The following is a 42173-nucleotide window of genomic DNA, read 5'->3' on the forward strand; positions in this document are numbered from 1 at the left end:
TCACGGACTGGCTGGGCTGCAAGCCCAGACAGCGCCAAGTGGGGGTGCCTTTTCTTTTGGTTACTTTTCTTTGGGCAAGCAAAGAAAAGTGACCCGGCGATCGGCAGATCGTCGGAAGCCCGCGGCAGGCGAGCCAGGTCGCGGAGAGGCCGCAAAAGAGCCCAAGCGCAAAGTCACTGGATGACCGGCCCTTCGGCCGTTGAAAAGCACCTCCCGCCTTCGCGGGAATGACGGTGAGGGATAGGGACGTCGTCGCAAGGATGAAGGTGAGGGGTGGAGACGTCTTCGCTTGAATGGTGGTGAGGGGTAGAAACGCCGTCGCCAGGACAGCGATGAGGGATAGGGACGCCATCACCAGGATGGCGGTGATGGATAGAAACGTTGTCGCGAGCACCCACCCCTCACCCCAACCCTCTCCCCGGAGGGGAGAGGGAGTGAAGAGCCGCGCCGTGATACCCGAGCGAAGCGACAAACGCACTCCCCATCGTTCCCCAACCACAGCGCATCGTTCCCCACCCACAACGCATCGTTCACCCCACGACCGCTGCAATTCCTCACCAAACCCCTACCCTAGTGTGGTCCCCAAAGGTAACCACCATGAGCACCCTCCCCAGCCTCTACATCTCCCACGGCTCGCCCATGACTGCGATCCAGCCACGTCGCGTGGGTGAGCGCCTGGCAGAGCTGGCGCGCACGTTGCCGCGCCCCAAGGCCATCGTGATTGCCACGGCCCACTGGCTCGCCCGCCAGCCGCATGTGGGCGGCGCCACGCGCCCGGAGACCATCCACGACTTCTACGGTTTTCCGCAGGCGCTGTTCGACATCCAGTACCCGGCCAAGGGCTCGCCGGAACTCGCGGCGCGCGTTACCGAGATGCTGGACAAGTCGGGCCTGCCGACCACGCTCGATCCGACGCAAGGGCTGGATCACGGCGCATGGGTGCCGTTGCGCCTGCTTTATCCGGAGGCCGACATTCCCGTGGTGCCGTTGTCGATCCAGCCGCAGCTGGGTCCGGCGCACCAGTACGCCGTCGGGCGCGCGCTGGCTCCCTTGCGTGACGAAGGCGTGCTGGTCATTGGCTCGGGCAGCATCACGCACAACCTGCATGACTTCCGCGCCGGTTACAGCGAGGAACGCGAGGCGCCGTACGTGCGTCCGTTCATCGAGTGGATCGAACGCAAGCTGTCGGAAGGCGACGTTGCCGCCCTGCTCGACTACCGCCGCCAGGCGCCTTTCGCCGAACGCGCGCATCCCACGGACGAACACTTCCTGCCGTTGTTCGTGGCACTGGGTGCGGCCGGCGACGACGCGCATGCGCAGCGCATCGACGCCGGCATCGAATACGGCCTGCTGGCGATGGACATCTATCGCTTCGACAGCACCGCTACTGCACGATGATGGTGCCCACCATCATGGGATGGATGGCGCAGTAATACGTGTAGGTGCCTGGGCGGTCGAAGGTGACGGCGTACGTGTCGCTGGTATCCAGTGCGCGCGATGTCGCGAACTGGTTGCCTGCACTCACGACCACATGGGGCTCGTCGTCGCGATTGGTCCATACCACGCGGGTTCCCGCCGCCACCGTCAGCGTTTTCGGCGCGAAAGCGAAATCGCGAATGTCGACGGTGACCGGCTTTGCTGGCTTGGTCGCCGTCGCGGCGGCGCCACTCGCGGCCCACGCCGGTGACAACACCGCCATCGAAAGCACGAGCGAAGCGATAAGGGCCAGCGCCCACGTCATGACGTTCATGCCATCACCTCGTCGGTCACGGCCAGCGCGTGACTTCCCTGCACATGCCGTACATCACGAATGCCGAGGTATCGATGCAGGTCGTTCGGCGCCACATCCTTCATGGGACCTGGCGCAGGCGCGGTGCCGGGTGCAGGCTGCGGATACGCCGTGGACCGCGCGGTGTAGAAGGTGACGTTGCCTTCCACCTTCTGCTGGATCTGGTGGATGTGACCGTTCAACACACTCACCGAACCGAACCGCTTCAGATAGCTCACCGCCTCGTTGCTGTCGTCGGTGCCCCAGCCCCAGTCGGGATACAGCGGCCACAGTGGCATGTGTGCGAACACCACCAGCGGAGTGTCCGGCGATAGTGATGTGAGATCCTGCTTCAACCAGGCCAGCTGGTCGGCACCGAGCGAACCCAGACTACCGGCTTTCAGGTTGAGCACATTGATCAGGCCGACGAAATGCACGCCGCGATGATCGAAGCTGTACCAGCCGCCGGGCTGCTGGCGCTCGCCGAAGCGACGGAAGAATTCCGCACCGTTGTCGCCGATCATGTCGTGCTCGCCCGGCACGTAGAACACCTTGCCCATGTGCGCGTCCTGCATGATGCCGGCGAGCGTGTCGAATTCCTCCGGTCGCGACAGATGCGTCAGGTCGCCGGTGTGCAGCACGAAATCGGGCTGTACTTTCTGCGCCTGGATCATCGCCAGCGATGAACGCAGGGTGCCGGCCACATCCATGTTCGGCGCCTTGTGAAAACCAATGTGCGAGTCGCTGATCTGCACGAAGCCGAAGCTGGCGTCCGCCGCGGATGCTGCGCCCTTGGCCGTGAGTGGCTGGGCCCTGAGCACGCCGCCCTGCATCATCCAGAGCGTCCCCGCGCCGGCCCAGGCCATGCATTTGAGGAAATGACGGCGCCCTTCCGTCCCGTGGTCTTCGATGTCGCGCATGATCGGATCTCCGGCATGGGTAGCAGGCACGTCGCCCGCTGCCTCACTCTCGATACCCGCCGTCTGCCCCGTCTATTCCCCGGCACGCGCGGGAAAAGGCGGCTTGGAATAAAGTCGACGCAACCTGGGTAAACCCTCGTATGCCGACCGATTCCATCGCCCGTCCGAGAGGTGCCGATGCCGCACGAAGCGCCCGCTTCGAGGCGGTGGTGGTGCCGTATCTCGACGCGGCCTACAACCTCGCCTACTGGTTGGCGCGCAATCCCACCGACGCGCAGGATGTCGTGCAGGAAGCCATGCTTCGCGCGCTGCGTTATTTCGACAGTTTCCACGGCGGCGACGCACGCGTGTGGCTGCTCGCCATCGTGCGCAATACGTTCTACACGCTGCGCAGTCGTACACCGCACGACGCGCTGCACGACGAACTGGATGACGAAACCCACCCGTTGGTGGATGAGGGTCCTTCTCCCGAAACCCTCACCTTGCTCGCTGTCGATGTGGGGGCCCTGCAATCGGCGCTGGAACGCATGCCACCGCCACTACGCGAAATCATCGTGCTGCGCGAACTGGAAGAATGCTCATACAAGGAAATTGCCACCATCACGGGGCAAAAGATCGGTACGGTCATGTCACGCCTTGCACGCGCGCGCGAACGACTGCGCGACGAACTCACCTGCCGGCCCAAGGAGGTACGTCGCCATGATGTGCGATGACGCCGGGCTGCTTCTGCACGCCTACCTTGACGACGAACTCGATGCCGCCGGCAGCGCGGCGATGGCGCGCCACCTTGAGGCATGCACCGCCTGCAAGACACGCTATGAGGCTTACGCCGTGATGCAGAAGGCCTTGTCCGAGCCCGTGCTTTATCACCGCGCACCCGACGCCCTGCGTGCACGCTGGACCACGCCAGCCGCCAGCACGGTAACAACGCTTCCCGCACGTCGACGCGTCATGCCGCTCGCCCTGGCGACGGCGGCGGGCTTCGTGCTGGCCATGCTGATCTCCGCACCTGCATGGCTGCATTGGTCACCGTCGCGTGCCGCAGGCGATGCCGTGATGGCCGAAGCCATTTCCGGCCACGTGCGGTCGCTGCAGGGCGAGCACCTGATGGATGTGGTGTCGACCGATCAGCACACGGTGAAACCGTGGTTCGAAGGCAAGCTCGATTTCTCGCCACGCGTGAAAGACCTGGCCGGCGAAGGCTTTCCGCTGGTCGGCGGTCGCCTGGATGCGCTGGAAGGTCACAGCGTGGCCGCCCTGATCTACAAGCGGCGCCTGCACGTGATCAACCTGTTCCAGTGGCCCGCCGACGGCGTTCCGGCATCACAAGTCGTCGCGCAGGAACACGGCTACACCGTGATCCGCTGGACGGGCGACGGCTTGCACTACGTGGCCGTGTCCGACGTCAACGAGGGTGACCTCAAGCAGTTCGTCCTGGCGTTCCAGAACGAGGCGAATCCGGCGATGGCTCGCTGACCCGGTCAGGCTTCGACCACCGCCGGCCAGTCGGCGGGCGTGAGTACCGGCAGCCCATGCGCGATGCGCGCCTTGTCGCATTGCGCACTGGGACGACCGAACTCCCAGGACGGCTCCACTTCCCGGCACACCGAAGGCCGGCGTTCGTAGATGCCGCACAGGGCGTCTTTGCCCAGCGTGCCCTTCAGGCCGACGCAACGCGGCTGGTACGCCCGCGTGCCCCGCATCACCAGGCGGTGCGGGTCCAGCGTTTCGGTGAGTTCCGGCGGCACCACGCCGCCCATGCCCTCATCGGCCTCCGACCAGTGGAAGGCCACAAGAAAATGGGCGCAACAAACGCCACAGCCGATGCAGGGATGAGACATGGAGTCGAAAGGAGACCGCGCCCCACGGCGCGCCTGGACGGCATTCTAAGATGTTTCCCAGCCCGCCATCGTTGCTCGCCATCACCCCGGCGGCTGCCGGAATGATGGTCGGGAGCTGCTCCGCGGTCAGGGCTGGCCGGCGAACGTATTGCAGCTGGAGATATCCCCGCTGTCGAAGCCGGCCTTGAACCATTTCACGCGCTGCGCCGACGTTCCATGGGTAAACGAATCGGGCACCACCCGCCCCTGCGCCTGCTGCTGGAGCGCGTCATCGCCGATCTTGCTGGCCGCGTTGAGCGCCGATTCGATGTCGCCGGGCTGCAGCCATTGCAGGCGTTGCTGGCTGTGGTTGGCCCAGACGCCGGCAAAACAGTCGGCCTGCAATTCCTGCCGCACCGACAGGCCATCGGCCCCTTCCATCGGTGCGCCGCGACGGCGTGCCTGCTCCACCTGGTCGAAAATGCCCAGCAGGTTCTGCACGTGATGTCCCACCTCGTGGGCAATCACGTAGGCGCGCGCGAAGTCGCCCGACGCATGGAAACGGTTTTCCAGTTCCTGGAAGAACGCCACGTCGAGGTAAACCTTCTGGTCGCCCGGGCAATAAAACGGGCCGACCGCCGTGGAGGCCGCACCGCATGCGGTATTCACGCCGCCGCTGAAGAGGTCCAGCTTGGGGTCCACATATTGGCGCCCGTGCGCGGCAAAAATGTCGCCCCAGGTTTTCTCGGTCGAGCCCAGGATGGCGCTGACGAAATCCTTGGTCTGCGGGTCCACCTGCACCGGCTGGCCACTGGGTGCGGCCGCTTGCTGGCCACCGTCGCCTGCCTGTCCCAACAGCGCCGTGGGGTCCTTGAAGAAGACCAGGCCCAGGATGGCCAGTATCACGATGCCGCCGATGCCCATGCCGCGCCCGCCGCCAAAGCGCGGACCACCGCCACCACCGCTGTCTTCTTCGACGTTCTGACTGCGCTCGCCCTTCTGCCAATCCATGAGACGGCCCTCGCGTGTCTGACAGTGCCCTGACAATAACGCCTCATGCCCCCTCCCGCCACGGGCAGGCGATGGCTACAGTGAGCCACCTTTCGCCAGAGACCCACTCATGATCCAGCACCTGCCCGCCATCGTCGTCCTGCTGACTGTCCTGTTACAGCTCGGCACCATGTGGGCGACCGGCCACGCGCGCGAAAAGTACGGCGTCAAGGCGCCGGCCATCAGCGGCCATCCCGCCTTTGAACGTGCCTGGCGCGTGCAGATGAACACGCTGGAATCGACCGTCGCGTTCCTGCCCTCGTTGTGGCTGGCAGTGCAGTACGGCTTTCCGCTCTGGGGCGGCGTGGCGGGTCTGGTGTGGATTGCCGGCCGCGTGTGGTACGCGGTGGCTTACCTCAACGATGCGTCCAAGCGTGGGCCGGGCTTTCTGCTGTCGTCGGGTGCATGGTTGATCACGCTGCTGCTCGGCGTGATCGGTTTGATCCGCGCCCTGCTGATCGGTTGAAGGCGCGACGAGCGCGCCTTCGTGCGCGCTCCGTCATTCCTCGACCGGATTCACCTTCAGGCGTTCGATGCGTGCACCATCCATCGCCACCACTTCGAAGTGCAGCCCTTCGCTGGTGAACGTGTCGCCCGCGTTGGGCAAGCGCCCCATCTGCTGAAGCACGTAGCCGGCGAGCGTCGAGAAGCTGTCGTCGCCGGTGAGCTTGTGGTTGAGCAGATGCTCGACGCGGCGCAAATCCAGGCTGGCATCCAGCAACCAACTGCCATCGGTGTCCTGCACGGCAGACGGATCGCCGCTGTCTTCATCGGGGAACTCACCCGCGATCACTTCCAGCACGTCGGTGGGCGTGACCAGGCCAAGCACGCTGCCGTATTCATCGACCACCAGGGCCACCTGCAACGGCGAACGACGGAATTCCTCGATCAGCCGCAACACGCTCAGTGATTCCAGCACGGTCAGCGGCTTGCGCACGACCTGCTCGACTTCGATGTGCCCATGTTCCAGCAGGCTCGCCAGAAGATCGCGTGACGACGCGACACCGACGAGCTGATCGAGATCGTCACCCGCCACCGGCAACCACGCGTGGCTGGATGCCGAGAGCTCGGCGCGAAGCTGTTCGCTGCTTTCGCGCGGATCGATCCAGTTGATCTCCGGGCGCGGCGTCATGATGGAGCGCACCGGGCGATGCGCCAGATCCAGCACGCCCTGCACCATCGCCAGCTCGTCCTTGCCGAACACGGCAACGCTGCCTTCGGTGTTCGCCGTGGCGGTCTTGGGCGCGGCATCCTCGTCCTCGCTGCCCACGCCGCCCAGCAGGTTCAGCACGGCAAGTGCGGTGCGGTCGCGCATGGTGCGCGCGCTGCCAAGCAGGCTGCGCTGGCGATTGCGGCGCATGGTCTGGTTGAACACTTCGATCAGGATCGAGAAACCGATCGCCGCGTACAGGTAACCCTTCGGAATGTGGAAACCGAAGCCTTCCGCAACCAGGCTGAAGCCGATCATCAGCAGGAACGACAGGCACAGGATCACCACCGTCGGACGCGCGTTGACGAAATTCGTCAACGGCTTGCTCGCACTGATCATCAGCACCATGGCCACGACCACGGCGATCATCATCACCGAAAGGTGATCGACCATGCCCACCGCGGTAATCACGGAGTCCAGCGAGAACACCGCATCGAGCGCCACGATCTGCGCCACCACCAGCCAGAACCTGGCCGGCGCGCGCTTGGCGGCCTCGTCGTGATCGCTGGCTTCAAGGCGTTCGTGCAGTTCCACGGTGGCCTTGAACAACAGGAAGGCACCGCCGAGCAGCAGGATGATGTCGCGCCACGAGAACGACAGCGCGCCCAGTTCGATGATGGGCGTGGTGAGCTTGACCAGCCACGACATGGCACCGAGCAGTGCGAGTCGCATGATGAGGGCCAGCGAAAGGCCAAGCACGCGGGCCTTGTCGCGCTCCTTGGCCTGCAACTTGTCGGCGAGGATCGCGATGAAGACGAGATTGTCGATGCCGAGCACGATCTCCAGCACCACCAGGGTGAGGAGACCCGCCCAAGCAGTCGGGTCGGACAGCCAGTCGAATGCAAACATGGGCTGGCGCCTGAGCGCCGAATTCCTCCTTGGATCGTCCCCGTACTATACAGGCCGTGGTCGTGAACACGGTGACCGCAACGCGCCTACCCCCTGTTGACCATGCCAAAGGGCAGGATTGGCACGTGTCACCGCAGGGACTAGCGTGAACTTGCCGGTGCATGGCAAACATGCCATCTGTTGGCGAACTTCACCCGCGCGCGTGCGCCCTGGATTGTTTTTGATGGATGCGAACCGCCTGATCGACCTGCCCGTGGCGCCGCCCTACCCGATGTCGCGCGCGCCCACGCCGTGGCACGCCCTGGCCCTGATCGCGCTTTACTTCGTACTTCAGCTTGCCGTGGGCAGCCTGATCACTCTCGTGGCAGGCCTGGTTGCCATGCTTCGCGACGGTGCCGGACTCGGCGAACTGGTTCACCTGGGCCGGGAATGGCTGGGCCGTTCGGACATGACGGCGCTGGCCGTGATACTCACGCTGCTGGTATCGGCAGGGGTGATCGTCCATCTCGCCCGGCGCTGGTGGCCGTCGTGGTGGTCGGTTGGCGAACCACCCGGGTTGGGCTTCACGGGTTCTCCACACATCGCCTTCTACATCGCCGCGCTATGCATCGGCATGACGATGCCCATTCTGGGCGGCATGCTCACGCAGTGGCTGGCGCAGGGTCACGAAGTCAGTCAGGACATCAAGCAGCTGGGTGCCAATACATCGCTGGCACTGCGGCTGCCGCTCGCGTTGCTGGTGATCACCATCGGCCCGATGGTGGAAGAATTGCTGTTTCGCGGCGCACTGCTTTCCGCCTTGACACGCTACACGGGCAACGCAGGTGCCATCGTCGTATCGGCGCTGCTGTTCGCCTGCGTGCACCTGCCGGACCTGTCCTTCCTTTGGTACGCACTCCCGAACCTTGCATTGCTCGGCCTGGTGCTCGGATGGTTGCGCGTGCAATCGGGCTCCATCTGGCCAGCGATCATTGCGCACGGCATGAACAACCTGCTGGCCGTGGTGTCGTGGTTCGTGATCAGTTCCTGAGTATGCCGGGCGTTCGCTCAGGCACCGATCAAACCGTGCGCACGCAATAGCCGCGCGGTTTCGTAGATGGGCATGCCCATCACACCGGAATGGCTGCCGTCGAGATGCTCGATCAGCTTTGCACCGTGACCCTGGATGGCATAAGCGCCGGCCTTTCCGAACGGCTCGCGCGTTGCGATGTAAGCGGTGATGGTGGCGTTGTCCAGCGTCGGCATGGTGACGCGCGAAAGACTGGTATCGGACCACTCACCTGCACGCGTCACCAGCCACACGGTGGAGATCACTTCGTGCACGCGACCCGATAACTGGCGCAGCATGCGTGCCGCGTCTTCCGCATCGTCGGGCTTGCCGAATACTTCGTCACCCAGCACCACTTCGGTGTCCGCACCGAGAATGGCCACGCTGGCCTCTTCCAGCGCGGCCAACCCTGCACGCGCCTTTTCGCGCGCCACGCGACTGACGTAATCGCGTGGCGATTCACCGACCGCGCGCTGTTCAGGCACATCAACGTCAACGATGCGGAAACTCACGCCGATCTGCTCAAGCAGCTGGCGGCGGCGCGGCGATTGGGAAGCAAGGTAAAGCATGTCTGACCGTCCCGTGGGCGACGTAAGCGCTTAAGGTCGCATATCGCCGGTGTCGAGGAAACGCTGATGCCACGAAAGTGCTTCCTGCAGCAAATGCGGCGTGTGCTTTCCGCGGCTGTCATGCATGGCCCGGTCGAAATAATCCTGCAACATGGGGCGATAGCTCGGGTGCGCACAACGCTCGATCACCACTTTCGCACGCTGACGCGGCGAGAGGCCACGCAAATCGGCCAAGCCTTGTTCGGTGACGATCACGGCCACGTCATGCTCGGTGTGATCGACGTGGCTCACCATCGGCACGATGCACGACACCGCGCCGTTCTTGGCCGTGCTCGGCGTGAGGAAGCACGAGAGGAAACCATTGCGCGCGAAATCACCCGAACCGCCGATGCCGTTGATGATACTGGTGCCAGCCACGTGCGTGGAATTGATGTTGCCGTAGAGATCCGCCTCCACCATGCCGTTCATGGCAATGCAGCCGAGGCGACGCACCAGTTCCGGATGATTGGATATCTCCTGCGTGCGCAGGATGATGCGCTTGCGGAAGAAGTCGAGCTTGGCGAGGAAGCGCTCGATGCCTGCGGGGCTCAGCGAGAACGATGTGGCCGAAGCCACCGACAACACGTCGTTTTCCAGCAGATCGAGCATGCCGTCCTGGATCACTTCGGTGTAGGCGCTCAAACCACGAAAGCCGCCTTCGCGCAGGCCTGCCAGCACGGCATTGGCAATGTTGCCCACGCCCGACTGCAACGGCAGCAGCTGCGGCCCCAGCCGGCCCTTGGCAATTTCGTGGCGGAAGAATTCGATGAGGTTGCCGGCGATCTGGCGTGACGTCTCGTCCGGCGGTGCAAACGCGCTGTTGCGGTCGGGTGCGTTGGTCTCCACCACCGCGATGACCTTGTCGGGATCGAGTCGCAGATAAGGCTCGCCAATGCGGTCGTCCGGCTTGAGCAGCGGAATCGGCTTGCGATGCGGCGGCAACGCCGTGCCGTAGTAGATGTCGTGCATGCCGTCGAGTTCGAGCGGCTGCCAGTGATTCACCTCGACGATGACCTTCTCGGCAAGATCGATCCACGTCTTGTTGTTACCCACCGACGAAGAGGCCAGCAGGCTGCCATCGGGCATGATGGCCGTGGCTTCGATCACCGCCAGGTCGATTTTCCCGAAGAAACCAAACCACGCGTACTGCGCCACGTGGCTGAGATGGATGTCCAGGTAATCCATCTCGCCGCGATTGATGCGCGCGCGCAGCTCGGGATCGGATTGGTACGGCAGGCGAAGATCGATGCCATCCGCACGCGCCAGCGCACCGTCGAGTTCCGGCGCAGTGGACGCGCCCGTCAACACTCGCACACGGAACGGGTCGCCACGTTCATGCGTGGCCACCATGCGTGCGGCAAGCGCTTCGGGCACGGCCTTGGGATAACCCGCACCGGTGAAGCCACTCATGCCGATCGTCATGCCGTGGTCGACCAGCTCGGCGGCCTTTGCGGCCGTCATGACTTTGGCGGCCAGCCCCGCATGCCGAATGCGCTTGTCCACGTGGATGTCTCCTGCACTGCAATCCGCCCATGGTAGCGCGCGGAAACGTCAAACTCTTGGCAAGGTAGACGATGGTCGAGGGCGTCAGAAGCGGAGGAAATACTCGCGAAACACCTCGTCGCGCGTCCATCCCAGCGACTCGTAAAGCCGCTGCGCCGTGACATTGGTATGCGCGGTGGCGAGCGTCATGCCACGCGCCCCCACCGCCTTGGCGTAGGCGGCGGCTTCATTCATCAATGCCGCAGCCACGCCGCGCCGACGGGCGTGCGGTGCGACAAACAGGTCGTTGAGCAGGTAGATGCGCTTGGCGCTTACCGACGAAAAAAGCGGATACAGCTGCACGAAACCGGCGCCCTCGCCTTCACCGTCCAACGCAAGGAACACCACCGATTCGTGATGCTGGAAACGCTCACGCAAAAAGCGTGTCGCCAACGCCAGGTCCGGTGCTTCGCCGTAGAAGCTGCGATACCCATCGAACAGCGGTGCAACGATATCCAGATCATGGATGGAGGCCTGGCGAACCGTGATGGACATGCGCGGATCCCTGGAATGGCGCGGTCGCAACCAGTATGCGTGGCGCCCCAGGGCTCGCCTATGACCACTTTCGCGACGAAACACGCGTCGCTGGTACGCGCCAAACGTCAGGCGCGATGGTAGGGATGGCCCGAAAGCAGCGTGGTGGCGCGATACAGCTGTTCGGCCAGCACCAGCCGCACCAGCATGTGCGGCAGCGTCAGCGGACCCAGTGACCACGATTGATCGGCGCGCGCCAACACCTCGGGTGCGTGGCCATCGGGGCCACCGATGAGGAACGCGATATCACGACCGGACATGCGCCACTTCTCCAACTGTGCGGCAAGGTCTTCGCTCGACCACGTCTTGCCGCGACCATCGAGCGCGACGACATGGATGTCACGCGGAAGTGCGGCAAGAATCGAGGCGCCTTCATCCTGGATCGCACGCGCATCATCACGGCCCTTGCCGCGCGTGCCGGGCTTCAGTTCGATCAGTTCCAGCGGCAGGTCGTGCGACAGGCGCTTGCGGTATTCGGCGAACCCTTCCGCCACCCAGGCGGGCATGCGTTCACCAACGGCAATCAGTCGGGCGCGCATGCATAGGGTTCCGAAAAATCAGGGAAACAAGGGGGACGCCACGCGCGCAGGAGGCGCGCGGCATATCACCGCCAGGGCGCGGGCAATCAGCCCGCGCTGGCGACTTCGGCGTCGACTTCGCGGTCGCCCACGGTCCACAGCCTTTCCAGGCCATAGAACTCGCGGATACGCGGAAGCATGACGTGGACGATCACGTCACCCAGGTCCACCAGTACCCATTCGGCTTCGCGCTCGCCTTCCACGCCGAGCGGCATCACGCCCGCCTGCTTGGCGAACTTGACGACTTCGTCGGCAATGGATTTCACGTGGCGCGCGGAGGTGCCGGATGCAACAACCAGCAGATCGGCGATGGAGGTTTTGCCGCGGACGTCGATTTCACGAATGTCCTTGGCCTTCAGTTCGTCCAGCGCGTTGATGACATGCTGGCGAAGGACCGCCGTGGTGGCGGATTTGGTGTTGCGCGTGGCGGTCTGACTCAAGTGCGTTTGCCTCGATGCGGGATCGATGCGCGGGATGGCGCGCCCGCAGTATACCGGACCACTTTGAAGCCCATGTCAAACAGTCCGTGGAAGCGTCCGGAAACGCCTGTTCAGAAAGGCCAGAATCTCCCCGCCTTCGCCCCAGTCGCGCATGAAAAAGGGCGCCCTCCGTTGAGGGCGCCCTGGGGGACATCAGCGCATCAATGACCGGCGCTGGAGGAAGAAGCCGGCGCGCCGCTCTTCTTCGACTTGTGCTGTTTCTTGTGCTGCGTGCTCTGGGTGGCATCGCTCTTCATCGAATCGCTGCTGGACTTCATGGCGTCCGAGCTGGACTTCATGGCATCGGAGCTGGACTTCATCGCGTCCTTGCTGGCGTCCTGGGTCGACTGCGGCGTGGTGTCCTGTGCCATGACGGGAGCCATGGCCATACCGAACACGGTGGCGGTCGCGAAGGCGAGTACGGCGTAACGGGAAACTTTCATGGGTAGGTATCTCCAAAAGCGGTGAGGTAACCGTGCGGTCGACGCCGCACTTCCATGGAACAGCCACCATCGTTCTTCCTGAACGACTAAGGCAATCCGGCAACGACGCATCGGCACCGGCCACGCCGCATCAGCATTCCTGCCCGATGCGAACGGCCCGTCCCTGGCCCGTGAAACCACTTCAACGAGCCATCCGCCGGCCCGCGCCCCCTTTCGGAGGCACAGCCTATACCCGCCGGCAACGCGCGAATGTGGCAGTCCGACATGGCCATTCAGTTGGAATATGGACAGACGCGCAGCAATAAATTGCGATTGTTGCGGCGCCCACCGGGCACGGCATCACCGCGAGCCCGCAGGCCTTGCCATCGTCATTGAGACGCAGATATGCATGCTGCAACGCAGCAGCAAGGAAATGATCCGTCGATCACTTCAACGCAGGTTGAAGCAGGCGCCCGCCCATCAGGGCATTGAGCATCACCACGATGGCCACGGCCATGGCGTGGGTGAGCAAATCCGTGGCGGCCACGGCAAACGCGTGGCAAATCTCCAGCAACGCCGCCGATGCCGCCGCAGAGGCAAGGCCAATCATGATCGCGGTCAATACCGGCCGCAGCGGGCACGCGCGACGGAGCAGCCAGATCAGCAGCGCCGACAGCGGTACCGAAAAGCTGATGATGAAGACGAGGCAATCGCTGGCTTCATTAATCCTGGCGATATGCGCCGACGGACCCAGCCAGTCGTGCAGGCAACCCAACCCACTGGCCACCACCCAGACCACCAGGCCAGGCAGCGGCAGCAGGCCCCAGCGCCAGGAGCGCCCCGGCACACCCAGCGTGAAGGCAGCCCATGCCGCACAGATGGCGGTGACCACGGCACCCAGGCCGGCGATGGCGATGTCCGGCGAAGCAATCCAACGCTGCACCATGTGGCTCGCCCCGAAGTGCCACAGCAGCACCGCCGCCATCACGGCCACCGCCAGCAACCAGCCCAGCGTGCGCCGCCACGGGGGCGGCAGGCGCCGCACCGGCGTGAGCTGCTCGCCCAGCGTCTGGATCAGTGACTCGGGGGTTCGCATCTCGGACATGATGCTCAGGGTTCTCCGTGGAAACGCGAACGCAGCGCCTTCATCGCGCGATGCAGGTTGACCTTCAGTGCCCCCGCCTGGCGCCCCGTGTGTTCGGATGCTTCTGCCAGTGAACGCTCCTGCAGACCCAATTGCTCCACGGCTTCGCGCTGGCCGGGCGGCAGCGATGCAATCGCCTCGCGCAATCGCCGGGCTTCCTGCTCGCGTTCCGTGGCAGCGGTGGCATCGTCTTTGTCGGGGTGCATGTCGTAAGCGTGCTCGTCGTGCACTTCGCGCTGACCGCGTCGGCCCTGGCTGCGCAGCGCGTCGATCGCACGTCGCCCCGCCAGCGCCGATATCCATGCGTCGTACGAACGCGAGGGATCGTAGGTGTGACGAACCCGATGCACGGTGAGCAGCGTCTCCTGCACCACGTCGTCGACGGCATCGGGCAAGACACCCTGACGCCGCGCCGCCATGCGGATCAACGGCACGGACGCCGCCAGCACACGCTCGTACGCCCGCCGGTCGCCGCCCTGGGCTGCCGCCATCCACGCCGCGCGCTGACGCTCCTGCGTGTCGACAGTGGGGGCAGCAGCATCGGTCACGATCGGATAGGTCCTATCCCGGCGGGAAAGGACGCTATTCAGACCCATGGTGGCAGGCGCGGTCAAGCTGGCGGTCATAAAGGAGCATCGCTGAGGCTCTCCTCTTGCATTCGCCAGCCAATGACGAGGGGTTACTTCGGCAGCGCTGCTTCTCCCTGTCCGGCGCCGAGGCTTCCCCAAAAAACCGCAGCCTCAGAGCTTTTCAGAGCGCTCCAATAGCCCTGATTTCCTTTCGACTGGCCTAATCCGGGCCCGGCTCTCCCCCCGAGTCGAATCATTACCCGTCGCTAGGAAAGCCCATGAAGAAGACCCTTTTGACCTTGGCATTCGCTGCCTTGATCGCCCCCATCACCGCTCAAGCCACCGAGGCCAATGGCATCGGCTACACGTACGTGCAGCTCGACTATGTCAACGCCAATCAGACAGGCCATGGCACTTTGTCCGACGGCGCCACGCTCAACGGCTCCTTCCAGTTTGCAGACAACTTCCACGTCTTTGGCAGCTACAGCAGCCTTAGCTACAGGGACTCGTTTCTGCAGGACACGGCTGATCTCTATGGTCTGAATGTCTACAACACGAGCGGTACTGAAAAGCCGTGGTCGCTGGGTTTTGGCTACGCCGCCGCCATCGGCAATCGTGCCGACTGGGTCACGCAGCTGTCCTATACCCACGACAACATCAAGTTTCGTGGCTGCGTTGACACCTGGGGCTGCTTCAGCTCACGCGATACGGCCAACGTCTGGACCATCAACACAGGCGTGCAGGGCCGCGTCTTCGACAACCTCACGGCAAACGCCTATGTCGGTTACAGCAATGCGGGCCGCCACGATGACAACGTCTTCGGTGACTTCGGCATGGTCTACAGCTTCAACAAGACCTGGGCCATGCACGGCGGCGTACGCGTGAACAGCCTCAGCCACGAGCTGTACAGCGTTGGCGTTCGCGCCAGCTTCTGATCTTCCCTGGTTCATCCCAAAGGCCCGGCTGACACCGGGCTTTTTTTATTTGCAAAACAAAGCCGGGAACGGCGTGGGTAGTGAAGGCAGATGTAACCTTGGATGGGTCTGCGACGAAAGACACCATGACCCTCCACGGACATCGCACCCATGCTTGTGCTGATCCTTGCCTACCTCGGTGGCGTATTCACCATCCTGAGTCCGTGCATCCTGCCGGTGCTCCCGTTCGTTTTTGCGCGGGCAGACCGCCCCTTCGCACGTAACGGGCTACCCATGCTGGTTGGTATGGCGCTGACCTTCGCGTTGGTCGCCACACTGGCTGCCGTTGGTGGCAGTTGGGCCATCCAGGCCAATCAATACGGCCGCGTGGTCGCAATGGTGGTGTTGGCTGTCCTGGGGTTGACGCTGCTTTCGACGCATCTGGCCGAATGGATCAGCCGCCCGTTCGTGGCGTTGGGCAACCGGCTTTCCCAACGTTCCGGGGATGACGATTCGGTGTGGTCGGCGGCAGGCCTGGGTGTCGCCACGGGACTGCTGTGGGCGCCGTGCGCTGGCCCCATCCTTGGGCTGCTGCTCACCGGCGCCGCGCTCAATGGCGCGAGCTTCCAGACATCCCTGCTGTTGCTGACGTATGCACTGGGCGCCGCCACCTCGCTGGCATTGGCGCTGGTGATTGGCGGGCGCGTCTTTTCACTGATGAAGCGCTCGCTGGGCGCTGGCGAATGGGTACGTCGTGCGTTGGGCGTGCTGGTACTTGCGGGCGTGGTCGCGATTGCACTGGGCCTGGATACGGGCGTGCTCACGCGCGTCTCGCTGGCCAGCACGGGCGGCATCGAACAGAAGCTGATCGAAGCGGTGCGTCCTGCGCCGAAGCCACAACCCGTGGTGAAGCAAGGCGAGCCGCTTCCCGTGGAAGGCGAGCTGCCGTCGCTGGATGGCGCAACGCAATGGTTCAACACGCCGCCGCTCACCGCGCAGTCGCTGCGCGGCAAGGTGGTGCTGGTCGATTTCTGGACATATTCCTGCATCAACTGCATCCGCGCCCTGCCCTACGTGCGCGCCTGGGCAGACAAGTACAAGGATCATGGCCTCGTGATCATCGGCGTGCATGCGCCGGAATTCGCCTTCGAAAAAGACCCGCAAAACGTCGCCAAGGCCATCAAGGACCTGGGCGTCGACTATCCCGTCGCGCTCGACAACGACTACGCCATCTGGAAGGGCTTCAACAACGAATACTGGCCGGCGCATTACTTCATCGATCCGCAAGGGCGCATTCGTCATCACCACTTCGGTGAAGGCGAGTACGAACAAAGCGAGGACGTGATTCGCCAGCTGCTGACCGAAGCGGGACAGAAGAATCTCCCGGGCGGTTACGTGCAGCCTGGTGCACAGGGCGCGGAAGCGGCGGGCTCCGGTGACGTGATGCGCTCGCCGGAAACCTACGTGGGTTACGCGCGCGCAGAAAACTTTGCCGGCGGCAAAGTGGCACACGACGATGCATGGACCTATCACGCGCCAGAGTCGCTGATGGCCAATCAATGGGCATTGAGCGGACGCTGGGTGGTGCGTGACGAAAACGCCCAACTGGACAAGGCCAATGGCAGCATCGTGTACCGCTTCCGCGGCCGCGACCTTCACCTGGTGCTCGGACCCAACAGCGACGGCAAGCCCGTGCGTTTCCGCGTCACCATCGATGGCAAGGCGCCCGGCGCCGATCACGGCATGGATACCGATGCCGACGGCAATGGCACGGTGACATCGCAGCGCCTCTACCAGCTCGTCCGCCAGGCCAATGGCACCGGCGAACGCACTTTCGAAATCACCTTTCTCGATCCGGGTGTCCAGGCCTACGCCTTTACGTTTGGCTGATTCACGCCACTAACCTCACGGAGGTTGCCATGTCCCGCACACAGGACATCGTGAAACTGGAGCGTCGCCGCTTTCTGCGCGCGGCGCTGACAGGAGGAGCTGTTGCTGCCATCGGAGGCTTTGCTTTTCCCACGCTGATGAAGCGTGGATCACTGGGTGGAACCGCCATGGCAGCCACGCCGGCCGCCGCCGGTGGCGAGGTGCTGCTGATGTGCTTCGCCGATGACGGGCACAAGCTGGGGCCGTGTCATGTACCCAAGCTGGTACTCAACGATGCGCAATGGCATGAGCGCCTGAGTGACGACCAGTATTACGTGATGCGTCGTGCCGGCACGGAGCGGGCATTCAGTGGTCCGCATGAAAAGACCGGCGCCGGCCTGTACCGCTGCCCCGCCTGCGATACCGCCTTGTTCGATGCCGCCACGCAATTCGATTCGGGCACGGGCTGGCCGAGTTTCTGGCAGCCGATCGCAAAACAGAACGTCACTGAGAAGCGTGACACGGCCTTCGGCATGGAACGCATCGCGGTGAGTTGCGCCGGTTGCGACAGCCACCTGGGCCATGTGTTTGACGATGGTCCGGCACCCACGGGACTGCGCTATTGCATGAACTCGGTAGCGATGAGGTTCGTGCCGAGAACGTCGTAACGTAAGCAGTGCCGGCTACGCGCGATAAGGCGCCAGCACTGACGGGTCCTCGAACAGGCCGCAAGGCAGCAAATAGCGAGGATCCCGTCCTTCCGCCAGCAATTCGCGGATGCGCGTGGCGGAAATTTCCAGCGGCGTCACCGCCAGCTCGATCACCTTTCCGGCGGGCAGCTCGTGCAGGAGCTTGGCATCGCTGGTGCGACGGGGAAGTATCTCCAGCGCCAGGTCGACCGACCATGCGGCGTCGATGCCGGGGCGGTTCAACACGCCGATATGAGCGTACTCGAACAAGTCGCGCCAGCTGTGCCAGCTCGGCAAACCGGCGAATGCATCCGCGCCAAGCAACAGCACGAGCGGCCGTTCGCCCAATTCGTCACGCAGCTCGCGCAAGGTATCGATGGTGTACGAAGGACCCTCGCGGCGCAGTTCGCGGGTATCCAGCGTCAGGCGATCCTGCCCTTGCAACGCTGCCTGCAGCATGGCCACGCGCTGGGCCGGCGAGGCCGTGGGTGCGTGACGATGCGGCGGCACATGCGCAGGCATCAGGCGCACTTCGGCATCAAGCAGTTCGGAAGCTTCCCAGGCGACGCTCAAATGCCCCAGGTGCACCGGGTCGAACGTGCCACCAAAAACGGCCAGCGGTTTCATGCCAGTGCGCCGGCCGCCCGCGGTTCGGCGATGGCGGCAATCAGTCGCTCCGCCTCCAGCCACGCGTCGCCCTGCTCCCGGCCTTTGGCCATGCGATCGATGCGCGCGGCGCGAGCCAGGCATTGCAACCAGTGTTCGCGGGGCGCGCGACGCAACGCCTTGCGGAACAGCTGTTCGCGGGCCGGCCACAACCGTTCGGCGCGGGCCTGCGCGGCGAAATCACGTGCATTGGCGAGCCGCAGGGCGAGCTGCAGCTGATTCACCAGCCAGCCCATCAAGCCGATCAGCTCTTCGCCCTCGGCATGCAGGCCATGAAGGATGCGCAGCGCGCGCCCACCATCGCCGCCGAACGCGGCATCGGTGAGCTTGAATGCGTCGTAACGAGCGCTGTCGGCGACGAGGTTTTCCATTTCCTGCGCGTCGATCTTGCCCTGCCCGTGCAGGACAACCAGCTTGTCGATTTCCTGCGCGGCGGCGAGCAGATTGCCCTCGACGCGCTCGGCCAGCAACGCGGCGGCATCAGGCGTGGCGGAGAGCCCGCGCGAAGCGAGCCGCGCACCGATCCACGATGCCCACTCGTTCGGCCGAGGCGCGTTGAACACCACCAGCGCGCCAGCCGCATCGAGGTTCTTCGTCCACGCACCTTCGTGCTTGTTGCTCCAGTCGGTCGCCGTGATCAGCAGGGTGACATCCGGCGGCGGATTGGCGCAGAACTCGTTGATGGCCTTCGCGCCTTCCGTGCCAGGGCGCCCGGTAGGAAGACGCAGGTCCAGCAGACGGCGCGTGGCAAACAAGGACATGCCCGCGGCTGAGCGGGCAAGGTCATCCCAGTCAAAATGGTTGCCGACGTCCAGCACTTCACGCTCGGCATAACCGAGCTTGCGCGCCTGCGCACGCAGCGCATCGGCGGCCTCAAGCACGAGCAGTTCTTCACCGGCGAGCAGATACACCGGCAGCAGACGGTCTGCCGCCAGCGATTTCTGCCATTGCACTGCGTTCAGCGGCATGACGCGTCGATGCGATCAGTGCGTGCTGCTGGACGACGCCGGCTGCGCATCCTGCGCGGCGGCCGCAGCGGCCGTCTGGCCCGGATGGCGGCCAGCAGCCTGCAGTCGGAACAGGATGGCCTGCACCGTGTCGTCGTTGAGGCTTCCATGGATCGCATCCACCTGCGCCTGCGTACCAATGGTATTGGTCGCGTCGTAGCTGAATTCGCGTTCCAGGTGAATGCTCTGGTGCGGCATCAGCGGCTGGCCCGTGCCGTCCTTCACGTCGAACTGCACGTCGTAACGCACCGTGTACTCGGTGACGCGCGCCTGGCCATTGACCGTCAACGTGTCGGTACTGAAGTTCGCCACGGGAATATTGAGTTCGGCAATGCCGACACCGGCCTTGTCTTCGACCGTGACACCCGACGCCGCCAGCGCGCGCGACACGCCGCGCTGCAAGTCAACATTCGGCGAATTGACGTGCACCCTCTGCATCGTCGGCGGCAACGCCACGTTCTGGCGCAGGTGGAATCCACACGCGGCCAGCGAAAGGCTGGACATCAACAGCAGCGAAGCTTTGAACACTCGGCTCATGCAATTCATCCCGCGACGATGTTGACGATCTTGCCCGGCACCACGATCACCTTGCGCACGGTCTGGCCTTCCAGGAAGGCGGCGACGTTCGGTTGCGCAAGGGCCAGTGCTTCGGCCTCTTCCTTCGATGCGTTGGCGGCCACCTCGATGGTACCGCGCAACTTGCCGTTCACCTGCACGGCCAGCGTGAGCGAGTCGCGCACCAGCGCGGCGCTGTCCACGATCGGCCAGGGTTGATCTTCCAGCACGGATGCCGGGTGGCCCAGCACCTGCCACAACGCATGGCTCACGTGCGGCACCACCGGATTGAGCAGCAGCACCATCGCTTCCAGCGCTTCATGACGCACGGCGCGGCCCTGGTCGCTCTGGTCGTTGAACTTGTTGAGCGCGTTGAGCAGTTCCATCAACGAAGCGATGGCCGTGTTGAAGGAGTGACGGCGACCAAAGTCGTCGCTCACCTTCTGGATGGTTTCGTGTACCTGGCGGCGCAGCGTCTTCTGGCCGGCGTCGAGCGCGGCCGGATCGGTCACCGGATGGTCCGGGTTGGCCGCATGCGTGGTCACTTCGCGCCAGAAGCGGCGCAGGAAACGTGCCATGCCTTCCACACCGGCCTCGCTCCATTCCAGCGACTGTTCCGGCGGCGCGGCGAACATGGAGAACAGGCGCACCGTGTCGGCGCCGTACTTGTCCACCATGGCCTGTGGATCGATGCCGTTGTTCTTGGACTTGGACATCTTCTCGGTGCCACCGATCTTCACCGGCTCACCGTCGCTCTTGGAGCGCGCACCGATCACGCGCGCCTTGTCGTCGCGCTCGATTTCCACGTCCGCCGGATTGATCCAATCCTTCGAACCGTCGGCGTTGTCGCGATAGAACGTTTCGGCGATCACCATGCCCTGGCACAGCAGGTTGGTGGCCGGCTCGTCGGCCTTCACCAGGCCCGCGTCGCGCATCAGCTTGTGATAGAAGCGGAAGTACAGCAGATGCAGGATCGCGTGCTCGATGCCGCCGATGTACTGGTCCACCGGCAGCCAGTAGTTGGCGCGCTCGTCGACCTGATCGTTGGCGCCCGGGCTGGTGTAGCGCGCGTAGTACCAGCTCGACTCCATGAAGGTGTCGAACGTGTCGGTTTCGCGCTCGGCCGGGCCGCCGCACTGCGGGCAGGTGGTCTTGCGCCACTCGGGATCGGCCTTGATCGGCGACTGCACGCCGGAGAACGCGACGTCTTCCGGCAGCACGACCGGCAGCTGGTCTTCCGGCACCGGTACCGCGTCGCACTTGGCGCAGTAGATGACGGGAATCGGGCAGCCCCAGTAACGCTGGCGGCTCACGCCCCAATCGCGCAGGCGCCAGTTCACGCGACGCACGCCCTTGTTTTCCCGCTGGAAGCGCGCAGCCATGGCTTCGAATGCCTGGCTGTAATCCATGCCGTCGAATTCGCCCGAGTTCACCAGGTAGCCGCGATCGGTGAAGGCGCTGTCCTCCTGGATGCTCGCCTCGATCGACTCGATGAGCTGCACCGCCGCGGAAGTCTCGTACGCATCCATGCTGCCGCCGTCCAGCGCGGCGCGCATGGGATCGGCGCCAACACCCTTGGACAAATCGTGCTGGATCTCGGCCACGGCATCGAGCACGGCGCGATCGACCACCACCATCTTGATCGGCAGGCTGTATTTCCTGGCAAATTCCCAATCGCGCTGATCGTGGCCCGGCACGGCCATGACGGCGCCGGTGCCGTAACCCCACAGCACGAAGTTGGCGACGAACACCGGGATCTTCTCGCCGGTGAGCGGATGGATGGCTTCGATGCCGGTATCCATGCCGCGCTTTTCCTGCGTCTCCAGTTCGGCTTCGGAGACGCCACCGTGCTTGAGCTCTTCAAGGAACGTGGCGAGCTGTGCATTGTCCTGCGCCGCCTTGATCGCCAGCGGATGCTCGCCCGCAATGGAGATGAAGGTGACGCCCATCAGCGTGTCGGGACGCGTGGTGAAGACGGTGAGCGGTTCGCTCTCGCCTTCCACGTCGAAGTGGATTTCCAGGCCTTCCGAGCGGCCGATCCAGTTGCGCTGCATGGTCTTCACCGCATCCGGCCAGCCCGGCAGCGTGTCCAGGCCGTCGAGCAGTTCCTGCGCGTAGTCGGTGATCTTCAAGAACCACTGCGGGATCTCGCGCTTTTCCACCAGCGCGCCGGAACGCCAGCCGCGGCCATCGACCACCTGTTCGTTGGCGAGCACGGTCTGGTCCACCGGGTCCCAGTTCACCACCGCGTTCTTGCGGTAGGCCATGCCCTTCTTCATCAACCGCGTGAACATCAACTGTTCCCAGCGGTAGTAGTCCGGGCGACAGGTGGCGAATTCACGGGTCCAGTCGTACGCGAAGCCCATGCGCTGCAGCTGGGCGCGCATGTGCTCGATGTTCTGGTAGGTCCACTTGGCCGGCGCGGTCTTGTTCTTGATCGCGGCGTTTTCGGCGGGCAGACCGAACGCGTCCCAGCCCATCGGCTGCAAGACGTTCTTGCCCTGCATGCGCTGGTAACGGCTGATCACGTCGCCGATGGTGTAGTTGCGCACATGGCCCATGTGCAGTGCACCGGACGGATACGGGAGCATGGAAAGGCAGTAGAACTTGGGCCGCGAAGGATCTTCCTTCACCTCATAGGCGTGGTGCTCACGCCAATACGTCTGAGCGGCGGTTTCCAGCGCTTGCGGCTGGTAGCCCTGCTCGTTGCCCTGGTCCTGGTTACCTTGATCCATAGAGTCTGTATTCATATTCCAAGTGCCTCGCGCCGGAAGCTGTTTGCCCGCAGGGCAAGGAAGAGCGAAGGCGCGTATGTCGATACGTAACTGAGTGATGACGCGGGCGTGTGGGCAAACAGCCCCGGCCCGAAGGGTTGCGTTTGAGAAGCCGCCAGACGGCAGCGCGCGGTTTGGTCTGCCAGCCAGGCAGACGCTGCACCACGCACTCCCCCCTGGCGGCTTCTCAAACGCAACGCGAGGTACTTGGAATATGAATACAGACTCTCATCCTGCATGTGTCCGGCGCCGTAAGTTTGCGGGCTGCCACCGGGCTTTCCGATGGTCAGCTGGGAACGGGGCAGACTAGCAGAATTGGGGGGTGCTCCGCGCCAAAAAGCGGCTCCCGCCGGGCATTCCTGTAGGAGCGCACTTGGGCGCGACCGCCCCAACAAAGGGTGCGGCGGTCGCGCCCAAGTGCGCTCCTACAGCATCGGTAACGGTTAAATCTCGGGGCAGCGGGCGCCCTGACCAGCCGCCATGGCGCCGGCCACGACGCCAATCTGCCCGGCCAGCCGGTTGATGGCCTGCTGATGCCCTTGCACCAGGGCGTCGTACCCTTCGCCCACGGTTTCGCTGATGCGGCTGGTGCAAGCCAACGGCTCGCCACCCTTGAGGGGGCGCACGCTCCAGGCCGCATCGATGTAGGCATAGCTGCCTGGCACGGAATCGAAACGGCGAAGGTCGATCTTGATGCGCACGCCGTTGCCCTGCGAAGGCAGCCCCGTCACGTCCTGGGCACGGAAATCCCGCGCCAGGTCCGCCGACAACGCGCCACGCACTTCGTCAGCCAGCGGGGCAATCCAGCGCTGTCCCTGCATCACGGACACGCCCTGCCCGCCCTGCCTCACCACCATCGCGGGCTGATCGACCTGGGCAGGAACGGTGATGGGCAACAGTTCGACCTGGAACGGCTGGGCGGTGGGCGCGACCGTGGCGGCGCCACCTGCCGGCGGCACCAGCGTGTAGTAGTGGGTCGGCGGTGCCGAGCCGCAGGCTCCCAGCACCAGCGCCAACGTGGCGACGGCCAGATTCAGCGTTCCCCAGCGGCTCATGGCTTGCTCCCTTGTGACGGTGCGTCCTGCGGCGGAGGCAGCGGCGGTGCCTGCGACGGCTTGTCGTTGTCGGCACGACGACCACGCAACAGCGCATCCGGATGGTCGCCGAGGTAATCGGTCAGCACGCGCAGCGAACGTGCCGCGCGCTGCAGTTCCTGCAAGGTGCCACCCAGGTTCTGCTGCAGCTGCGAGTCAGGCGCGAAGGTGTTGTTGGCGTTGCCAAGCGTCTTCTGCGCGCCCTGCAAGGTCGTCTTCACTTCCGGCAGCACGCTGCCGTTGACCTGCTGCAAGGTCTTGTGGAGCTCGACCAGCGAATCGTTGAGGTTGTTGCCGATCTGGTCGAACGGCACCTTCTGGATCTTCGCCACGATGTCGGCGATCTGTTCCTGGATCTTGTCGAAGTCACCCGGCGCCGGCGGAATCTCCAGCGGCCTGGCGCGACCATCGAACTCCACCTTCGGCGCCTTGGGCAGGAAATCCATGGCGATGTAGAGCTGGCCCGTCAGCAGGTTGCCGGTGCGCGCCTGCGCGCGCAGGCCGCGATCGACCAGCTTGCCCAGCATCTGCGACATCTGCTCGTCGTCGCCCTGCGCCTTGGCCAGCGCCACCAGCTTGTCGTTGGCCTTGCCCAGTCGTGCCGGATACACCACGGCACCCACGAGCGTGGAGAAGGTTTGCGACTTCTCGTCGAAATCGAGGTTGATCGACACCACCCGGCCGAACGACACGCCAAGGAATTCCACCGGCGCGCCCACCGCCATGCCACGCACCGGCTGGTTGAAGCGCATGCGGATGTAGCGCGGCTCGCCATCGGGCGGCGCCATCGCGGTGGCCTGGTCGTTGAACAGGGTGAACGCGTCGTTCTCCTGCGCCTTGGTCGCATCGTGCGGGCCCGGCGGGTCCTGGAAGGCCACGCCGCCGGCAAGCACGGTGGCCAGCGACTGCGTGTTGACCTTCAGGCCGTCGGCACCGAGCGACACGTCGATGCCGCTGGCGTTCCAGAAGCGCGACGAGGTGGTGACGAACTGGTCGTTGGGTGCATCCAGGAAGATCTGCAGCGTGACGCCCTTGCCATCCTTGTTGAGGTGATAGGACGACACACGGCCCACCTGGATGCGGCGGTAGTACACGGGCGAGCCGATATCCAGCGAGCCCAGGTCATCGGAATGGAGATCGAAGGTCTTGCCGGGCGAACCGTGCGTCACGGTCGGCGGCGTTTCCAGGCCAACGAAGTCGTCCTTGGGTTCCTGCGACTGGCCGACATCCGCGCCAATGAAGGCACCGGAAAGCAGCGTGTCGATGCCCGAAACACCACCCAGGCCGATGCGCGGACGCACCACCCAGAAGCGCGTGTCGGCCGTGGCGAAGCCCCTGGCGCTCTTTTCCAGCGCGACGCGGGCGACCACGTGCGAACGGTCTTCGCTCAGGCGCACGGCAGTCACGCGTCCGATGATCACGCTCTTGTACTTCACCGGCGTCTTGCCCGGGTCCAGGCCTTCGGCGCTCTGGAAGCCGATGTTGATGGTCGGGCCGGCCTCGTACCACGCATGGATTACCAGCGACAGGCCGACCAACGCGGCGATGACGGGCACCAGCCACACCAGCGACGCATTGATGCGCGGCTTGCTCACCACCGGCTCGGGAAGGTCTTCCGTGAGCTTTTTGTCGTCAGTCATCGAAGTCCCTGCCATCCCAGATCAAACGTGGATCGAACGTCATCGAGGCGAGCATGGTAATCACCACCGTGAGCCCGAAGAACACCACACCAGGCAGGGGCGCCACCTGGCTGAAGAAACCGAACTGCACCAGCGCCGTAAGCAGCGCCACCACGAACACGTCCAGCATCGACCAATAACCGATGAACTCTACCAGCCGGTAAAGCTTGGACCGCTGCCGCTGCGCCCACTGGCTATGGCGTTGCGAACTGATCAGCAACAGGCCCAGCGCGATGAATTTCAGCATGGGCACGACGATGCTGGCCGTGAAGACGATGACGGCCAGGTCCGGCGATCCCTTCACCCACAACTCGATGATGCCGCTGAGTATCGTGTTGTCATCGACATCGCCCAGGCTCACCGTGCGCATGATGGGAAGGATGTTGGCGGGCAGGTAGAACATGAAGGCCGCGATCAGCAGCGCCCACGTGCGCGTGTAGCTGGCCGACTTGCGCTTGTGCAGCGGCGAACCGCAACGCGGACACGCGGCGTCCGGCGCGCCGATGTCACGGCACACCATGCGGCATACGTGGCAGCCGATGAGGCCCAGATCCTGCGCTCGCGGCAAGTCACTCATGCCATGCGCTCCTCGGTGAGGTCCCACAGGCGACGGATGTCGATGCTGGAGAACGCAGTAATGATCAGCATCAGCACGCCGTACGCGAAGATGCCCGGGTTCGGTTGTACTTCGAAGTACATGTGCGCCTTCACGATGGCCACCAGCGCGCCCAGCACGAACACCTCGCTCATCGTCCACGGCCCCACCCGGTAGAGCATCACCATGACCCAGCGAAACCCCGGTGCTCGCCGCCCGTTGCGGGCATAAGCCAGCACCCAGAACAGGGCCCCCATCTTGATGATGGGAAAGAAGAACAAGGTCAGGGCAGCAATGACGGCCACCACCTGCGCCTGCTCGCGCCACATCATCACCAGGCAACCCCACAGCGTGGTGCTGATCATCTGGCCGTTGAGCCCGAGCGTAACGATGGGCCAGATATTGGCCTGCACAAAGGCGATCATCGCCGTGATGGTCAACGCCAGCATGCCGCGCACCGTCAGGCTGTGGTGACGGGCGAGAATGGCATCGCAGCGCTGGCAGCGCGCCACTTCGCCACGAGCCAGCTTGCGACGCCGGTATACCGTGTCGCAGTGCTCGCAAATCCACAGCGTGGGAGGAGCGATGGCGGGTTTGATGCCTTGCGATGGCATGGTCATGGGGGGATTTTCGCAAATATCCGTGTCGACGCCGATAGGGCACGGTCAGGCAGGTTCGCTGAACCCTGGCAGAGCCGCTCCGGAAGAGCTTGCGACCTTGATATGCTGACCGACGCCCTGATGTGAAGGGCATTCGTCAACGGGAGCCCCCAGTGAGTGCAACGACCGCCGATACGCATGTTTTTGACGTGCGCGAGGACAATTTCGAAGCCGAAGTGCTGCAGGCCTCGCTGACCACGCCGATCCTGGTCGATTTCTGGGCCGAATGGTGTGGCCCCTGCAAGACGCTGGGCCCCATGCTGGAAAAGCTGGCCGCCGAGTTCAACGGCGCCTTCCGGCTGGCCAAGGTCGACGTGGACAAGTCCCAGCAACTGGCGGGCATGTTCGGCATACGCAGCATACCCACCGTGATGCTGGTGAAGGACGGCCAGATCGTCGACGGCTTCGCCGGTGCCCTGCCCGAAGGCCAGCTGCGCGAATTCCTTCAGCGTCACGTGCAGCCGCTGGACGGTGCCGCAAATGACGAAGAAGTCGCCCCGGAATCCCCGGAAGAAGCCATCAACCGTATCCAGCAGGCCATCGCCGCCGAGCCGGACCGCGCGGAACTCAAGCTCGATCTTGCGCTGGCACTGATGCGTGCCGGCAACGCGGACGCCGCCGAGGCGGAACTCACCTCCCTGCCCGCCAACCTGGCCACGGACGCGCGCGCCGTTCGCCTGCGCAACCAGCTGGATCTGGCCCGTGCCCTCAAGGGCGCACCGTCGCTGCCCGAGCTCCAGCAGCGCGTGCAGGCCGACGCCAACGACTGGGCCGCGCGCGACCTGCTGGGCGTGCGCCTGCTCCTTGAGGATGACGCCGCCGCCGGGCTGGACCAGTTCCTGGCCATTCTTGAAAAGGCCCGCGACTGGAACGACGGCCAGGCCAAGAAACGCCTGCTGGCCGCGTTTGCCACGCTGGACGACGCCGAACTGGTCGGCCGTTACCGTCGCCGCATGGCGTCGTTGTTGTTCTGATTTGCGTAAAAGCCGGCATCACCGCAAGGGTGATGCCGGACAGTGTTGATTACGGCGAGCCGGCTGCTACCGAGCCACCCGCGGCACCCGTGCCGATCTGGCGATCGAGGAACTGCGTGACGCGCAGGAACAATTCGGCATTGTTCTTCTCGTCGTAGAAACCGTGGCTTTCATCGGGCTTATAGAGCCACTCATAGCCGATTCCTCGCTTGTCGAGCGCAGCGCGCATGTTCTGTGCGTGCACCGGCGGAACGCGGACGTCCTGGCCGCCTGCGATCAGCATGACACTGGCTTTCAGTCGATCCACCTGGTTTACCGGGGAATGGGCCGCCAATGCCTGCTCATCGTTGCCCAGGGTGGATCGCCAGAAGTTCCTGGCCATGGTGCTGTCGGAGCCATCGCCCCGACTCAGCATCAATGGCAGGTCATAGACACCCACGTAGCCGATGGCGCAACGATAGAGGTCAGGCTCCTTCATCACGCCTTCCAGCGCCGCGTATCCGCCGTAGCTGGCGCCGAAGATGCACACGTGACCGGGCATGGTGATGCCCTGATTGATCGCCCATTGCGTCGCGTCGGTAACGTCATCCTGCATCTTGCCGCCCCATTCGTTGTAACCGGCATGCATGAAGCCGCCGCCATAGCCACCTGAGCCTCGATAGTTCACCTGGAGCACGGCATAACCATGAGTGGCAAGCGCCTGCACGGTGGAGTCGTACTCCCAGTAGTCGCGAATGCCAAAGGGGCCGCCATGGATGAACATCACCAGCGGAAGATGCTTCGCCTCCTCTTTGCCTGGCGGCATGCTGAGATAGCCATGAAGCGGCAGGCCGTCGCGCGCCTTGAATTCAACCGGCTGTGCAGCGGCCATCTTGTTGGGATCAATCCAGCTTGCGCGCTGCAACAGTGCCGTCGCCTTGCCGGTGGTGTTGTCCCACAGGTAGTACGTGCCCGGGTCCATGGACGAAAAAGCCAGCACGATCGATTTGCTGCCATCGCTCGAGCTCGACACGATGCGCACGCTTTCGCCCGGCAACGAGCGCGACAGCGAGCTGATCACCTTCATGGCGTCGGAACCCGGCACGAATGCCTCGGCGGTTGGCGCACCCGGGTCGGAATAGACACCCACGACATCCATGCCATCAAGGCTGGCCATAAGCCGGCTGATCTCGACGGTGGAACTGCTCCAGACGGGTTCGCCCATCTTCTGGGTAGCAACATCCCACTCGCACAGCGCGTCTACCTTGCCTGGTGCATCGCACGACATGAAAACCTTGCTGTCGTCTCGATTGAAAGCCAGAGGCAGCGGCACCGCCTGTGTGATCGAACCCTGGAACAGCAGCGTCCAAGGCTTGTCGTTGGCCTGCCGGTAATACACGACTGGACTGGCGTGGCTGTCCAGGCCTTCGGCAAAGCGCACTGCTCCCTGGTTGTCCCTTATGAAACTGGCATTGCGAAACGGCGCCTTGCCCAGCGGTTGCTTGGCGCCGTCATTGACGTCCAGCAGGTAGATATCGCTGAAAGCGCCCTCCGCACCGGTGTCCCAGGGCGACTCGGCGATAAGGATGTGCTTGGGATCGCTGCGCACCGTGGCGATGACTTCACCGTGAGCGCGCTCCCCTTCCTGATGCTGGATGTGCGTGGCCACATGGCTTTCGCCCGCACGATAGCCAAAGAGAATCTTCGGATTGGTGCCATCCGCATTCACGGCGAAGATCTCGCCGGTGGTGAACGGACGATCCCAGCCGGAAACCTTCGTGCCTTCGGTATAGACAACGCGGTTGTCGTTTACCCACCAGAAATTGACGACCTGATCGTTATCGCGAGGCGTCACCATGGCGCCTTTCTTGGTATCCAGGTCAATGAGCGCCAGCAGCGGCTTGTCCTTGACCATCGTGGTCGCCGCAATATGCCGGCCGTCCGGCGAGATCTTCACACTGGTGTACTGCATGTGACGCGCCAGGTCCTCGAACGAAACTTCCGAGGCCAGCAACGGGTACGACAACACGCTAAACGCGCAGAACGCTGCGCGCCGGATTCCCTTTCTCATTTTCTCCCCCTGTGGCGCGGCGCCCCTCGCGCCCTCGCTGCGGCGGAGTATAGGCACGGAATTACGGGAGAGGGAGGGCGGCGCGTGGCATTTTCGCGCTTTCTTTCGGGCAACCTCCGTTCAAGGGGCCCGAGCCACGCGCCGGCTAGCCGGCAGGCATCAGACCGCGTCGCCCGGCACGCGCACCCAGCCTTCCATCAATACGCGCGCGCTGCGGCTCATGATGGCCTTGGTCACGGCCCAGGTGCCGTCCACCAACGTAGCCTCGGCACCCACGCGCAGCGTGCCGGATGGATGGCCAAACCGCACCGCCTGACGCTCGCCACCGCCAGCCGCCAGGTTCACCAGCGTGCCGGGGATCGCCGCCGCGGTGCCGATGGCCACCGCCGCCGTACCCATCATGGCGTGATGCAGCTTGCCCATCGACATGGCGCGCACCAGCAGATCGATGTCACCCGCCTTCACCGGCTTGCCACTCGACGCCACGTAGTCGGCAGGCTTCGCGACGAAGGCCACCTTGGGCGTGTGCTGGCGCGTGGCGATCTCGTCGAGCGAGTTGATCAGCCCCATGCGCAACGCACCATGCGCGCGAATGGTTTCAAACATCGCCAGCGCCTTGGCATCGCTGTTGATGGCTTCCTGAAGTTCCGTGCCCGTGTAGCCGATCGCAGAGGCGTCCACGAAGATCGTGGGAATGCCCGCATTGATCATCGTGGCCTTGAGCGTGCCCACGCCTGGCACATCCAGGTCGTCGACGATGTTCCCCGTGGGGAACATGGCGCCGCCGGCGCCCTCTTCGTCCGCGGCCGGGTCCATGAATTCCAGCTGCACTTCGGCTGCGGGAAACGTGACGCCATCCAGTTCGAAATCGCCGGTTTCCTGCACGGCGCCCTTCGTCATCGGCACATGGGCAATGATGGTCTTGCCGATGTTCGCCTGCCAGATGCGCACCGTCGCCATGCCGTCGTGCGGCACGCGCGCCGCATCCACCAGGCCGCCTGCAATGGCGAACGGCCCGACCGCAGCCGAGAGATTGCCGCAGTTGCCGCTCCAGTCCACGAACGCCTTGTCGATGGCAACCTGGCCGAACAGGTAATCCACATCGTGATCCGGGCGCGTGCTCCTGGAGACGATCACCGTCTTGCTGGTGCTGGACGTGGCGCCGCCCATGCCATCGATCTGCTTGCCGTAAGGATCGGGACTGCCAATCACACGCTGCAGCAGCGCATCGCGCGCTGCGCCGGGCACCTGCGCCGCTTCGGGCAAATCCTGCAGTCGGAAGAACACACCTTTGCTGGTGCCGCCGCGGAGATAGGTGGCGGGGATGCGGATCTGGGGAGCGTGTGCCATGGGTGGTGTCCTAAACTCGGTATGCGATTACACAAAGCGTTGCAGCGCCCTCACCCTGCCCGTCATTCCCGCGAAAGCGGGAATCCAGCGACTTTGCCCTTTCGGCAAGATTCGAGGGTCACTGGATTCCTGCTTTCGCAGGAATGACGATCAAAAGAGAGGGCACGGCGTCATCAGGCCGCCTGGGAGGCTTCGAGGAAGTCCTGCGCGAAACGCTGCAGCACGCCACCCGCTTCGTAGATCGACACTTCTTCGGCCGTGTCGAGGCGGCAGGTCACCGGCACGTCCACGCGTTCGCCATTCTTGCGATGAATGACCAGCGTGAGATCCGCGCGCGGCGTGCGCTTGCCGATCACGTCGAAGGTTTCGGTGCCATCGATGCCAAGCGTCTTGCGGTTGGTTCCCGGCTTGAACTCCAGCGGCAACACACCCATGCCAATCAGGTTGGTGCGATGAATGCGCTCGAAGCCTTCGGCCGCAATCGCTTCCACGCCCGCCAGGCGCACGCCCTTCGCCGCCCAGTCACGCGACGAACCCTGGCCATAGTCAGCGCCGGCGATCACGATCAGCGGCTGCTTGCGATCCATGTAAGTCTCGATCGCTTCCCACATGCGCATCACTTCGCCTTCCGGCTCCACGCGTGCGAGCGAACCCTTCTTCACCTCGCCATTCACCACCGCCATTTCGTTGAGCAGGGTGGGATTGGCAAAGGTGGCCCGCTGCGCCGTGAGATGGTCGCCGCGGTGCGTTGCGTATGAATTGAAGTCCTCTTCCGGCAGGCCCATCTTGGCGAGGTATTCGCCGGCCGCGCTGTCGAGCAGGATCGCGTTCGACGGCGACAGGTGATCGGTGGTGATGTTGTCGCCGAGCACGGCCAGCGGACGCATGCCCTGGAGCGTGCGCTCACCTGCCAGCGCACCTTCCCAATACGGCGGGCGACGAATGTAGGTGCTCTGCGCGCGCCAGTCGTACAGCGGCGCGGCGCTGGTGCCGGTGCTGCCGGTGCGCGCGAACATCGGATCGTAGACCTTGCGGAACTGCTCCGGCTTCACGCTGGACGACACGATGGCGTCGATTTCCTCATCCGACGGCCAGATGTCCTTGAGCGTGACGGGCTGGCCGTGGGCATCGATGCCGAGCACGTCCTTCTCGATGTCGAAACGGATGGTGCCTGCGATGGCGTAGGCAACCACCAGCGGCGGCGACGCGAGGAACGCCTGCTTGGCGTACGGGTGGATGCGGCCATCAAAGTTGCGGTTGCCGGAAAGCACCGCCGTCGCATACAGGTCGCGGTCGATGATTTCCTGCTGGATCTTGGGATCGAGCGCGCCCGACATGCCATTGCACGTGGTGCAGGCGAACGCGACGATGCCGAAGCCGAGCTTTTCCAGATCCGGCAGCAGGTTTGCTTCTTCGAGGTACAGCTGCACCGCCTTGGAGCCCGGCGCCAGCGAGCTCTTCACCCACGGCTTGCGCGTCAGGCCGCGCGCATTCGCGTTGCGCGCGAGCAGTGCTGCAGCGATCACGTTGCGCGGGTTGCTGGTGTTGGTGCAGCTGGTGATGGCGGCGATGATCACCGCGCCATCGGGCATCTGGCCCTTGGCCTCCTGCGCCTGCGCGGCGTCGAGGTTCACGGCGATGCCGCGCTCCGCCAAGTCGGACGTCGGCAAGCGCTTGTGCGGATTCGACGGGCCGGCCATGTTGCGCACTACCGACGACAGGTCAAACGTCAGCGTGCGCTCGTACTGCGCGTGATCCAGCGTGTCGGCCCACAAGCCCGCGGTCTTTGCATAGGTTTCGACCAGCTTCACCTGCTCGTCGCTGCGGCCGGTAAGGCGCAGGTAATCGGTGGTCTGGCTGTCGATGAAGAACATCGCCGCGGTTGCGCCATATTCGGGCGCCATGTTGGAAATGGTCGCGCGATCGCCCAGCGTGAGGCTGGACGCGCCTTCGCCACGGAACTCCAGATAGGCGCCAACCACCTTTTCCTTGCGCAGGAATTCGGTGAGTGCGAGCACGATGTCCGTCGCCGTGATGCCCGGCTGGCGCTTGCCGGTGAGTTCCACGCCGATGATGTCCGGCAGGCGCATCCACGAGGCGCGGCCGAGCATCACGTTCTCCGCTTCCAGGCCGCCCACGCCGATGGCGATGACGCCCAGCGCGTCCACGTGCGGCGTGTGGCTGTCGGTGCCCACGCAGGTGTCGGGATACGCCACACCCTCCTGCACCTGAATTACCGGCGACATTTTCTCCAGGTTGATCTGGTGCATGATGCCGTTGCCCGGCGGAATCACGTCGACGTTCTCGAACGCCTTCTTCGTCCAGTTGATGAAGTGGAAGCGGTCTTCGTTGCGGCGATCTTCAATGGCGCGATTCTTCGTGAACGCATTCGGATCGAAACCGCCGCATTCCACCGCCAGCGAGTGGTCGACGATCAACTGCACCGGCACTACCGGATTCACCTTGGCCGGGTCGCCACCGCGCTCGGCAATGGCATCACGCAGGCCAGCCAGATCCACCAGCGCGGTCTGGCCAAGAATGTCATGGCACACCACGCGCGCCGGGAACCACGGGAAATCGCGATCGCGCTTGCGTTCGATGAGCTGCTTGAGCGAGTCGGTGAGGATGGCCGGATCGCAGCGGCGCACCAGGTTCTCGGCAAGCACGCGCGAGGTGTACGGCAGCGCGTCGTAGGCGCCCGGCTGGATCGCTTCCACGGCGGCGCGCGCGTCGAAATAGTCCAGCGACGTGCCGGGGAGGGATTGGCGGTAGGCGTTATTCATGATGTGGGCAACCCTTGCTGTGACCTTCGACGGGCAGCAGGCGGACATCGGCGCATGTACGCCGTTGCGCGACCAAGCCCGCGCCTTCAGCCCGCTATTGTAACGCACCACCCCAAACCGACCCACGCGGCAGCGCCGCACGCGATGCGGATGGAGGCGCCGGGATCAACGCATGCCAGGGGGCTGCCGCGTGTTCGACGTTCGCGGCGAGCGACCCGCGAGACTGTATGAAACAGTGATAAACGCGGTGCGAAGAAGCGGCATTTTTAGCCATCGGCGGCAAACATACGCAACCGTATGGTATGCTATGCGTTCTTTCGCCGATCCCCTGCCCTATGCGCGCATCCACTTTCCGCCGCCTCATGAACCTGTGGCCGCCGTTTCTGTTCAACAGCATCCGCGTGCAGCACGTGTCGGAAGACTGGTCCGAGTTGAGCGTGGCACTGCGTCTGCGCCCATGGAACCGCAACTACGTGCGCACCCAGTTCGGCGGCAACCTGTTTGCCATGACCGATCCGTTCTGGATGCTGCTGACCATGCACCAGCTGGGCAACGACTACTTCATCTGGGACAAGGCCGGCGCGATCGACTTCGTGGCGCCGGGGCGTGAAGACGTCTACGCGCACTTCAAGCTGGAACCGTCCGTCGTGCAGGAATTGCGGGATGCCGCTGCCGGCGGCGAAAAAGTGCTGCGCTGGTTCGACGTGGATGTCGTGACCCGAAGCGGCGAAGTGGTCGCCCGCGTGCGCAAGCAGCTGTACGTGCGACTCAAGCCGAAGGCGCGCACGGAATCGGTCGAGGAACGCCAAACCAGCGCAGCCTGATCTTTCACGTCGAAAGCCGGGCAGCCCGACGAAGGACGCTTCTGGCCATACAATGCCGAGTCCCCCACCCGGCATGTCCCCATGAAGCACCTGCGCATCAAGCGTTATCTGTTTACCGGCCTGCTCACGTTCATTCCGCTGTGGGTGACGTGGGTGGTGTTCAAGTTCGTGCTGAGCATGCTCGCGGGCATCGGTGCGCCACTCGCCTCCGCACTGCTCACCACGCTGTCCTCCACCACGCCGCTGGCCGGTGTTGCACTCAACAACGCGTGGATCACCTTCGTGATCGCGCTGATGTTGACGCTGGGCGTGCTGTACGTGCTCGGCTGGCTGGCCAATCGCGTGATCGGCCAGCGCTTGATCGACGGCTTCGATGCCCTGCTCGCCCGCATCCCGCTGGTGCAGACCATTTATGGCGGCACCAAGAAGCTGATGGCCGTGCTGCAGCAGAAGCCGTCCGGCGTGCAGCGCGTGGTGGTGATCGATTTTCCGCGCAAGGGCATGAAGGTGGTGGGTTTCGTCACGCGCGTGATGACGGAAGAAGGCACGGGGCGCGAAATGGCAGCGGTCTATATTCCCACCACGCCCAACCCGACCGGCGGCTACCTGGAAGTGGTGGCGGTGGACGAACTCACGCCCACCGACTGGACCATGGACCAGGCCATGGCTTTCATCATTTCCGGTGGCGCGGTGGCGCCCGATACCTTGCCGGCTCCGCCTGCCTCGCTGCGTGATGCCGCTCGGGATTCCGAATGAAATCAGGCAGCCTCGTCGTTTTATGAAGCGGTGTGCGGCGACGTTAGAGCGACTGTAGTTCCGAGCATTTCGCGTTGCCCGTCGCGCACAAGTGCGCTCCTACAGTGAATGTAACGCGTTGTAGGAGCGCACTTGGGCGCGACCGCTCTTCGCCTCAAGCCACCACTTCAAACGGCCGCATCATCTCGTTGGATGCATGCTCCAACAGGTGGCAATGCCACACATACCGGCCCGTGTAGCCTTCAAACGTGATGATGTAGCGCGTGATCATCCCGGGGTAGACCTGCGCCGTGTCTTTCCAGCCAGCCTCATGCGCCGGCGGCGGTTGCGCAGGGCCGGTGTATCGAATCGTCTTCGATTCCAGGTATTGATCCACATCGAACGGACGCCGATCCAGGATCTGGAATCGCACCAGGTGAAGATGGATGGGATGCGTGTCCTCGGTGAGGTTCACGAAGCTCCAGATCTCGGTGCTGCCCAGCCTGGGCTTCTCGCTCACCGGCTCATGCCAATGCTTTCCATCAAGCAGCATCAACATGGGCGTGGAAACGCAGTCGGCATACTCATCAATGGTGAGCACGCGCGTGTTGCTGGCGGCAGATTCGGCCACGCGCGGCACATCACGCAGTTTTTCGGGAACGTGACTGGTGTCGGACGCCTGCCCGGCAGACACCTTGAACTGCATCAGCGACAACGCATCGCTCATCAGCTCAATGGCGCCACCACCCAGCCCTGCAAAGTCCACGATGAGATCCGCGCGCTCGCCCGGCGCCAGGAACAGACTCGTCTGTTGCACCGGTGCTGCGAGCAGTCCCTGATCACTGCCGATCTGCGTAAAGGGGCGCTGGCCTCGCAGGCTCAAATGAAAGAAACGACCGTTCGCCGCGTTCAACACGCGAAAGCGATAGCGCCTCGGCTGCACATTCAGATACGGCATCAGCGCGCCATTCACCAACATCACGTTGCCGAACACCTCCGGCACCCACGGCGCGTCGCTCACCCCGGATACCGGGTAGTAGAGCTGCCCGCTTTCGGTGAGCAGGCGATCGGTCAGGATCAACGGCACCTCGAACTCGCCGCTCGGCAGGCCAAGCGACAGTTCGTGTTCGTCGCGCAGCAGATACATGCCAAACAGGCCGGCGTAGAGATTCAGCCGTTCGATGCCCATGGTGTGGTCGTGGTACCACAGCGTCGCTGCGTCCTGCTTGTTGGGGTAGGTCTGCCGCTTTGACTGTCCGGGCACGAACCAGTCGGTGGGGTAGCCATCGTCTGTTGCCGGCACGCGCGCGCCATGCACATGCACCACGCCGCGCACTTCGGGCTTGTCGGCTTCGGCGCCGCAGATGTGATGATCAATCGGCAGGAAATGTTTTTGCGGCAGGCTGTTGACCCATTCCACGTGAGCCGCCTCGCCGCTGCGCGCCTCAATGGTGGGACCGGGCATGGTCTTGCCGTATGTCCATACACGCGATGGCGCGAGATCGCGATGCAGTCGCTGCTCGCTTTCCTGCATGGCGATGCGCAACGTGGCTCCTGCTTTCGCATGCAGCACGTCCGGTAGCGGCAGCGGATCGACGAACGGTGCCAGCCGCGAAGGATCAAGCAAGCGCGGCACCGTGAGCTGGTCCGCAATGGCGTGCGTGCAAAGGCTTTTGCCCTTGGCCATGGGTTGCATGGCCATGTGCATGGGTCCGGCGAAGGCGCGCAACGCACCTGTACCCGCCAGCCAGCCCATGCCCTGAAGAAATCGACGACGTGAGGGATGCAAGGTTCACCGCCTCCGTGGAAAAAAGGAAACGCCCCGGACCCAGGTCCGGGGCGTGCGAACATGCTGACCGATCAACCGTGATGCGGTTGCGGACGGCTCGACCAGGGCCACGGCCACGGCGAGGGCTGCTTCACCGGCTGGCCGGTGGACTCGTCGAGGATCAGGTGACGCTGCTCGGGGAACGGCTGGTAGAAATCGAACATCGAGTTCAGCGAACCGGACACCGCATCGAACGAACCGCCACCGATGCGCTCGCCACGCAGCCAGTTGTCCTCGATGAAGCGCGTGATCGACGACTGGTCCGTCTGCGTGTGATCGACATGGTTGCTGCGCGACCACGGCGAAATCACCAGCAGCGGCAGACGCGGGCCAAAGCCGCAACGGCCCTGTACCGGCTGACCCTTGCTGTTGGTGCCCGCGAGCGTGCCGTGTGCCTTGCACACGCCGGCGCCATCGAGCGCATCGGCCGTGGTGCTGGAAGCGTTCACGCGCGGCGCCGCCTGGTGGTCGTACCAGCCATCGGAGTCGTCATACGCAATGACCACGGCTGTTTCTTTCCAGTCCGGCTGCTGCTGCAGGAAGTTGATCACGTGCACGATGAACTGCTGCTCGTCCAGCGGATCGGAATAACCAGCGTGACCATCCTGGTAGCCCGGCGCCTTGAGGAAGCTCACGGCCGGGAAATTGCCCGCCTTCACCGCGGTGTAGAAGTCGTTCGTGTCGTACTGGTGGTTCGCCGCATCGCCCTGGTGGCCGATCATCGCCACCGAGGTCGGACGCGCATGCGTCGGGTTGGCGGTGGAGGTGTAGTACTGGAACGGCTGGTGATGCGGGATGTAATCAGCCTTAACCGTGTTGGTGACGGTGGATAGCGTGGTGCGTGCGCAACCCGTGGTGTTGTTGCTGTTCACCTGCGTCAGGTCGAAGCCGCCTTCGAAGAAGCCCCACGTCACGCCGGCCGCGTTGAGCAGATCGCCCACGTTCTTGCCGCCGAACTGCACCTGGTTGCCGCTGGGCGAGGAGCACACGTCGCCGATCGGATCGGCATCGCTGATCAAGGTCAGGCCACCCTGGCCGTCGGCGATTTCATTCGCGGTGCCGTTGAGCGTGGCCGTCACGCCGTTGGTCTGGCCCGACACCAGGTTGATCGCGCCCGGCGTGGACGGACCAAACGTGGTGCCGTAGCTGTTGTCGTTCAACGCGAACCACTGCGCGTAGTTCCACATGGCGGTGACGGTGTTGCCGTCGTAGTAACCCATCACCTGGCCGGTGCCGTTTTCATCCGCCGGTGCACCCGGCAGCGTTTCGCCAGTACCCGTGTACTTGGGGAACAGGTCCATCGCGCCGCCGTCGAACGCCTGCTGTTCCGGACCGTAGTCGTGATCCTGGTCAGCCGTCGCGGCCTGCGCGCGCGACAGGCGGAACGGATTGATCGCACCCGTACCGTTGCCGCTGTTGGCCGCATTCGGATTCTTGGTGAGCAGTTTCTTGTCGTAGCCATTCACGCTGGGGGTGAACGGGCGCGGATAGAACACCGGCTCGCCCTTGCCGTTCGCAGCAAAGGGATACGTGCCGAAGTAGTGATCGAAGGAGACGTTCTCCTGGAAGATCACCACCAGATGCTTGATCGGTGTAGCCGTATGGACGTCCGGCCCATTTCCACCGCCATGGTTCTGGCTGAGGTCGGAAACGGCTTCGGCGTGCACGGGAAGTTGGGCGAGGGAAACAGCGGAAAGGCTTAAAACGCACGCGGCAATGCAGACTGCGAGGTTGTTTCGCATGGAGGGCTCCCTTCGGTCGCGATGGAGCGCTTCCCCTCAAGCGCTGATTCGCCGAACGATAGGCGCGCAAGGTGACAGGCGAATAACAGCAGGCGGCGCATTTTCCTGCGATTTGTGGCGTGCGACAGTGGTCGCACGTGTGTTGTGGCTTGATTGGCACATGGCGGTGGTCGGCATGCGTTGTGAGGCGTTATTGGGTTCGTGTTTGAAGAAGCGAGGCAGGCAATCGCATCAATATGGCCTTGCCGCGAGCACCCGCCCCTCACCCCAGCCCTCTCCCCGGAGGGGAGAGGGAGTCGGGCTGGAAGGCCCGGCCAGCCTCACTTCCGATACCGCCCCATCCCTTTGGCCCCTGACCTTTGACACTATTGTCCCCATGACTTGCGGCCTAGCCTGACCTGTCGTCCTTGCGCTCACGGGGTGCCTCCCCTTATGGCGCGCAGCCATCCACGAACCACAGAGGGAAATCCATGACCAAACCGTATATGAAGCCCATCGCGCTCGCCGTGAGCATGGCCCTGTCGCTCAGCGCCTGCGGCAAGCACGAAGACGCCGCGCAGGCCCCGGCCGCCAGCAGCACCGCGCCCGCCCCTGCCAGCACCGCCGCCATGACGGCCGCAGCGCCCAAGAGCGTGTTCGATATTGCCGACCTGGACAGCAACACCCAGGCCTGTCAGGACTTCAACGGTTTCGTCAACAGCAAGTGGGTTGCCGCCAACCCGATCCCGAACGACCGCAGCCGTTGGGGCGCGTTCGACAAGCTGGCCGAGGACAGCCTCAACACCCAGCATTCGATCGTCGACGACGCCGCCAAGGGCGCCGCCAATGCACAGGCTGGCTCCATCGAGCAGAAGATCGGCTACCTGTACGCCTCGGGCATGGACGACGACGCCATCGAAAAGGCCGGCTTCGACCCGATCAAGCCCAAGCTCGATGCCATTGCCGCCTTCAAGTCCAACAAGGACGTGGCCAACTACATCACCCAGAACTTCACCACGGGTGACCAGCAGGTGTTCCAGTTCGGCTCCGGCGCGGACTTCAAGGACGCCAAGATGCAGATCGGCTTCACCCAGCAGGCTGGCCTGGGTCTGCCGACCAAGGACTACTACACGGATGCCAAGTACAAGGACATCCGCGATGCCTACGTCGCGCACATGGTCAAGGTGCTTGAGCTGACCGGCGTGTCCGAAGCCGATGCCAAGAAGCAGGCCGACCAGGTGCTCGCGTTCGAAACGCAGCTGGCTGCCGGTTCGCTGGCGCCGGTGGAACTGCGTACCCCGGAAAACCAGTACCACTTCGTGACCGTGAAGGAAGCGGACAAGATCACCCCGCACTTCAACTGGGAAGATTTCTTCAAGGCCCAGGGCGTGACCATCGACAAGGGCTTCTCGCTGTCGCAGCCGAAGTTCTTTGCTGAATTCGACAAGCTGCTGGCCTCGGCGCCGGTGGACCAGTGGCAGGCTTACCTGCGCGTCCACACCATCGACGACGCCTCGCCGCTGCTGAGCAAGGCCTTCCAGGACGCCCGCTTTGACTTCTACAACCACACGCTGTCCGGTCAGCCGGAACAGAAGCCGCGCTGGAAGCGCGTGCTCGGTGGCGTGAACGAGTCGATGGGTGAAGCCCTCGGCCAGCTGTACGTGGCCAAGGTGTTCACGCCGGAAGCCAAGCCGCGCGCGCAGGAGCTGGTGGACAACGTGCGCAACGCGTTGAAGGCACGCATCCAGAACCTCGACTGGATGAGCGACGCCACCAAGGAAAAGGCCATCGCCAAGTGGGACACGTTCCTGCCGAAGATCGGCTACCCGGACAAGTGGCGTGACTGGTCGGGCCTGGACATCAAGCAGGGCGACTACTACGGCAACGTCATGGCCGCCGCCAAGTTCAACTACCAGTACGACCTGAGCAAGATCGGCAAGCCGACCGACCGCAAGGAGTGGGGCATGACCCCGCAGACGGTCAACGCGTATTACAACCCGACCGACAACACCATCAACTTCCCGGCCGCGATCCTGCAGCCGCCGTTCTTCTATGCCAACGGCGACGACGCGATCAACTACGGCGGTATCGGTGCGGTGATCGGTCACGAAGCCAGCCATGGCTTCGACGACGAAGGCAGCCAGTTCGACGGCGAAGGCAACAACGTCAACTGGTGGACCAAGGACGACAAGGCCAAGTTCGAGGCTCGCACCGCCAAGCTGGTGGCGCAGTTCAACGACTACACCCCGATCAAGGACAAGCCGGATGCGCACGTCAACGGCCAGCTGACCCTCGGCGAGAACATCGCCGACCTGGGCGGCCTGAACGTGGCGTACGACGCCCTGCAGGAAGCTTTGAAGAAGAACCCGCAGGAAGCCAACGAGAAGATCGACGGCTATACCGAAGACCAGCGCTTCTTCCTGAACTGGGCTCGCGTGTGGCGCGGCAGCGTGCGTGAGAAGGAAGCCCTGCTTCGCCTCAACACCGACCCGCACGCACCGGCCTCGCTGCGCGCGATCGGCGCCCCGTCGAACATGGAAGCCTTCGCCACGGCGTTCCAGTGCAAGCCTGGCGACACGATGGTGCGTCCGGCCGACAAGCAGGTGAAGATCTGGTAAGGCTTCACGGCTGACGTTTCGACGTCTGCAACATCGAAGGGCGCTGCAGCGATGCAGCGCCCTTTTTGTTTGGATGTCCGTTTCTAGGGTGAGACCATCCTGTGGGAGCGCACCCTGTGCGCGACAACCTGACGGAGCGGTGCCCTCGGGGTTGCGGTCGCGCACAAGTGCGCTCCTACACAACCCAAGCCGATTGTAGGAGCGCACTTGCTGTCTCGAAAACACATCTCCGAGCCCCCGAGGCTGCG

General features: G+C 63.9%; 38 protein-coding genes. 12 read left to right on the plus strand and 26 right to left on the minus strand.

Annotated elements, in window-relative coordinates; genetic code table 11:
- Window positions 1-597 precede the first annotated feature (597 nt).
- A complete protein-coding gene (locus tag DK366_RS06580) occupies window positions 598-1398 on the plus strand; it encodes a class III extradiol ring-cleavage dioxygenase (RefSeq protein ID WP_109124754.1) in 801 nt (266 codons plus the stop codon).
- On the opposite strand, the gene DK366_RS06585 is transcribed toward DK366_RS06580, so the two are convergent.
- Together DK366_RS06585 and DK366_RS06590 are read right to left on the minus strand one after the other, a co-directional pair.
- Window positions 1385-1750 (minus strand): cupredoxin family copper-binding protein, encoded by a 366-nt coding sequence (locus tag DK366_RS06585; RefSeq protein ID WP_109124755.1) that lies wholly within the window; start codon window positions 1748-1750, stop codon window positions 1385-1387. The two genes, DK366_RS06580 and DK366_RS06585, sit on opposite strands and share 14 nt — an antisense overlap.
- Window positions 1747-2688 carry a metallophosphoesterase gene (locus DK366_RS06590; protein ID WP_109124756.1) on the minus strand — a complete coding sequence of 314 codons (942 nt, stop codon included), beginning with the start codon at window positions 2686-2688 and terminating at the stop codon, window positions 1747-1749. The genes DK366_RS06585 and DK366_RS06590 overlap by 4 nt, the downstream gene beginning before the upstream one ends.
- Before the next feature lie 140 nt (window positions 2689-2828).
- Between DK366_RS06590 and DK366_RS06595 the strand changes: the two genes are divergently transcribed.
- Both DK366_RS06595 and DK366_RS06600 read left to right on the plus strand, forming a co-directional pair.
- On the plus strand, window positions 2829-3401 hold the full coding sequence (locus tag DK366_RS06595; RefSeq protein ID WP_109124757.1) for a sigma-70 family RNA polymerase sigma factor: 573 nt from the start codon (window positions 2829-2831) through the stop codon (window positions 3399-3401).
- A complete protein-coding gene (locus DK366_RS06600; protein WP_109124758.1) occupies window positions 3388-4164 on the plus strand; it encodes an anti-sigma factor in 777 nt (258 codons plus the stop codon). Before DK366_RS06595 ends, DK366_RS06600 begins: the two co-directional genes overlap by 14 nt.
- 5 nt (window positions 4165-4169) lie before the next feature.
- On the opposite strand, the gene DK366_RS06605 is transcribed toward DK366_RS06600, so the two are convergent.
- Window positions 4170-4529, minus strand: a complete 360-nt coding sequence (locus DK366_RS06605; RefSeq protein WP_109124759.1) for a YkgJ family cysteine cluster protein — start codon at window positions 4527-4529, stop codon at window positions 4170-4172.
- A 126-nt stretch (window positions 4530-4655) separates the two neighbouring features.
- Entirely contained in the window at window positions 4656-5519 is an 864-nt protein-coding gene (locus tag DK366_RS06610; RefSeq protein ID WP_109124760.1) for a neutral zinc metallopeptidase, read from the minus strand.
- 112 nt (window positions 5520-5631) lie between these two features.
- Here DK366_RS06610 and DK366_RS06615 point away from each other — a divergent pair, with 112 nt between their 5' ends.
- Window positions 5632-6024 (plus strand): MAPEG family protein, encoded by a 393-nt coding sequence (locus DK366_RS06615; RefSeq protein WP_109124923.1) that lies wholly within the window; start codon window positions 5632-5634, stop codon window positions 6022-6024.
- A gap of 33 nt (window positions 6025-6057) precedes the next feature.
- Here DK366_RS06615 and DK366_RS06620 read toward each other — a convergent pair whose 3' ends face one another.
- Complete coding sequence (locus DK366_RS06620; protein ID WP_109124761.1) at window positions 6058-7617, minus strand: TerC family protein; 1560 nt, start codon at window positions 7615-7617, stop codon at window positions 6058-6060.
- Window positions 7618-7840: 223 nt separating this feature from the next.
- Here DK366_RS06620 and DK366_RS06625 point away from each other — a divergent pair, with 223 nt between their 5' ends.
- Window positions 7841-8647, plus strand: coding sequence for a type II CAAX endopeptidase family protein (locus DK366_RS06625; RefSeq protein WP_109124762.1), 807 nt, complete (start codon window positions 7841-7843; stop codon window positions 8645-8647).
- 17 nt (window positions 8648-8664) lie between these two features.
- Here DK366_RS06625 and DK366_RS06630 read toward each other — a convergent pair whose 3' ends face one another.
- The 8 genes from DK366_RS06630 to DK366_RS06665 form a co-directional block, all read right to left on the minus strand.
- Entirely contained in the window at window positions 8665-9234 is a 570-nt protein-coding gene (locus tag DK366_RS06630; protein ID WP_109124763.1) for a nucleoside triphosphate pyrophosphatase, read from the minus strand.
- A 30-nt stretch (window positions 9235-9264) separates the two neighbouring features.
- A complete protein-coding gene (locus DK366_RS06635) occupies window positions 9265-10782 on the minus strand; it encodes an acetyl-CoA hydrolase/transferase family protein (protein ID WP_198651460.1) in 1518 nt (505 codons plus the stop codon).
- Between the two features lie 78 nt (window positions 10783-10860).
- Window positions 10861-11310, minus strand: a complete 450-nt coding sequence (locus DK366_RS06640) for a GNAT family N-acetyltransferase (protein ID WP_109124765.1) — start codon at window positions 11308-11310, stop codon at window positions 10861-10863.
- Window positions 11311-11417: 107 nt separating this feature from the next.
- Window positions 11418-11888: a 23S rRNA (pseudouridine(1915)-N(3))-methyltransferase RlmH gene (gene rlmH / locus DK366_RS06645; RefSeq protein ID WP_109124766.1), complete on the minus strand. Its 471-nt coding sequence runs from the start codon at window positions 11886-11888 to the stop codon at window positions 11418-11420.
- Between the two features lie 86 nt (window positions 11889-11974).
- Window positions 11975-12367, minus strand: a complete 393-nt coding sequence (gene rsfS / locus DK366_RS06650; protein WP_109124767.1) for a ribosome silencing factor — start codon at window positions 12365-12367, stop codon at window positions 11975-11977.
- A 200-nt stretch (window positions 12368-12567) separates the two neighbouring features.
- A complete protein-coding gene (locus tag DK366_RS06655) occupies window positions 12568-12849 on the minus strand; it encodes a hypothetical protein (RefSeq protein WP_109124768.1) in 282 nt (93 codons plus the stop codon).
- A gap of 424 nt (window positions 12850-13273) precedes the next feature.
- Window positions 13274-13933 carry an NrsF family protein gene (locus tag DK366_RS06660; RefSeq protein WP_109124769.1) on the minus strand — a complete coding sequence of 220 codons (660 nt, stop codon included), beginning with the start codon at window positions 13931-13933 and terminating at the stop codon, window positions 13274-13276.
- Window positions 13934-13938: 5 nt separating this feature from the next.
- Window positions 13939-14463, minus strand: a complete 525-nt coding sequence (locus tag DK366_RS06665; protein ID WP_109124924.1) for a sigma-70 family RNA polymerase sigma factor — start codon at window positions 14461-14463, stop codon at window positions 13939-13941.
- A gap of 356 nt (window positions 14464-14819) precedes the next feature.
- Here DK366_RS06665 and DK366_RS06670 point away from each other — a divergent pair, with 356 nt between their 5' ends.
- From DK366_RS06670 to msrB, 3 genes are all read left to right on the plus strand, one after another.
- Window positions 14820-15476 carry an autotransporter outer membrane beta-barrel domain-containing protein gene (locus DK366_RS06670; protein ID WP_109124770.1) on the plus strand — a complete coding sequence of 219 codons (657 nt, stop codon included), beginning with the start codon at window positions 14820-14822 and terminating at the stop codon, window positions 15474-15476.
- Window positions 15477-15626: 150 nt separating this feature from the next.
- Window positions 15627-17345, plus strand: coding sequence for a cytochrome c biogenesis protein DipZ (locus tag DK366_RS06675; protein WP_109124771.1), 1719 nt, complete (start codon window positions 15627-15629; stop codon window positions 17343-17345).
- A 29-nt stretch (window positions 17346-17374) separates the two neighbouring features.
- Window positions 17375-17992, plus strand: a complete 618-nt coding sequence (msrB, locus tag DK366_RS06680) for a peptide-methionine (R)-S-oxide reductase MsrB (RefSeq protein WP_109124772.1) — start codon at window positions 17375-17377, stop codon at window positions 17990-17992.
- A 15-nt stretch (window positions 17993-18007) separates the two neighbouring features.
- Here msrB and nadD read toward each other — a convergent pair whose 3' ends face one another.
- From nadD to DK366_RS06720, 8 genes are all read right to left on the minus strand, one after another.
- Window positions 18008-18640, minus strand: a complete 633-nt coding sequence (gene nadD / locus DK366_RS06685) for a nicotinate-nucleotide adenylyltransferase (RefSeq protein WP_109124773.1) — start codon at window positions 18638-18640, stop codon at window positions 18008-18010.
- Window positions 18637-19647, minus strand: a complete 1011-nt coding sequence (holA, locus tag DK366_RS06690) for a DNA polymerase III subunit delta (RefSeq protein ID WP_109124774.1) — start codon at window positions 19645-19647, stop codon at window positions 18637-18639. Before holA ends, nadD begins: the two co-directional genes overlap by 4 nt.
- Window positions 19648-19662: 15 nt before the next feature.
- A complete protein-coding gene (gene lptE, locus DK366_RS06695) occupies window positions 19663-20223 on the minus strand; it encodes an LPS assembly lipoprotein LptE (protein ID WP_198651456.1) in 561 nt (186 codons plus the stop codon).
- A gap of 5 nt (window positions 20224-20228) precedes the next feature.
- The gene (gene leuS, locus DK366_RS06700) at window positions 20229-22991 is read right to left on the minus strand and encodes a leucine--tRNA ligase (protein WP_232820942.1); all 2763 of its coding nucleotides are present in this window, start codon (window positions 22989-22991) and stop codon (window positions 20229-20231) included.
- Window positions 22992-23458: 467 nt separating this feature from the next.
- Entirely contained in the window at window positions 23459-24070 is a 612-nt protein-coding gene (locus DK366_RS06705; RefSeq protein WP_109124777.1) for a PqiC family protein, read from the minus strand.
- Window positions 24067-25749, minus strand: coding sequence for an MlaD family protein (locus DK366_RS06710; RefSeq protein ID WP_109124778.1), 1683 nt, complete (start codon window positions 25747-25749; stop codon window positions 24067-24069). Before DK366_RS06710 ends, DK366_RS06705 begins: the two co-directional genes overlap by 4 nt.
- Entirely contained in the window at window positions 25742-26365 is a 624-nt protein-coding gene (locus DK366_RS06715) for a paraquat-inducible protein A (RefSeq protein WP_109124779.1), read from the minus strand. The genes DK366_RS06710 and DK366_RS06715 overlap by 8 nt, the downstream gene beginning before the upstream one ends.
- Window positions 26362-27003, minus strand: a complete 642-nt coding sequence (locus DK366_RS06720) for a paraquat-inducible protein A (protein WP_109124780.1) — start codon at window positions 27001-27003, stop codon at window positions 26362-26364. The genes DK366_RS06715 and DK366_RS06720 overlap by 4 nt, the downstream gene beginning before the upstream one ends.
- A gap of 152 nt (window positions 27004-27155) precedes the next feature.
- Here DK366_RS06720 and trxA point away from each other — a divergent pair, with 152 nt between their 5' ends.
- A complete protein-coding gene (gene trxA, locus DK366_RS06725) occupies window positions 27156-28016 on the plus strand; it encodes a thioredoxin (RefSeq protein WP_109124781.1) in 861 nt (286 codons plus the stop codon).
- A 49-nt stretch (window positions 28017-28065) separates the two neighbouring features.
- Here the strand turns inward: trxA and DK366_RS06730 are convergent, their stop codons facing one another.
- The 3 genes from DK366_RS06730 to acnD all read right to left on the minus strand — a co-directional run bounded on the left by DK366_RS06730 (window position 28066) and on the right by acnD (window position 34199).
- Complete coding sequence (locus DK366_RS06730) at window positions 28066-30066, minus strand: alpha/beta fold hydrolase (protein WP_109124782.1); 2001 nt, start codon at window positions 30064-30066, stop codon at window positions 28066-28068.
- 159 nt (window positions 30067-30225) lie between these two features.
- Window positions 30226-31416: a 2-methylaconitate cis-trans isomerase PrpF gene (gene prpF / locus DK366_RS06735; protein ID WP_109124783.1), complete on the minus strand. Its 1191-nt coding sequence runs from the start codon at window positions 31414-31416 to the stop codon at window positions 30226-30228.
- A 173-nt stretch (window positions 31417-31589) separates the two neighbouring features.
- The gene (acnD, locus tag DK366_RS06740; RefSeq protein ID WP_198651457.1) at window positions 31590-34199 is read right to left on the minus strand and encodes a Fe/S-dependent 2-methylisocitrate dehydratase AcnD; all 2610 of its coding nucleotides are present in this window, start codon (window positions 34197-34199) and stop codon (window positions 31590-31592) included.
- A 335-nt stretch (window positions 34200-34534) separates the two neighbouring features.
- Between acnD and DK366_RS06745 the strand changes: the two genes are divergently transcribed.
- Both DK366_RS06745 and DK366_RS06750 read left to right on the plus strand, forming a co-directional pair.
- Entirely contained in the window at window positions 34535-35023 is a 489-nt protein-coding gene (locus tag DK366_RS06745; protein ID WP_109124784.1) for a DUF4442 domain-containing protein, read from the plus strand.
- An 81-nt stretch (window positions 35024-35104) separates the two neighbouring features.
- Window positions 35105-35779, plus strand: a complete 675-nt coding sequence (locus DK366_RS06750) for a DUF502 domain-containing protein (protein WP_109124785.1) — start codon at window positions 35105-35107, stop codon at window positions 35777-35779.
- A 154-nt stretch (window positions 35780-35933) separates the two neighbouring features.
- Here the strand turns inward: DK366_RS06750 and DK366_RS06755 are convergent, their stop codons facing one another.
- Window positions 35934-37547: a multicopper oxidase gene (locus DK366_RS06755; protein WP_232820943.1), complete on the minus strand. Its 1614-nt coding sequence runs from the start codon at window positions 37545-37547 to the stop codon at window positions 35934-35936.
- A gap of 71 nt (window positions 37548-37618) precedes the next feature.
- Window positions 37619-39328, minus strand: coding sequence for an alkaline phosphatase family protein (locus tag DK366_RS06760; RefSeq protein ID WP_109124787.1), 1710 nt, complete (start codon window positions 39326-39328; stop codon window positions 37619-37621).
- A 470-nt stretch (window positions 39329-39798) separates the two neighbouring features.
- On the opposite strand from DK366_RS06760, the gene DK366_RS06765 reads away from it, so the two are divergent.
- Window positions 39799-41925 carry a M13-type metalloendopeptidase gene (locus DK366_RS06765; protein WP_109124788.1) on the plus strand — a complete coding sequence of 709 codons (2127 nt, stop codon included), beginning with the start codon at window positions 39799-39801 and terminating at the stop codon, window positions 41923-41925.
- Window positions 41926-42173 lie beyond the last annotated feature (248 nt).

The sequence above is a fragment of the Dyella sp. C11 genome (genome assembly GCF_003121485.1).
Classification (GTDB): Bacteria; Pseudomonadota; Gammaproteobacteria; order Xanthomonadales; family Rhodanobacteraceae; genus Dyella.

What these genes read in the sequence shown, in the direction of transcription:
- DK366_RS06580 (WP_109124754.1), top strand. Translation starts at nt 598, where the DNA reads ATGAGCACCCTCCCCAGCCTCTACATCTCCCACGGCTCGCCCATGACT.
- DK366_RS06585 (WP_109124755.1), bottom strand. Translation starts at nt 1,750, where the DNA reads ATGAACGTCATGACGTGGGCGCTGGCCCTTATCGCTTCGCTCGTGCTT.
- DK366_RS06590 (WP_109124756.1), bottom strand. Translation starts at nt 2,688, where the DNA reads ATGCGCGACATCGAAGACCACGGGACGGAAGGGCGCCGTCATTTCCTC.
- DK366_RS06595 (WP_109124757.1), top strand. Translation starts at nt 2,829, where the DNA reads ATGCCGACCGATTCCATCGCCCGTCCGAGAGGTGCCGATGCCGCACGA.
- DK366_RS06600 (WP_109124758.1), top strand. Translation starts at nt 3,388, where the DNA reads ATGATGTGCGATGACGCCGGGCTGCTTCTGCACGCCTACCTTGACGAC.
- DK366_RS06605 (WP_109124759.1), bottom strand. Translation starts at nt 4,529, where the DNA reads ATGTCTCATCCCTGCATCGGCTGTGGCGTTTGTTGCGCCCATTTTCTT.
- DK366_RS06610 (WP_109124760.1), bottom strand. Translation starts at nt 5,519, where the DNA reads ATGGATTGGCAGAAGGGCGAGCGCAGTCAGAACGTCGAAGAAGACAGC.
- DK366_RS06620 (WP_109124761.1), bottom strand. Translation starts at nt 7,617, where the DNA reads ATGTTTGCATTCGACTGGCTGTCCGACCCGACTGCTTGGGCGGGTCTC.
- DK366_RS06625 (WP_109124762.1), top strand. Translation starts at nt 7,841, where the DNA reads ATGGATGCGAACCGCCTGATCGACCTGCCCGTGGCGCCGCCCTACCCG.
- DK366_RS06630 (WP_109124763.1), bottom strand. Translation starts at nt 9,234, where the DNA reads ATGCTTTACCTTGCTTCCCAATCGCCGCGCCGCCGCCAGCTGCTTGAG.
- DK366_RS06640 (WP_109124765.1), bottom strand. Translation starts at nt 11,310, where the DNA reads ATGTCCATCACGGTTCGCCAGGCCTCCATCCATGATCTGGATATCGTT.
- rlmH (WP_109124766.1), bottom strand. Translation starts at nt 11,888, where the DNA reads ATGCGCGCCCGACTGATTGCCGTTGGTGAACGCATGCCCGCCTGGGTG.
- DK366_RS06655 (WP_109124768.1), bottom strand. Translation starts at nt 12,849, where the DNA reads ATGAAAGTTTCCCGTTACGCCGTACTCGCCTTCGCGACCGCCACCGTG.
- DK366_RS06660 (WP_109124769.1), bottom strand. Translation starts at nt 13,933, where the DNA reads ATGTCCGAGATGCGAACCCCCGAGTCACTGATCCAGACGCTGGGCGAG.
- DK366_RS06665 (WP_109124924.1), bottom strand. Translation starts at nt 14,463, where the DNA reads ATGGCGGCAGCCCAGGGCGGCGACCGGCGGGCGTACGAGCGTGTGCTG.
- DK366_RS06670 (WP_109124770.1), top strand. Translation starts at nt 14,820, where the DNA reads ATGAAGAAGACCCTTTTGACCTTGGCATTCGCTGCCTTGATCGCCCCC.
- DK366_RS06675 (WP_109124771.1), top strand. Translation starts at nt 15,627, where the DNA reads ATGCTTGTGCTGATCCTTGCCTACCTCGGTGGCGTATTCACCATCCTG.
- msrB (WP_109124772.1), top strand. Translation starts at nt 17,375, where the DNA reads ATGTCCCGCACACAGGACATCGTGAAACTGGAGCGTCGCCGCTTTCTG.
- nadD (WP_109124773.1), bottom strand. Translation starts at nt 18,640, where the DNA reads ATGAAACCGCTGGCCGTTTTTGGTGGCACGTTCGACCCGGTGCACCTG.
- holA (WP_109124774.1), bottom strand. Translation starts at nt 19,647, where the DNA reads ATGCCGCTGAACGCAGTGCAATGGCAGAAATCGCTGGCGGCAGACCGT.
- lptE (WP_198651456.1), bottom strand. Translation starts at nt 20,223, where the DNA reads ATGAGCCGAGTGTTCAAAGCTTCGCTGCTGTTGATGTCCAGCCTTTCG.
- leuS (WP_232820942.1), bottom strand. Translation starts at nt 22,991, where the DNA reads ATGAATACAGACTCTATGGATCAAGGTAACCAGGACCAGGGCAACGAG.
- DK366_RS06705 (WP_109124777.1), bottom strand. Translation starts at nt 24,070, where the DNA reads ATGAGCCGCTGGGGAACGCTGAATCTGGCCGTCGCCACGTTGGCGCTG.
- DK366_RS06710 (WP_109124778.1), bottom strand. Translation starts at nt 25,749, where the DNA reads ATGACTGACGACAAAAAGCTCACGGAAGACCTTCCCGAGCCGGTGGTG.
- DK366_RS06715 (WP_109124779.1), bottom strand. Translation starts at nt 26,365, where the DNA reads ATGAGTGACTTGCCGCGAGCGCAGGATCTGGGCCTCATCGGCTGCCAC.
- DK366_RS06720 (WP_109124780.1), bottom strand. Translation starts at nt 27,003, where the DNA reads ATGACCATGCCATCGCAAGGCATCAAACCCGCCATCGCTCCTCCCACG.
- DK366_RS06730 (WP_109124782.1), bottom strand. Translation starts at nt 30,066, where the DNA reads ATGAGAAAGGGAATCCGGCGCGCAGCGTTCTGCGCGTTTAGCGTGTTG.
- prpF (WP_109124783.1), bottom strand. Translation starts at nt 31,416, where the DNA reads ATGGCACACGCTCCCCAGATCCGCATCCCCGCCACCTATCTCCGCGGC.
- acnD (WP_198651457.1), bottom strand. Translation starts at nt 34,199, where the DNA reads ATGAATAACGCCTACCGCCAATCCCTCCCCGGCACGTCGCTGGACTAT.
- DK366_RS06745 (WP_109124784.1), top strand. Translation starts at nt 34,535, where the DNA reads ATGCGCGCATCCACTTTCCGCCGCCTCATGAACCTGTGGCCGCCGTTT.
- DK366_RS06750 (WP_109124785.1), top strand. Translation starts at nt 35,105, where the DNA reads ATGAAGCACCTGCGCATCAAGCGTTATCTGTTTACCGGCCTGCTCACG.
- DK366_RS06760 (WP_109124787.1), bottom strand. Translation starts at nt 39,328, where the DNA reads ATGCGAAACAACCTCGCAGTCTGCATTGCCGCGTGCGTTTTAAGCCTT.
- DK366_RS06765 (WP_109124788.1), top strand. Translation starts at nt 39,799, where the DNA reads ATGACCAAACCGTATATGAAGCCCATCGCGCTCGCCGTGAGCATGGCC.